This is a genomic window from Micromonospora haikouensis (assembly GCF_000876225.1).
In the GTDB taxonomy this organism is placed as follows: Bacteria; Actinomycetota; Actinomycetes; order Mycobacteriales; family Micromonosporaceae; genus Micromonospora; species Micromonospora haikouensis.
In genome coordinates, this window is sequence record NZ_JXSX01000003.1 from 1,165,001 (window position 1) to 1,222,671 (window position 57,671).

39 protein-coding genes, 1 tRNA gene, 2 rRNA genes and 4 pseudogenes (1 of these 46 cut by a window edge) are annotated in these 57,671 nt (G+C 71.1%); 34 read left to right on the forward strand and 12 right to left on the reverse strand.

Translation table 11 applies throughout. From position 1 onward, the window contains the following. Positions 1-221: 221 nt before the first annotated feature. Positions 222-3,328: ribosomal RNA gene (locus TK50_RS26485) — 23S ribosomal RNA — on the forward strand. Between the two features lie 87 nt (positions 3,329-3,415). Continuing rightward, a 5S ribosomal RNA gene (gene rrf, locus TK50_RS26490) occupies positions 3,416-3,532 on the forward strand. A gap of 92 nt (positions 3,533-3,624) precedes the next feature. Here the strand turns inward: rrf and TK50_RS35195 are convergent. Next, a complete protein-coding gene (locus TK50_RS35195) occupies positions 3,625-5,322 on the reverse strand; it encodes a hypothetical protein (RefSeq protein ID WP_241774182.1) in 1,698 nt (565 codons plus the stop codon). Here TK50_RS35195 and TK50_RS26500 point away from each other — a divergent pair. Then, positions 5,245-6,108, forward strand: a complete 864-nt coding sequence (locus tag TK50_RS26500) for a Replicase polyprotein 1ab (RefSeq protein ID WP_241774168.1) — start codon at positions 5,245-5,247, stop codon at positions 6,106-6,108. The two genes, TK50_RS35195 and TK50_RS26500, sit on opposite strands and share 78 nt — an antisense overlap. Then, on the forward strand, positions 6,105-7,124 hold the full coding sequence (locus TK50_RS26505; protein WP_043968079.1) for an HAD-IIA family hydrolase: 1,020 nt from the start codon (positions 6,105-6,107) through the stop codon (positions 7,122-7,124). Before TK50_RS26500 ends, TK50_RS26505 begins: the two co-directional genes overlap by 4 nt. 84 nt (positions 7,125-7,208) lie before the next feature. Here TK50_RS26505 and TK50_RS26510 read toward each other — a convergent pair whose 3' ends face one another. Beyond that, a complete protein-coding gene (locus tag TK50_RS26510; protein WP_043968081.1) occupies positions 7,209-7,547 on the reverse strand; it encodes an SCP2 sterol-binding domain-containing protein in 339 nt (112 codons plus the stop codon). Between the two features lie 112 nt (positions 7,548-7,659). On the opposite strand from TK50_RS26510, the gene TK50_RS26515 reads away from it, so the two are divergent. From TK50_RS26515 to TK50_RS26575, 13 genes are all read left to right on the forward strand, one after another. Then, positions 7,660-8,217, forward strand: a complete 558-nt coding sequence (locus TK50_RS26515) for a phasin family protein (RefSeq protein ID WP_043968083.1) — start codon at positions 7,660-7,662, stop codon at positions 8,215-8,217. 28 nt (positions 8,218-8,245) lie between these two features. Further along, a complete protein-coding gene (locus TK50_RS26520; protein WP_043969398.1) occupies positions 8,246-8,494 on the forward strand; it encodes a hypothetical protein in 249 nt (82 codons plus the stop codon). 19 nt (positions 8,495-8,513) lie between these two features. Continuing rightward, positions 8,514-9,374, forward strand: coding sequence for a TlyA family RNA methyltransferase (locus TK50_RS26525; RefSeq protein WP_043968085.1), 861 nt, complete (start codon positions 8,514-8,516; stop codon positions 9,372-9,374). 106 nt (positions 9,375-9,480) lie between these two features. Next, complete coding sequence (locus TK50_RS26530) at positions 9,481-10,365, forward strand: NAD kinase (RefSeq protein WP_043969399.1); 885 nt, start codon at positions 9,481-9,483, stop codon at positions 10,363-10,365. Between the two features lie 153 nt (positions 10,366-10,518). Next, positions 10,519-12,276, forward strand: a complete 1,758-nt coding sequence (recN, locus tag TK50_RS26535; RefSeq protein ID WP_043968087.1) for a DNA repair protein RecN — start codon at positions 10,519-10,521, stop codon at positions 12,274-12,276. 119 nt (positions 12,277-12,395) lie between these two features. Then, complete coding sequence (steA, locus tag TK50_RS26540; RefSeq protein WP_007075891.1) at positions 12,396-13,574, forward strand: putative cytokinetic ring protein SteA; 1,179 nt, start codon at positions 12,396-12,398, stop codon at positions 13,572-13,574. A gap of 28 nt (positions 13,575-13,602) precedes the next feature. Then, positions 13,603-14,541 (forward strand): copper transporter, encoded by a 939-nt coding sequence (locus TK50_RS26545; protein WP_043968089.1) that lies wholly within the window; start codon positions 13,603-13,605, stop codon positions 14,539-14,541. Between the two features lie 67 nt (positions 14,542-14,608). After that, positions 14,609-15,475 (forward strand): hypothetical protein, encoded by an 867-nt coding sequence (locus tag TK50_RS26550; RefSeq protein WP_043969400.1) that lies wholly within the window; start codon positions 14,609-14,611, stop codon positions 15,473-15,475. 92 nt (positions 15,476-15,567) lie between these two features. Beyond that, positions 15,568-17,265: a murein biosynthesis integral membrane protein MurJ gene (gene murJ / locus TK50_RS26555; protein ID WP_043968091.1), complete on the forward strand. Its 1,698-nt coding sequence runs from the start codon at positions 15,568-15,570 to the stop codon at positions 17,263-17,265. A 52-nt stretch (positions 17,266-17,317) separates the two neighbouring features. Further along, positions 17,318-18,484 carry a glycosyltransferase family 4 protein gene (locus TK50_RS26560; protein ID WP_043969401.1) on the forward strand — a complete coding sequence of 389 codons (1,167 nt, stop codon included), beginning with the start codon at positions 17,318-17,320 and terminating at the stop codon, positions 18,482-18,484. Positions 18,485-18,507: 23 nt separating this feature from the next. Next, on the forward strand, positions 18,508-20,838 hold the full coding sequence (locus TK50_RS26565) for a hypothetical protein (RefSeq protein ID WP_043969402.1): 2,331 nt from the start codon (positions 18,508-18,510) through the stop codon (positions 20,836-20,838). Between the two features lie 180 nt (positions 20,839-21,018). Next, positions 21,019-22,782, forward strand: a complete 1,764-nt coding sequence (locus TK50_RS26570) for a CTP synthase (protein WP_043968093.1) — start codon at positions 21,019-21,021, stop codon at positions 22,780-22,782. Next, positions 22,779-23,384, forward strand: coding sequence for an NUDIX domain-containing protein (locus TK50_RS26575; protein ID WP_043968095.1), 606 nt, complete (start codon positions 22,779-22,781; stop codon positions 23,382-23,384). Before TK50_RS26570 ends, TK50_RS26575 begins: the two co-directional genes overlap by 4 nt. A gap of 108 nt (positions 23,385-23,492) precedes the next feature. On the opposite strand, the gene TK50_RS26580 is transcribed toward TK50_RS26575, so the two are convergent. Continuing rightward, a complete protein-coding gene (locus TK50_RS26580) occupies positions 23,493-23,807 on the reverse strand; it encodes a TM2 domain-containing protein (RefSeq protein WP_043968096.1) in 315 nt (104 codons plus the stop codon). Positions 23,808-24,032: 225 nt separating this feature from the next. On the opposite strand from TK50_RS26580, the gene ald reads away from it, so the two are divergent. The 9 genes from ald to TK50_RS26625 all read left to right on the forward strand — a co-directional run bounded on the left by ald (position 24,033) and on the right by TK50_RS26625 (position 33,274). After that, positions 24,033-25,148 (forward strand): alanine dehydrogenase, encoded by a 1,116-nt coding sequence (gene ald, locus TK50_RS26585; RefSeq protein ID WP_043968097.1) that lies wholly within the window; start codon positions 24,033-24,035, stop codon positions 25,146-25,148. Beyond that, the gene (locus TK50_RS26590; protein WP_043969403.1) at positions 25,145-26,152 is read left to right on the forward strand and encodes a site-specific tyrosine recombinase XerD; all 1,008 of its coding nucleotides are present in this window, start codon (positions 25,145-25,147) and stop codon (positions 26,150-26,152) included. The genes ald and TK50_RS26590 overlap by 4 nt, the downstream gene beginning before the upstream one ends. Before the next feature lie 209 nt (positions 26,153-26,361). Beyond that, positions 26,362-27,285, forward strand: coding sequence for a ParA family protein (locus tag TK50_RS26595; protein WP_043968099.1), 924 nt, complete (start codon positions 26,362-26,364; stop codon positions 27,283-27,285). A 178-nt stretch (positions 27,286-27,463) separates the two neighbouring features. Further along, the gene (locus tag TK50_RS26600) at positions 27,464-28,480 is read left to right on the forward strand and encodes a segregation and condensation protein A (RefSeq protein ID WP_082106843.1); all 1,017 of its coding nucleotides are present in this window, start codon (positions 27,464-27,466) and stop codon (positions 28,478-28,480) included. Continuing rightward, positions 28,473-29,426 (forward strand): SMC-Scp complex subunit ScpB, encoded by a 954-nt coding sequence (gene scpB / locus TK50_RS26605; RefSeq protein WP_144420397.1) that lies wholly within the window; start codon positions 28,473-28,475, stop codon positions 29,424-29,426. Before TK50_RS26600 ends, scpB begins: the two co-directional genes overlap by 8 nt. Then, positions 29,413-30,183, forward strand: a complete 771-nt coding sequence (locus TK50_RS26610; RefSeq protein ID WP_043968101.1) for a pseudouridine synthase — start codon at positions 29,413-29,415, stop codon at positions 30,181-30,183. The genes scpB and TK50_RS26610 overlap by 14 nt, the downstream gene beginning before the upstream one ends. A gap of 189 nt (positions 30,184-30,372) precedes the next feature. Continuing rightward, on the forward strand, positions 30,373-31,053 hold the full coding sequence (cmk, locus tag TK50_RS26615; protein WP_043968103.1) for a (d)CMP kinase: 681 nt from the start codon (positions 30,373-30,375) through the stop codon (positions 31,051-31,053). Next, positions 31,050-32,453, forward strand: a complete 1,404-nt coding sequence (der, locus tag TK50_RS26620) for a ribosome biogenesis GTPase Der (protein WP_043968105.1) — start codon at positions 31,050-31,052, stop codon at positions 32,451-32,453. The genes cmk and der overlap by 4 nt, the downstream gene beginning before the upstream one ends. Positions 32,454-33,200: 747 nt before the next feature. Then, a tRNA-Pro gene (locus TK50_RS26625) sits at positions 33,201-33,274 on the forward strand. 84 nt (positions 33,275-33,358) lie between these two features. Here the strand turns inward: TK50_RS26625 and TK50_RS26630 are convergent. The 3 pseudogenes from TK50_RS26630 to TK50_RS35750 all read right to left on the reverse strand — a co-directional run. Further along, a pseudogene (locus tag TK50_RS26630) lies at positions 33,359-34,168 on the reverse strand (tyrosine-type recombinase/integrase); the annotation flags it as partial. Positions 34,169-34,199: 31 nt separating this feature from the next. After that, a pseudogene (locus tag TK50_RS26635) lies at positions 34,200-35,138 on the reverse strand (IS3 family transposase); the annotation flags it as partial. Between the two features lie 79 nt (positions 35,139-35,217). Then, positions 35,218-35,433, reverse strand: a pseudogene (locus tag TK50_RS35750) (transposase); the annotation flags it as partial. 284 nt (positions 35,434-35,717) lie between these two features. On the opposite strand from TK50_RS35750, the gene TK50_RS26640 reads away from it, so the two are divergent. The 3 genes from TK50_RS26640 (at position 35,718) to TK50_RS32360 (ending at position 40,964) form a co-directional block, all read left to right on the forward strand. Continuing rightward, entirely contained in the window at positions 35,718-37,442 is a 1,725-nt protein-coding gene (locus TK50_RS26640; protein WP_144420398.1) for a hypothetical protein, read from the forward strand. A gap of 62 nt (positions 37,443-37,504) precedes the next feature. Then, positions 37,505-38,452 (forward strand): hypothetical protein, encoded by a 948-nt coding sequence (locus tag TK50_RS33935; RefSeq protein ID WP_144420399.1) that lies wholly within the window; start codon positions 37,505-37,507, stop codon positions 38,450-38,452. A 556-nt stretch (positions 38,453-39,008) separates the two neighbouring features. Further along, the gene (locus tag TK50_RS32360; protein WP_144420400.1) at positions 39,009-40,964 is read left to right on the forward strand and encodes a restriction endonuclease; all 1,956 of its coding nucleotides are present in this window, start codon (positions 39,009-39,011) and stop codon (positions 40,962-40,964) included. A 35-nt stretch (positions 40,965-40,999) separates the two neighbouring features. Here TK50_RS32360 and TK50_RS26660 read toward each other — a convergent pair whose 3' ends face one another. Next, positions 41,000-41,779 carry a transposase family protein gene (locus tag TK50_RS26660; RefSeq protein ID WP_082106342.1) on the reverse strand — a complete coding sequence of 260 codons (780 nt, stop codon included), beginning with the start codon at positions 41,777-41,779 and terminating at the stop codon, positions 41,000-41,002. Positions 41,780-41,868: 89 nt separating this feature from the next. Here TK50_RS26660 and TK50_RS26665 point away from each other — a divergent pair, with 89 nt between their 5' ends. Then, positions 41,869-42,135, forward strand: coding sequence for a hypothetical protein (locus TK50_RS26665; RefSeq protein ID WP_043968113.1), 267 nt, complete (start codon positions 41,869-41,871; stop codon positions 42,133-42,135). A 596-nt stretch (positions 42,136-42,731) separates the two neighbouring features. Here TK50_RS26665 and TK50_RS26670 read toward each other — a convergent pair. Continuing rightward, the gene (locus tag TK50_RS26670) at positions 42,732-44,120 is read right to left on the reverse strand and encodes a restriction endonuclease (protein ID WP_063838647.1); all 1,389 of its coding nucleotides are present in this window, start codon (positions 44,118-44,120) and stop codon (positions 42,732-42,734) included. A gap of 106 nt (positions 44,121-44,226) precedes the next feature. Between TK50_RS26670 and TK50_RS35755 the strand changes: the two are divergent. Then, a pseudogene (locus tag TK50_RS35755) lies at positions 44,227-44,399 on the forward strand (ISL3 family transposase); the annotation flags it as partial. 233 nt (positions 44,400-44,632) lie between these two features. Here TK50_RS35755 and TK50_RS26675 read toward each other — a convergent pair. The 4 genes from TK50_RS26675 to TK50_RS26690 form a co-directional block, all read right to left on the reverse strand. Next, positions 44,633-46,186: a hypothetical protein gene (locus tag TK50_RS26675; protein WP_043968115.1), complete on the reverse strand. Its 1,554-nt coding sequence runs from the start codon at positions 46,184-46,186 to the stop codon at positions 44,633-44,635. 36 nt (positions 46,187-46,222) lie between these two features. Further along, positions 46,223-47,005 carry an IS5/IS1182 family transposase gene (locus TK50_RS26680; protein ID WP_043962090.1) on the reverse strand — a complete coding sequence of 261 codons (783 nt, stop codon included), beginning with the start codon at positions 47,003-47,005 and terminating at the stop codon, positions 46,223-46,225. Between the two features lie 107 nt (positions 47,006-47,112). Beyond that, entirely contained in the window at positions 47,113-47,292 is a 180-nt protein-coding gene (locus TK50_RS26685) for a hypothetical protein (protein ID WP_043968117.1), read from the reverse strand. Positions 47,293-47,650: 358 nt separating this feature from the next. Then, positions 47,651-49,120: a hypothetical protein gene (locus tag TK50_RS26690; RefSeq protein ID WP_043968119.1), complete on the reverse strand. Its 1,470-nt coding sequence runs from the start codon at positions 49,118-49,120 to the stop codon at positions 47,651-47,653. A 402-nt stretch (positions 49,121-49,522) separates the two neighbouring features. Between TK50_RS26690 and TK50_RS26695 the strand changes: the two genes are divergently transcribed. The 3 genes from TK50_RS26695 to TK50_RS35510 form a co-directional block, all read left to right on the forward strand. Next, the gene (locus tag TK50_RS26695) at positions 49,523-49,783 is read left to right on the forward strand and encodes a hypothetical protein (RefSeq protein WP_043968120.1); all 261 of its coding nucleotides are present in this window, start codon (positions 49,523-49,525) and stop codon (positions 49,781-49,783) included. 267 nt (positions 49,784-50,050) lie between these two features. Then, positions 50,051-50,563: a type 1 periplasmic-binding domain-containing protein gene (locus TK50_RS26700; protein WP_052503930.1), complete on the forward strand. Its 513-nt coding sequence runs from the start codon at positions 50,051-50,053 to the stop codon at positions 50,561-50,563. Between the two features lie 197 nt (positions 50,564-50,760). Then, positions 50,761-57,671, forward strand: the 5' portion of a protein-coding gene (locus TK50_RS35510; RefSeq protein ID WP_052503931.1) for a LamG-like jellyroll fold domain-containing protein. The gene runs 3,820 nt beyond the window's last position; 6,911 of the gene's 10,731 nt are visible here — the first part of the coding sequence; its start codon is at positions 50,761-50,763; its stop codon lies off the right edge, out of view.

A 57,671-nucleotide genomic window follows, 5' to 3' on the forward strand; every position in this document is an offset into this window, starting at 1 on the left:
GCGGCTGGGGAGAGGCGGAGAGCACCCTGTTGGGTCCTGAAGGAACAACCATGGGTTGTCTTCTTTCAGAGCCGATGTGCGTGGATGTCATGTTTGCGCGTTGGTTGCCAGGCGCGGCCTGGTCTCGCATACCGCCGGCGGTTGTCGGGTTCTGGTGTGGGGCTGTGGGTTGTGGGTTGGTTGTTTGTTGAGAATTGCACAGTGGACGCGAGCATCTTTGTGGTCAAGTTGTCAAGGGCGAACGGTGGATGCCTTGGCACCAGGAGCCGATGAAGGACGTGGGAGGCCGCGATAGGCCTGGGGGAGCTGTCAACCAAGCTGTGATCCCAGGGTGTCCGAATGGGGAAACCTGGCTGGAGTCATGTCCAGTCACCTGCACCTGAATTCATAGGGTGTGTGGGGGGAACGCGGGGAAGTGAAACATCTCAGTACCCGTAGGAAGAGAAAACAATAGTGATTCCGTGAGTAGTGGCGAGCGAAAGCGGATTGAGGCTAAACCGGTTGCGTGTGATACCTGTCAGGGGTTGCGTGGTCGGGGTTGTGGGACCCTGCTACACGAGCTGACACTCGTGTGAGGAGTGATAAAGCCAGTTGCTAGCCGAATGGTCTGGAATGGCTGACCGTAGACGGTGAGAGTCCGGTAGGTGAAAGTGGCTGGTCTTCTGTGGGTGTTCCCGAGTAGCGGCGGACTCCTGTAATCTGCCGTGAATCTGCCAGGACCACCTGGTAAGCCTAAATACTTCCTGGTGACCGATAGCGGACGAGTACCGTGAGGGAATGGTGAAAAGTACCCCGGGAGGGGAGTGAAATAGTACCTGAAACCGTTCGCCTACAATCCGTCGGAGCCTTGCGGGGTGACGGCGTGCCTTTTGAAGAATGAGCCTGCGAGTTAGTGGCATGTGGCGAGGTTAACCCGTGTGGGGGAGCCGTAGCGAAAGCGAGTCTGAATAGGGCGTTTGAGTCGCATGCTCTAGACCCGAAGCGGAGTGATCTAGCCATGGGCAGGCTGAAGCGTGGGTAAGACTACGTGGAGGGCCGAACCCACCAACGTTGAAAAGTTGGGGGATGACCTGTGGTTAGGGGTGAAAGGCCAATCAAACTCCGTGATAGCTGGTTCTCCCCGAAATGCATTTAGGTGCAGCGTCGTGTGTTTCTTGCCGGAGGTAGAGCACTGGATGGTCTAGGGGGCCCACAAGCTTACCGAAATCAGCCAAACTCCGAATGCCGGTAAGTGAGAGCGCGGCAGTGAGACTGCGGGGGATAAGCTTCGTAGTCGAGAGGGAAACAGCCCAGATCACCAGCTAAGGCCCCTAAGCGTGTGCTAAGTGGAAAAGGATGTGGGGTCGCATAGACAACCAGGAGGTTGGCTTAGAAGCAGCCACCCTTTAAAGAGTGCGTAATAGCTCACTGGTCAAGTGGTTCCGCGCCGACAATGTAGCGGGGCTCAAGCACACCGCCGAAGCTGTGGCACTCACACGATACTTTGTGCCTCCTTGATGGGGTATGCAGGTGTGTGGGTGGGTAGGGGAGCGTCGTGCCGGGGGTGAAGCAGCGGGGTGACCTAGTTGTGGACGCGGCACGAGTGAGAATGCAGGCATGAGTAGCGAAAGAAGGGTGAGAAACCCTTCCGCCGGATGACCAAGGGTTCCAGGGCCAGGCTAATCCGCCCTGGGTGAGTCGGGACCTAAGGCGAGGCCGAGAGGCGTAGTCGATGGACAACGGGTTGATATTCCCGTACCCGCGAAAGAGCGCCCGTGATGAACCTCGTTGTGCTAACCATCCGAACCATCCAAGACCTTCGGGTTGAGGGTGGGGAGCGTGGGAACCTGGCGGGTAGTAGTCAAGCGATGGGGTGACGCAGGAAGGTAGCTGATCCCGGCCGGTGGTTGTGCCGGGGTAAGCGTGTAGGCCGTGTTGTAGGCAAATCCGCAACACATGTGGCTGAGACGTGATGCCGAGCCGATTCAGGTGAAGTCAGTGATCCTATGCTGCCGAGAAAAGCCTCTAGCGAGTTCTGAGCGGCCCGTACCCCAAACCGACACAGGTGGTCAGGTAGAGAATACCGAGGCGATCGGGCGAACTGTGGTTAAGGAACTCGGCAAATTGCCCCCGTAACTTAGGGAGAAGGGGGGCCGGAGACGTGAAGCCCCTTGCGGGTGGAGCGTTGTATGGCCGCAGAGAGCAGGGGGAAGCGACTGTTTACTAAAAACACAGGTCCATGCGAAGAAGTAATTCGATGTATATGGACTGACGCCTGCCCGGTGCTGGAACGTTAAGGGGACCTGTTAGCTCTTCGGGGCGAAGCGGAGAACTTAAGCGCCAGTAAACGGCGGTGGTAACTATAACCATCCTAAGGTAGCGAAATTCCTTGTCGGGTAAGTTCCGACCTGCACGAATGGCGTAACGACTTCCCCACTGTCTCAACCACAGGCCCGGCGAAATTGCATTACGAGTAAAGATGCTCGTTACGCGCGGCAGGACGGAAAGACCCCGGGACCTTTACTATAGCTTGACATTGGTACTTGAGTTAGCTTGTGTAGGATAGGTGGGAGCCGGTGAAGTCCATACGCCAGTATGGGTGGAGGCAATCTTGAAATACCACTCTGGTTGATTCGGGTATCTAACTTCGGGCCGTTATCCGGTTCAGGGACAGTGTCTGGTGGGTAGTTTAACTGGGGCGGTTGCCTCCTAAAGGGTAACGGAGGCGCCCAAAGGTTCCCTCAGCCTGGTTGGCAATCAGGTGTTGAGTGCAAGTGCACAAGGGGGCTTGACTGTGAGACTGACAGGTCGAGCAGGGACGAAAGTCGGGACTAGTGATCCGGCACTTGCGTGTGGAAGCGGTGTCGCTCAACGGATAAAAGGTACCCCGGGGATAACAGGCTGATCTTCCCCAAGAGTCCATATCGACGGGATGGTTTGGCACCTCGATGTCGGCTCGTCGCATCCTGGGGCTGTAGCAGGTCCCAAGGGTTGGGCTGTTCGCCCATTAAAGCGGTACGCGAGCTGGGTTTAGAACGTCGTGAGACAGTTCGGTCCCTATCCGCCGTGCGCGTAGGATACTTGAGAAGGGCTGTCCCTAGTACGAGAGGACCGGGACGGACGAACCTCTGGTGTGCCAGTTGTCCCGCCAGGGGCACGGCTGGTTGGCTACGTTCGGAAGGGATAACCGCTGAAAGCATCTAAGCGGGAAGCCTGCTTCAAGATGAGGTATCCCACCCACCTTTGGTGGGGTAAGGCCCCCAGCTAGACGACTGGGTTGATAGGCCGGAGATGTAAGCTCGGTAACGGGTTGAGTTGACCGGTACTAATAGGCCGAGGACTTGACTACAAAGCTGCTACGCGTCCACTGTGCAACTCTGAACAAACAGACGCCCACCCGTGAGGGGTTGTGGGTTGTTTGATATGTTCATAGAGTTACGGCGGTCATGGCGGAGGGGAAACGCCCGGTTACATTCCGAACCCGGAAGCTAAGCCCTCCAGCGCCGATGGTACTGCACTCGGGAGGGTGTGGGAGAGTAGGACACCGCCGGACATTCTTTCCAGTCGAGGGCCGCCCCAATGTGGGTCGGCCCTCAACTGCGTAGCGTCGAGTGCGGCGCAATCAGGAAGGATGTACCTGTGAGTTCAGGACCGCAGGACGGCGACCGTCCTCGACGTTATGAAGACCGTTCCGACCGACGTGGTGGCGCGCCCCGACGGGATGACCGCCCGCCGTACCGTGATCGGGACGACCGTTCGCGCGATCAGCGCGGCGGTTACGGTGACCGCCGGGAGGGCGGTTTCCGCACCCACGACGACTCGCGGTCGACCGGCGGAGGCCGGGACGGCGGCCACCAGGGCCCGCCGCGCGGCGAGGGCCGGGACTTCCGTGGCGGGGACCGTCGTGAGGGTGGTCCGCGCGAGGGTGGTTTCCGTTCGGGTCCGCCGCGTGAGGGTGGTTTCCGCGGTGGGGACCGTCGTGAGGGCGGTTTCGGCGGTGACCGTCGTGAGGGTGGTTTCCGCCGCGACGGTGACGGCCGCCAGGGTGGCTTCCAGGGTGGGGATCGCCGTGAGGGCGGTTTCCGTTCCGGCCCGCGTGACAGTGGTTCCCGCGGTGGAGGTCGTGCTGAGGGTGGTTTCCGTTCGGGTCCGCCGCGTGAGGGTGGTTTCCGCGGTGGGGACCGTCGTGAGGGCGGTTTCGGCGGCGATCGTCGTGAGGGTGGTTTCCGTCGCGACGGCGATGCCCGCCAGGGCGGGTTCCGTGGCGGCGATCGGCGTGAGGGTGGTCCGCGCGAGGGTGGTTTCCGTTCGGGTCCGCCGCGTGAGGGTGGTTTCCGCGGTGGGGACCGTCGTGAGGGCGGTTTCGGCGGTGACCGTCGCGAGGGCGGCTTCCGCCGCGACGGCGACGGCCGCCAGGGCGGCTTCCAGGGTGGGGATCGCCGTGAGGGCGGTTTCCGTTCCGGCCCGCGTGACAGTGGTTTCCGCGGTGGGGACCGTTCCGAGGGTGGTTTCCGTCGCGACGGCGATGCCCGCCAGGGCGGGTTCCGTGGCGGCGATCGGCGTGAGGGTGGTCCGCGCGAGGGTGGTTTCCGTTCGGGTCCGCCGCGTGAGGGTGGTTTCCGCGGTGGGGACCGTCGTGAGGGCGGTTTCGGCGGCGATCGTCGCGAGGGCGGCTTCCGCCGCGACGGCGACGCCCGCCAGGGCGGCTTCCGCGGTGGGGATCGTCGTGAGGGCGGTTTCGGCGGCGGCGATCGCCGCGAAGGTGGTTTCCGCCGCGACGGCGACGCCCGCCAGGGCGGCTTCCGTGGCGGTGACCGTCGTGAGGGTGGTCCGCGCGAGGGCGGGTTCCGCCGCGACGGGGAGACCCGCGAGCGCGGCTTCCGCGGCGGCGACCGTGAGGGCACCTTCCGCAGCGGGGACCGCCGTGAGGGTGGTTTCCGCGGTGGGGACCGTCGCGAGGGTGATGCCCGTTCCGGGCCGCGCGAGGGTGGCTTCCGTTCGGGTCCGCCGCGTGAGGGCGGCTTCCGCAGCGGCGAGCGGACCGGCGGTCACGGCGACCGCCCGCGCCGGGACGACCGGCCGGGATTCGAGGACCGACGCCGGGACGGCGGCTACGGCGGCGGGGACGCGTCGCGCGACCGCCGGGACGATCGGCGTGACCGTGGCGAGCAGTCGGGGGCTGTCGCCCCGGCGCTGCCCGACGAGATCGTCGCGTCCGACCTGGACCAGGCCGTCCGCGCGGAGCTGCTGTCGCTGGCCAAGCCGGTGGCGGACACCGTCGCCCGGCACCTCGTCGCGACCGGCCAGCTGATCGACGAGGACCCGGCGGAGGCGCTGGCGCACGCGCTCGCCGCGCGTCGGCTCGCGTCGCGCATCTCGGCCGTGCGTGAGGCGGTCGGGTTGGCCGCGTACCACGCGGGGGAGTGGCAGACGGCGATCGCCGAGCTGCGCACGTACCACCGGATGACCGGCTTGCAGAGCCATCTGGCCGTGCTCGCCGACTGCGAGCGGGCGCTCGGGCGCCCGGAGCGGGCGATCGACCTGTTCCGGGGCGCCGACCGGGAGAAGCTCGACCAGGCCGTCGCGATCGAGCTGCTGATCGTCGCCGCCGGGGCCCGGGGTGACCTCGGCCAGAAGGACGCGGCCGTGGCCATGCTCCAGGTCCGCGAGCTGACCAACGACGCGGCCGAGCCGTGGGCCGCCCGGCTCCGTTACGCGTACGCCGACGCGCTGCTCGCCGTGGGCCGCCGCGAGGAGGCCCGGGAGTGGTTCTCCCGGGCGGCCGACATCGACGCCGAGGGCGAGACGGACGCCGCCGAGCGGCTGCTCGAACTCGACGGGGTGCTGATCGAGGGCGACGACGTGGACGACGAGCCGGATGCCGACCGCACCGGCGGCGCGGCCGACACTGACACCGACGAAGACGAAGACGAAGACGAAGACGAAGACGGCGAGGCCTACGAGGACGCCGACGACGAAGACGGCGAGGTCGACGAGGACGCCGACGATGTCGACGACGAGGACGGCGTGGCCCGGGCAGCTGCGGCCCGGACCGGGTCGGCGCCGGTGGAGACCGAGCGGGGCGCGGAGTCCGCGGCCTCGCCCGAGCCGGGCGCGGATCTGCGGTGACGACGGACACCGGGGACCGGCTGGTCGACGGATACTCGCTGGTCGTCTTCGACCTGGACGGGGTCATCTACCTGATCGACCGGCCGATCCCCGGCGCGGTCGAGGCGGTGGGGCGGCTGCACGCCGAGGGGCGGGCGGTCGCGTACGCCACGAACAACGCGTCGCGGCGGGCCAGCGAGGTCGCCGACCTGCTCACCGGAATGGGTGTGCCCGCCGCAGCGGAGGAGGTGCTCACCTCCGCGGGCGCCTCCGCCGAGCTGCTGGCGGAGCGGCTGCCCGCCGGCTCGCCGGTCCTGGTGGTGGGGGCGGAGGCGCTGCGCGCCGAGATCACCGCCGCCGGGCTGCGCCCGGTGTCCCGCGTCGACGAGTCCCCCGTCGCCGTCGTGCAGGGGTACGGCCCGCAGGTCGGCTGGGCGGACCTGGCCGAGGCGTCCCTGGCCGTGCGGGCCGGGGCGCAGTGGATCGCCACGAACACCGACCGGACCCTGCCCAGCGGGCGGGGACCGCTGCCGGGCAACGGGTCGCTGGTGGCCGTGCTGCGGACCGCGCTGGACCGTGAGCCCGACGTGGTCGTGGGCAAGCCCGAGCCGGCGCTGTTCGCCACCGCTGCCCGTCGGGCGGGGCAGGGGCGCACCCTCGTGGTGGGCGACCGGCTCGACACCGACATCGAGGGCGCCCGGCGGGCCGGCCTGGACAGCCTGCTCGTGCTGACCGGCGTCAGCGACGTACCCGAACTGCTGGCCGCCCCGGCGGCGCGCCGGCCGACGTACGTCTCGGTCGACCTCGCCGGGCTGTTCGACCCGGCGGCGGTGGTCCGGGTGCCGGGTGCCGCCGAGACGGGCGGTTGGTCGGTGCGCGCGACCGACGGCGGCTTGGAGCTGGCCGGCGCCGGCCGGCCGCTGGACGCCCTGGCCGCGCTCTGTGCCGTCGCGTGGACGACCGGCACGGGCGCGCGGGTACGGGCGGCTGCGCCGGAGGCCGAGGCCGCCCTGGCTGCCCTCGGCCTGGCCGACTGACCCACCGAGCGACGGGCGCAGCCCGCGCCGCCGACCCCGGTCGTTCCGGGTCCGGTGGCGCGGGCTGCGCCCGTCCCGGGGCCGTCAGAGCAGCTTGCGGAGCTTCATCAGGTCGAACGGGTTCGCCTTGATCGACACCCGGCGGGACGCGATCGCCTTGGTCACGTCGAGCTGGCCGCGCACGAGGGCGAGCAGGTCGTCGCTGCTGGTGCTCAGTGCGATCTTCGCCTTGGGGTCGTCGCCGTCGGTCAGGTCGAGCAGCCGTCCGTCGGTGAGCCGGCCGTGGAAGGCGGTGTCCAGGTCGGTCACCCGGCAGGCCAGGGTGCGGTCCAGGTCGACCCGCTCCCGCACGGCGTCGGCGTTGCGGTCCAGCCGGGCGGCCAGATCCTGCAACGCCTGCCGGCACTCGTCCACGCTGGCCACTTTGTCTCCTCACGCACGCCACGTCCGTTTCCCGGCACCGTACCGCAATGGGCGTCCCACGGCGCCCGGTAGCGTGAGACCCGCAACCCCCACCCCGCGGAAGGACTCAGGCATGCAGGACGCGTGGCGCGCCTACCTCGGACTGGCCATGGGCCTGACGGAGGCGCCCCGGAAGAAGGCACAGGACGTGGTGCGTCGGGTCGTCGGCTCCGGCGAGGCGACGGCGACCCAACTCCAGGCCCTCGCCGAGGAGCTGGTCTCGACCGGCGCGGCCAACCGGGAGGCGCTGACGAAGCTGGTGCGCTTCGAGGTCGACCGCGCGCTCGGCGCGGTCGGGTTGGCCACCGCCGACGAGGTGGCCGAGCTGACCCGTCGGGTGCACGAGCTGGAACGCCAGCTGCGGGAGGCCCGGACCGGCCCCGCCGAACCCGCCCCGCAGTCAGCCGCCCCGCAGGCGTCGGCCCCCAAGTCGCCCGGGGCGGAGCCGTCCGGGTCGCCTGCCCCCGTGGCGAAGAAGGCGGTCGCGAAGAAAGCGGTCGCGAAGAAGGCTGTCGCGAAGAAGGCGCCCGCCACGGTGAGCCGCACGGAGTCGGAGGCAGGGGCGGCGGAGCCGGCCCGCCCGGCGAAGAAGGCGCCGGCCCGCAAGCAGCAGCCGGGCGGTGCGGCGTGAGGGTGCCCGTGCCGGGTCGGGGCCGGCGGTGAGTGGGCCGTTCCGGCCGGGTCCACCGCCCGGCGGTCGGCCCGCGCCGCCGCCGGGGCCCCGGCCGGGTCCGCCACCTCGCCCGGTGACCGACGCCGACGACGGCGACGCCCGGCACCCGGCCGTGGACGCCGCGGTGCAGGCGATGGCGAACGCCGCGTCGCTGTCCCCGGCCGACCAGATCCCGCAGTACGAGGCCGCGTACCAGACGCTGCGGGAAACCCTCGCCACCATCGACCAGGCCTGACCGACCGGAGATCCACCCCATGGCACGTCGCAACCGGCTCGACGCCGAACTCGTCCGTCGCGGTCTGGCCCGGTCCCGCGAGCAGGCCGCCGCGCTGGTCGAGGCCGGCCGGGTCCAGCTGCGCGGGGTGCCGGCCCGCAAGGCCGCCGCGCTGGTCGACCCCGCCGATCCGCTGCTGGTCACCGGTGCCGACCCCACCTCGGAGTACGTCTCCCGGGGCGGCCACAAGCTGGCCGGGGCGCTGGCCGCGTTCACCCCGGACGGGCTGCGGGTGGCGGGCCGGCGCTGCCTCGACGCCGGCGCGTCGACCGGCGGCTTCACCGACGTCCTGCTGCGCGCCGACGCGGCCGAGGTCGTCGCCGTGGACGTCGGGTACGGGCAGCTCGCGTGGGCGCTGCGCACCGACGACCGGGTACGGGTGTTCGAGCGGACCAACGTCCGCACGCTGACGCCGGAGGCGATCGGCGGGGAGGTCGACCTGACGGTGGCGGACCTGTCGTTCATCTCGCTGCGGTTGGTGCTGCCGGCGCTGGCCGCCTGCACCCGGGCCGACGGCGACCTGGCGTTGATGGTGAAGCCCCAGTTCGAGGTCGGCAGGGAACGCGTCGGCGCGGGCGGGGTCGTGCGCGATCCGGCGCTGCGCGCCGAGGCGGTCCTGGACGTGTCGGCGGCGGCGGCCCAGCTAGGCCTGGGGCTCGCGGGCGTGACCGCCAGCCCGCTGCCGGGGCCCAGCGGCAACGTCGAGTTCTTCGTATGGTTACGCCGGGGCGCGCCGGCGGCCGACCCGGAGCGGGTGCGGGCCGTCGTGGCGGCCGGCCCGCAGGGCGCGAGCCCGTCCGGTGACGTGCCGGACGCGGCCCCGGAGGAGGTGGCAGGGTGAGCGCGAGGAGTGAGCTTGCGAGCCCCGCAGTCGCGAACGGAGGCGGCGGGGTGAGCGCGAGGAGTGAGCTTGCGAGCCCCGCAGTCGCGAACGGAAGGTGGATCCGTTGAGTCGTACCGCGCTGCTGGTGACGCACACCGGCCGGCGTCGCAGCACGGAGCATGCCCGGGCGGTCGCGGCGGACCTGATCGCCGCGGGGTTCGAGGTGCGGGTGGTGGCCGAGGAGGCCGACGACCTGGACCTGCCGGGCGTGGTGCCGGTGACGGGGCCGGAGGCCGCCGAGGGGGCCGAGATCGTCTTCGCCCTGGGCGGGGACGGCACGTTCCTGCGCGCGGCGGAGCTGGCCCGGCCGGCGAAGGTGCCGCTGCTCGGCATCAACCTGGGCAAGGTCGGCTTCCTCGCCGAGGCGGAGATCGACGACCTGGACGTGGCGGTGCGCGACGTGGTGGACCGCAACTACACGGTGGACGAGCGGCTCACCCTCGACGTGACGGCGCAGTTCGACGGTGGCCCGACGATCGAGTCCTGGGCGCTCAACGAGATCAGCGTCGAGAAGGGCGAGCGGGCCCAGATGCTGGAGCTGCTGGTCGACGTGGACGGCCGACCGCTGTCGCGGTACGGCTGCGACGGCGTGGTCTGCGCGACCCCCACGGGCTCGACGGCGTACGCGTTCTCGGGCGGCGGGCCGGTGGTCTGGCCGGAGGTGGAGGCGCTGCTGCTGGTCCCGATCAGCGCGCACGCGCTGTTCAGCCGGCCGTTGGTGACCGCGCCCACGTCGACGTTCTCGATCACGGTGGACCCGTTCACCACCCTCGCGGTGTTGTGCTGCGACGGCCGGCGCGTCTACGACCTGCCGCCGGGGGCGCAGGTGACGGTGCGGCGGGGCGCGCTGCCGGTGCGGGTGGTGCGGCTGCGGGCCCGGTCGTTCACCGACCGCCTGGTGGCGAAGTTCGGGTTGCCGGTGCACGGCTGGCGGGGCAACCGCAGGTGAGCGACGTCTCCGGGGCGGCCCGGCGGCGCGGGTCGACCGCTGGTCGGCCGGGGTGCCGGCGGAGGTGACGGGGGCGGCCGCCGGCGGGCGGTCACCGCGTCCCGGCCGTGCCGGCTGGTCAACTGTCGGGGCCCGCGTCTACTGTCGGGTGCTGTGCTGGAAGAGCTGCGCATCACCGGACTGGGCGTCATCGAGGACACCACGCTGCCGTTGGCCGGCGGGATGAACGTCATCACCGGCGAGACCGGTGCGGGCAAGACGATGGTGGTGACCGGCCTCGGCCTGCTCTTCGGCGGCCGGGCCGACGCGGGCCGGGTGCGGGCCCAGCCGGGCCGGGCGGTGGTCGAGGGGCGGCTGCGGCTCGGTGGCCGGGTGGCCGCCGCCGTGCACGCCCGGGTCACCGACGCCGGTGGGGAGCCTGACGACGACGGCTCGCTGCTGTTGAGCCGCACGGTCACCGTGGAGGGTCGCTCGCGGGCGCACCTGGGCGGGCGCGGGATGCCGGTGGCGATGCTCGGCGAGGTCGGCGAGCAGGTGGTGGCGGTGCACGGTCAGTCCGACCAGCTGCGCCTGCTGCGGCCGGCCGAGCAGCGGGCCGCGCTGGACCGGTTCGCCGGCCCGGAGCACGAGAAGCTCCTCGACGCGCTGCGGGAGGCGTACGCCCGGTGGCGGGCGGTGGTCGACGACCTGGCCGACCGGCGGCGCAACGCCCGGGCGCGCCATCAGGAGGCGGACCTGCTCCGGCTGGGGCTCGACGAGATCAGCCGGGTGGATCCGCAGCCGGGCGAGGACGACGAGTTGCGGGCCGAGGCGCAGCGCCTGGAGCACGCGGAGGGGCTGCGTACGGCGGCGCAGACGGCGCACCAGTGCGTCGCGGGCGGCACCGAGCCGACCGACGAGACGCCGGACGCCACGGCGCTGCTGGGGCTGGCCCGGCGCACCCTGGAGGCCCAGGCGGGCACCGATCCGGCACTGGGTGACCTGGCGGCCCGGTTGGAGGAGGCGGCGACGCTGGTCGCGGACGTGTCGGCGGAGCTGTCGACGTATCTGGCGGCGTTGGACGCGGACCCGGCCCGGTTGCAGGTCGTCTACGAGCGGCGGGCGGCGCTGCGGGCGCTGACCCGTAAGTACGCCGACGACGTCGACGGGGTGGTGGCGTGGGCGGAGCGGGCGCGGACGCGGCTGTCCGATCTGGACACCTCCGACGACGTGCTGGACGAGCTGGACCGGGAGGCCGCCCGGCTGGCCGGTGAGGTGGCCGAGCTGGCGGGGCGGGTGTCGGCGTCCCGGCAGGAGGCGGCGTCCCGGTTCGCCGAGCAGGTGACGGTCGAGCTGGCCGGGTTGGCGATGCCGCACGCCCGCATCGAGGTGGCGGTGCTGCCCCGGCCGGCGGGCAGGTCGGAGCCGAGCCTGGCGGTCAACGGCGTGGAGGTGGGCGTCGGCCCGGACGGCGGCGACGAGGTGGAGTTGCGGCTGCTGGCGCACCCGGGGGCCCCGTCGCTGCCGTTGCAGCGGGGCGCGTCCGGCGGTGAGCTGTCCCGGGTGATGCTCGCCATCGAGGTGGTGTTCGCGGGCTCGGGTGGCCCGCCGACGCTGGTCTTCGACGAGGTCGACGCGGGCGTGGGCGGCCAGGCGGCGGTGGAGATCGGCCGGCGGTTGGCCCGGCTGGCCCGCAGCCACCAGGTGCTGGTGGTCACCCACCTGCCGCAGGTGGCGGCGTTCGCCGACCGGCACCTGGTGGTGGCGAAGGACACGGGTGGCGCGGTGACCACCAGCGGGGTGCGGGTGGTGGAGGACACCGAGCGGGCCCGGGAGCTGGCCCGGATGCTGGCGGGTTTGCCGGATTCGGATCTGGGTATCGCTCACGCCGAGGAGCTGTTGGCCGTGGCGGCGCGCGAAAGGCGGCCGTGACGGCGGGTATTGTGAGCGCGCGCACACCGTGGCGCGCTCCGGTGTGCTTCCCTGGGTAGGCGGCCCTGCTCAGGCATGTCGCGACAGAAAAGCCTGCCTCACATGCCAGGATGGTCACGATGCGTCTACCCACGTTGCGCCGGACCCGTAACACCGAGCCGGACACAGTCCTCGGCACCGCGCGCCTCGACCGCCGGACGAAGCGCCTGGTCGGCCGGCTGCGTCCGGGCGACATCGCGGTCATCGACCACGTCGACCTGGACCGGGTGGCGGCCGATTCGCTGGTGGCGGTCGGTGTCGCCGCCGTCCTCAACGCGAAGCCGTCGGTCTCCGGCCGTTATCCGAACCTCGGGCCGGAGGTGCTGGTGACCGCCGGCATCCCGCTCCTCGACGACCTGGGCGAGGGGATCTTCGAGCGGGTCCGGGAGGGCGACACCGTCCGGATCGAGGGCAACACGGTGTTCGTCGGCGGCGAGCCGGTCGCGCACGGCGCGTTGCAGGACGCCGAGTCGGTGGCGAAGGCGATGGCCGACGCCCGCGAGGGGCTGTCGGTGCAGTTGGAGGCGTTCGCCGCCAACACGATGGACTATCTCAAGCAGGAGCGTGACCTGCTCCTCGACGGCGTGGGCGTGCCGGAGATCCAGACCCAGATCCAGGGTCGGCACTGCCTGATCGTGGTCCGTGGCTACGACTACAAGGCCGACTTGGACGTGCTGCGGCCGTACATCCGGGAGTTCAAGCCGGTGCTGATCGGCGTGGACGGCGGGGCGGACGCGCTGGTCGAGGCCGGCTACACCCCTGACATGATCATCGGTGACATGGACTCGGTGACCGACGACGTGCTGCGCTGCGGCGCCGAGGTGATCGTGCACGCCTACCCCGACGGCCGGGCCCCGGGGCTGCCCCGGGTCACCGGGCTGGGCGTCGAGGCGATCACCTTCCCGGCGGCGGCCACCAGCGAGGACCTGGCGATGCTGCTGGCCGACGAGAAGGGCGCCTCGCTGCTGGTGGCGGTGGGCACGCACGCCACCCTGGTCGAGTTCCTGGACAAGGGCCGGGGCGGGATGGCCTCGACGTTCCTCACCCGGCTCAAGGTCGGCGGGAAGCTGGTGGACGCCAAGGGCGTCAGCCGGCTCTACCGGCAGAGCATCTCCGGTTCGTCGCTGCTGCTGCTGGTCCTGTCGGCGGTGGCGGCGATGGCCTCGGCCGTCGCGGTCTCCACCGTCGGCAAGGCGTACCTGGGCGTGGTCAGTGAATGGTGGAACAATTTCGTGTTCCAGCTCGGCCAGCTCTTCTAGCTCCCCGACCGATCAAGAGGCTGCAAGCGTGATCAACTTCCGCTACCACGTGGTGTCCCTGACCGCGGTCTTCCTGGCGCTGGCCATCGGCCTGGTCGTCGGCACGGCCGCCCTCAACGGCCCGGTCGCCGACTCGCTCAAGGAGCGGGTCAACGGGCTGAGCAAGGACAACCAGCAGATGCGCCAGGCGGTCAACAACATGCAGAAGGAGATCGAGCTGGAGGAGCAGTTCGCCGCCGAGATCGCCCAGGTCGTCCTGCCGGGCAAGCTCACCGGGCGCCGCGTGCTGCTGCTCACCCTGCCCAGCGGGCGCGAGCACACCGAGGGCGTGCTCAAGATGCTCCAGCTCGGCGGCGCCCAGGTCACCGGCCGGGTCGACCTGCAGGACAAGTTCATCAACCCGGACAACAACAACAACCTGATGGAGCTGGCCGTGACCGCCGCCCGGCCGAGCGCCCCCGCCTCGGGGCTGCCCGGCAACGGGCACGGGGTGGAGACGTCCAGCGCCCTGCTGGCCAGCGTGCTGCTGGACCGCGCCGACGGCGCGTCCCCGGCCACCGAGGCCGACCGCCGGGCGGTGCTGGCGTCGTACAGCAACGCCGGTTACCTGACGACCGACGAGAAGGTGACCGGGCCCGCCGAAGCGGTGGTGCTGGTCAGCGGCCAGCCGTACGTGGACAAGGACTCCGCCAAGAAGGACGAGTCGGTGGTCAAGGTCGCCGAGCAGTTCGACCGGACGGGGGCGATCGTGGTGGCCGGCAACGGCTCGGCCGGCGGCAACGTCGTCGCGGTCGTCCGGGGCGACCCGGTGCTGTCGCAGACCATCTCCACCGTCGACGACGCCAACACCACCCAGGGGCAGCTGGTCACCACGCTCGCCCTGGTGCAGCAGCTCGTGGAGAAGAAGGCGGGCCAGTACGGCGTGGGCGACAACGCGTCCGCGCTGCTGCCTAGACTGCCCCAGTGAGCGAACGACGTACCCGGGTGTCCGATCCTTCCCGCCGTGCGTGCGGCGTACCGAACGGGGTGACCGCGTGAGCCTGCTGGGCCGCCTGCTGATCGTCGGGGCCGGTGCCGCCGCCGCCCGGTACGCGCTGCGCGAGGTGCGTACCTCGCCGGCCGCCCCGGCGCTGGAGCGCACCAACTTCCGGGGCCGCACCGTGACCCTCGCCGCCGGGCCGGCGCTCGCCGCCGGTGCCGCCGCGGCCGGGGCGTTCGGCGCGTCCAGCGCCCCCGCCGGTGCCGCCGCGCTCGTGGCCGGCGTGGGCGGGGGAGCGGTCGGGGTCTACGACGACGTGGTGGGCGCCCGGCCCGAGCAGAAGGCCGCCAAGGGCTTCGCCGGGCACCTCGCCGCCCTGCGTGAGGGCCGGGTCACCGCCGGGCTCGTCAAGATCGTCGGGGTGGGCGCGGCGGGGCTGGCCGCGTCGGCGCTGCTCGCCGCCGACCGGGCCGTCGCCGCCCACCCCCGCCGCCAGCGGCACGGCGCGGTGGGCCGCACCGCCGACGTGCTCCTCGGCGCCGGGGTGATCGCCGGCACCGCCAACCTGCTCAACCTGCTGGACCTGCGGCCGGGGCGGGCGCTGAAGTCCGCGCTGCTGCTCGGCGCGCCGCTGACCGGGGGCCCGCACGGTGGGATCGCCGCCGGGGCGGTGGGCGCCGCCGCCGGCCTGCTCGCCGACGACCTCGACGAGCAGGTGATGGTCGGCGACGGCGGGGCCAACGCGATCGGCGCGGTGCTCGGGGTGGCCCTCGCCGCCCGCACCGGGCCGCTGGGCCGGGCCGGCCTGCTCGCCGTGCTCGCCGGGCTCACCGCCGCCAGCGAGAAGGTCAGCTTCACCCAGGTCATCCAGGCCACCCCGGGCCTGCGCGAGCTGGACGCGCTGGGCCGGCGCACCGACTGACGTGCGCCCGGTGCCCATGAGCCCGGCAATGCCGGCGCGGCGAACGGCCGACGTGCGGGCCGCCGCGACCGACGGGAAGGCCCCCTGCTGACGTGAAGAACCCGGCACCCCTCGCCGGCGCCGGCCGGGTGGCCGGGGCGGCCGCCCTCATCGCGGTGCTCACCGTCGTCGCCCGGCTCGCTGGCTTCGGCCGCACGGCCGTGTTCACCTGGGTGGTGGAGCGCAGCGACCTCGGCGGCATGTACGTGGTCGCCAACATCGCGCCGAACATCATCTTCGAGATCGTCGCCGGTGGGGCGCTGGCCAGCCTGGTGGTGCCGCTGCTGGCCGGCCCGGTCGCGGCGGGCGACCGGCGGGCCGTCGGCGCGACCACCGGCGCCCTGCTGACCTGGACGCTGACCCTGCTGGTGCCCCTCGCGGCGCTGGTGGCGCTGCTGGCCGGGCCGATCGTCGAGGCGCTCAGCTCCGGCCGCAGCCCCGCCGAGCTGGCCGCCGGGGCGCGCATGCTGCGGATCTTCGCCCCTCAGCTGCCGCTCTACGGCATCGGGATCGTGCTCACCGGCGTCCTGCAGGCACACCGCCGCTTCGCCTGGCCCGTCATCGCCCCGCTGCTGTCCAGCCTCACCGTGATCGTGGTCTACCTGACCTTCGGCGGCGTCGAGGGCCGGGGGGCCAGCATCGCCGGGGTGAGCCGGGGCGGCGAGCTGATCCTGACCGGCGGCACCACCCTCGGCGTGGTCGTGCTGTCGCTGTCGCTGCTGATCCCGCTGCGCCGGCTCGGCCTGCGGCTGCGCTTCGGGTACGCGTTCGACGCCGACGCCCGCGCCCGGGTCGGCGGACTCGCGGCGGCCGGGGCGGTCACCGTCGCCGCCCAGCAGCTCGCCCTCGCCGTGGTCGTCAAGAGCGCCTCCGGCGGCCCCACCGGCTCCCCGCAGGTGTTCAACCTGGCCCAGACGATGTACCTGCTGCCCTGGGCGGTGCTCGCCGTGCCGTTGGCGGTCGCCGCGTACCCGACCCTGGCGGCGGCGTCGGCGGCCGGCGACGAACGGGCGTACCGGGACACCCTCGCCGCCACGACCCGGGGGGTGCTGTTGTTCAGCTGCCTCGGCGCGGCGGCCCTCGCCGGCACCGCCGCCCCGGTCGCCGCGTTCTTCTACCCCGACGACCCGGCCCCGGTGGCCGCCGCGATCGCCGGCTTCGCCCCCGGCCTGCTCGGCTACGGGCTGTTCGCGGTGCTCTCCCGCGCCCTGTACGCCCGCGGCGACACCCGGCCGGCCACCGTGGCCATCACCGTCGGCTGGCTGGCGGTGCCGCTGGCCGTCCTCCCCCTCGCCGCGCTGCTGCCCCGCGCCGACCGGGTGCTCGCGGTGACCCTGGCCAACTCCGCCGGCATGCTGCTGCTCGGTGTCCTGCTGGTCGTCGCGGCGCGCCGCGCGGCGGGACCTGCCGCGCTGGCCGGGGCGGCCCGCGCGGGGGCGGCGGGGCTGCTCGGCGGGGCGCTCGCGGCGCTCGCCGGGGCGGCCACCGCGCATGCCCTGGCCGGGGCCGGGGCCGGCACCCCGACGACACTCGCGGCCCTCGTGCAGGGCATGCTGTCTGCAGCCGTGGTCGGGGTCGTGTTCCTCGCCGTGGCGTACCTGGCCGACCGGCGGGACGTGCGGCCGCTGCTCGCCGCCGTGGGTCGCCGGTTGCCCGGTGCGCTGCGGCGCGGCGGGCGCTCCGGTGGGCCCCGGCAGCAGGACGTGGTCGGTCCGGAACGGGGCGACGGGAAGGAGACGGTGTCCGGGTGAGCGGGACGACGGGCGGCCGACCGGGGGTGGCGGTGGACCGGAGGTGGTCGCGGTGACGGGCGCGACACCGGCACCCGGGCGGCACGGCACCGTGGCGCTGTTGCTCGCCTCCAGCACCGGCGGCGTCGGCCAACACGTCCGTTCCGTCGCCCGGGGCCTCGCCGCGGCGGGCCGCGCCGTGCTGGTCTGCGGGCCCGCCGCCACCGAGGAGCAGTTCGACTTCACCGGCGCCGGCGCCCGCTTCCAGCCCGTCGAGATCCCGGCCAGCCCGACTCCCGCCGACGCCCGGGCCGTGGCCGCGCTGCGCCGCGCGCTGGCCGCCGAACCGGTCGCGGTCGTGCACGCGCACGGGCTGCGCGCCGGGCTCGTCGCCGTCCTGGCCCGGCCGGCGGCCCCGGTCGTGGTCACCTGGCACAACGCGGTGCTCGCCCGGGGGTTGCGCGGCGGGCTGTCCCGGCTGGCCGAGCGGTTCGTCGCCCGGGGCGCCCGGGTCGCCCTCGGCGCCAGCGCCGACCTGGTCGGGCGCGCCGCCGCCCTCGGCGCCGCCGACGCCCGGCTGGCCCCGGTCGCCGCGCCGGCGCTGCCCGCGCCACGTCGCCGCCGGTCCGCCGTCCGCGCCGAGTTCGCGGTCGCCGCCGGCCAGCCGCTGATCCTCTCCGTGGGCCGACTGCACCCCCAGAAGCGGTACGACGTGCTGGTCGACGCCGCCGCCCGGTGGCGCGGCCGGACCCCGCCGCCGGTCGTGGTGATCGCCGGCAGCGGCCCGGCGTACCTGCCCCTCGCCGCCCGGATCTCCGCCGCGCGGGCCCCGGTCACCCTGCTCGGGCACCGCACCGACGTGGCCGACCTGCTCGCCGGCGCGGACCTTGCCGTGGTGACCAGCGACTGGGAGGCCCGCCAGTTGTTCGCGCAGGAGGCGCTGCGGGCCGGCGTACCGCTGATCGCGACCGCCGTCGGCGGCCTGCCGGAGCTGGTCGGCGACGCCGCGGTGCTGGTGCCCCCGGGCGACATCGACGCGGTCGACGCGGCCGTGCGCGCGCTGCTCGACGACGACGACCGGCGGGCCGAGCTGGGCCGGCGCGGTGCCGCGCGGGCGGCGACGTGGCCCACCGAGGCGGACACCGTCGCCCAGCTTGCCGCGCTCTACGCGGAGCTGGCCGGCGACACCAGCGGTCCGGCCGCCCCCGGCGCGGACGCCCCGTCGACGGGACGCCGGTGATGCTGCGCGCACTGAAACCGGTGCTGCTGCGCAGGCTGCCGCCGGTCCTGCTGACCCTGCTCGTCGTGGTGCTGGGGGTGACCGCGCTCGCCGCCCGGCCCGCCACCGAGACGCCCCGACGCACCGCCGACTTCGTGGTGCTCGTCGGGGTGGCCGGCCTGCGCTGGGACGACGTCGACCCGCAGACCACCCCGACGCTGTGGCGGATGGCCCAGCAGGGCTCGATCGGCTCCCTGTCGGTGCGTTCCGCCCACCGGCCCACCTGCCCCGTCGACGGCTGGCTGACCCTGGGCGCCGGCAACTTCGCCGCCTGGAACGGCAGCCGGGGCGGCGGCGTGTGCCCGCCGGCCGGGGTGACGGTCGAGCAGCCCGACGGCATCGGCGCGAACCTGCCCGACCAGGAGAGCGTCGTGCAGCACAACCAGCAGCGCCTGCCCTGGGGCGCGGTGCCCGGTGCGCTGGCGGAGTCGGTGCGCTGCTCGGTCGCCGTCGGCCCCGGCGCGGCGGTGGCCGCCGCCCGCCCGTTCGGCCGCGTCGACCGGTACGCTGCGGCGCTGCCCGACGACCCGGCCCCGCTGCTCGGCTCCTGCGTGCTGAGCGTCGTCGACCTCGGCACCGTCGCCGGCGACGACCGTTCGGCCCGGGCCGAGCAGGCCCGCCGGGCCGACGCCGACCTGGCCCGGGTCCTCGCCGGCCGGCCCCCGCGCTCCCTGGTGCTGGTCGCCGGGATCTCCGACACCGACCTGCCGTCGCGGCTGCACGTCGCCGTCGCCGACGGGCCGGGCTGGGAACGGGGCTGGCTCACCTCGCCGACCACCGGCCGGGAGGGATACCTGCAACTGGTCGACCTCGCGCCGACCGCGCTCGCCGCGCTGGGCCGGCCGATGCCGGAACGGCTGTTCCTCGGCCGACCCGCCCTCTCCGTCGGCGGCCGCCCGGCGGACCTGCCCACCGCGATCGCCGCGCCGGCCGACGCCGACCGGGAGGCCGCCGCCCAGCAGCGGGTCGCCGGCTGGTTCTTCGCCCTGCTCGCCGGCGCGCAGGTGCTGCTGGCCGTGGCGGTGCTGCCGCTGCTGCGCCGCGCCCGCCGCCACGCCGGGCCCGTCGGCCCGGCGCCGGTGCCCCGGCGGGTGGTGGCCGTGGTCGAACTGCTGCTGATCGCCGCCGCCCTCGCGGTGCCGGCGGCCCTGCTCGCCGACGTGGTGCCGTGGTGGCGCGGCGACCACGCCGGCTGGTGGTTCGCCGCGACCACCGTGCTGCTGCTGGTCGGGGCGACCGCCGCCGTGCGGTTCGCCCCCGGGCACGACGCGACGCTCGGGCCGCTGGGCGCGGTCGCCGGCCTGGCCACCCTCGTGGTCGCCGCCGACGTGCTCACCGGCGCCCGGTTGCAGCTCAACGGGGTGACCGGCTACTCGGCGCTGGAGGGCGGCCGGTTCTCCGGCCTGGGCACCGTCGGGCTCGGCGTGTTCGCCGCCGGGTCGCTGCTGTGCGCCGGCTGGCTGGCCCAGCGGGTCCACCGCCGGTGGCGGCCCATGGTCGTCGTCGCCGTCGGCGGGGCCGCCGTGGTGGTGGTCGGCAGCCCCTACCTCGGCGCGGACTCCATCGGCGCGATCGCGCTGACGGCCGGGGTGAGCGTGGCCGCCGCGATCAGCACCGGCGGCTGGCTGACGGTCAGCCGGCTGGTCTGGGCGGGCATGGCGGGGCTGGCGGTCACGATCGGCTTCGCGGTGCTCGACCTGCGCCGGCCGGCGACCGAGCGGGGCAGCCTCGGCCGGTTCCTGGCCGCCCTCGGCGACGGCACCGGCGGGCTGACCGTCCACCGGTCCAGCACGGCCAACTTCGAGACCCTGGTCAACAGCCCGCTCACGGTGCTGGCCCTGGCCGGTGCCCTGCTGGTCTGGTTCGCGCTGCTCCAGCCGTGGGGCGGGCTGATGCGGCTGTTCGGCATCTACCCGGCGATGCGGGCCGCGATGGCCGGCACGGGCGTGGCCGCCGGCCTCGGCGGGCTGCTCGGCGGCTCCGCGCTCGACGTGGCCGGCGCCGCCGGCGCGCTGGTGGTGCCGATGGCGGCGCTCGCGGCGCTGCGGGTGCTCGACCACTCCACCGACCGGACCCAGCCGGGCGACGGCGGCCCCGCCAACGGCCGGCTCGGCGTCGCCCCGCCGGGTGGCCCGGACCGTCCCGACGCCGACGCCGGGACCGGGGCCGGCGAGCAGACGTCGACCGGCGACGCGCCCGCGTCGCCGCCCGCCGACCCGCCCCCCGCCGACGGGGTCGCGGGCGGCGGCGGGGACGCGCCGGACCGGGCCACCGGGCGGGCCGCCCGCGCATCGACGGGGGTCGCGACGGCCTGACCTGGTGCGCCGCCCGGCCGGGCGACCTCGGGTGCGGCCTGCGGACCCGGCCAGGGGAGGTGTTACCGTGGAGTCCCGTGGATCGCGTGATCACTTGGCCCGCAGCCGGCACGGCCGGTTGTTCGGCACTGATCGGCACGACGGTCTGCACGACCGCGACGGACGACACGGGAGCAGGCCTTGGCCCCTTCAGCACGGACGACCAGGCACATTTTCGTCACCGGGGGCGTCGCCTCCTCGTTGGGTAAGGGCCTCACCGCCTCCAGCCTCGGCAACCTCCTCTCGGCCCGCGGGCTGCGCGTGGTGATGCAGAAGCTGGACCCGTACCTCAACGTCGACCCGGGGACGATGAACCCGTTCCAGCACGGCGAGGTCTTCATCACCGAGGACGGCGCCGAGACCGACCTCGACGTCGGGCACTACGAGCGTTTCCTCGACCGGGACCTGTCCGGCAAGGCGAACGTCACCACCGGCCAGATCTACTCGGACGTGATCGCGAAGGAGCGGCGCGGCGAATACCTGGGCGACACCGTCCAGGTGATTCCGCACATCACCAACGAGATCAAGGCCCGCATCCTCGGCATGGCCGACCCGGACGCCGAGGGCCAGATCCCCGACGTGGTGATCACCGAGGTCGGCGGCACCGTCGGCGACATCGAGTCGCTGCCGTTCCTGGAGGCGATCCGCCAGGTCCGCCACGACCTGGGCCGGGACAACTGCTTCTACCTGCACGTCTCCCTGGTGCCCTACCTGGCCCCGTCGGGCGAGCTGAAGACCAAGCCCACCCAGCACTCGGTGGCGCAGCTGCGCAGCATCGGCATCCAGCCCGACGCGCTGGTGCTGCGCTGCGACCGGGAGATCCCGGAGAAGGTCAAGGTCAAGCTGTCGCTCTACTGCGACGTCGACACCGAGGCGGTCGTCGCCGCCCCCGACGCCCCGAGCATCTACGACATCCCGAAGGTGCTGCACCGCGAGGGCCTCGACGCGTACGTGGTGCGCCGCCTCGGCCTGTCCTTCCGCGACGTGGACTGGGCCAGCTGGGACGACCTGCTCGACCGGGTCCACCAGCCCCGGCACACCGTCACCGTGGCGGTGGTCGGCAAGTACGTCGACCTGCCCGACGCGTACCTGTCGGTCAGCGAGGCGATCCGGGCCGCCGGGTTCGGCCACCGGGCCCGGGTGCAGCTGCGCTGGGTGCCCAGCGACGACTGCGTCACCCCGGCCGGCGCGGCGGCGGCCCTGGCCGGCGTGGACGGCATCGTCATCCCCGGCGGCTTCGGCGTACGCGGCATCGAGGGCAAGATCGGCACGGCCCGGTACGCCCGGGAGAACGGCGTACCGCTGCTCGGCCTCTGCCTCGGCCTGCAGTGCATGACCATCGAGGTGGCCCGGCACCTGGCCGGCCTGCACGGGGCCAACTCCCTGGAGTTCGACGAGGAGGCCACCCACCCGGTCATCGCCACCATGGCCGACCAGGAGGACATCGTCGCCGGCCGGGGCGACCTGGGCGGCACCATGCGGCTGGGCGCGTACCCGGCGAAGCTGGCCGGGGGGTCGATCGTCGCCGAGGCGTACGGCGCCACCGAGGTCAGCGAGCGGCACCGGCACCGGTACGAGGTGAACAACGCCTACCGCGACCAGCTCACCAAGGCGGGGCTGCACATCTCCGGCACCTCCCCGGACGGCCGGCTCGTCGAGTTCGTCGAGCTGGACCGCGACCTGCACCCGTTCTTCGTGGCCACCCAGGCGCACCCCGAGCTGAAGAGCCGCCCGACGCGGCCGCACCCGCTGTTCGCGGCGTTCGTGAAGGCCGCCGTCGCCTACTCCGAGGCCGACCAGCTCCCGGTCGACCTGGACGCCCTCGACGGCGCGGCGGAGGCGGCGGGCAGGGCCGAGCACAACGGCGGCGCGGCCGCCGGGCGCGAGACGGCGTCGGCGTCGTGAGCGCCGTCGAGCACCGCTACGAGGTGACCGACCGGCGGGAACGCTACGCCGGGCGGATCTTCTCCGTGGCCACCGACGAGGTCACCATGCCCGGCGGGGGCACCGCCGCCCGCGACTACGTCCGGCACGTCGGCGCGGTCGCCGTCGTGGCCCTCGACGACGCCGGCCAGGTGGTGCTCATCCGCCAGTACCGGCACCCGGTCGGCCGGCACCTGTGGGAGCTGCCCGCCGGGCTGATGGACGTCTCCGGCGAGGACCTGGCCGCCGCCGCGGCCCGGGAACTGGCCGAGGAGGCCGACCTCACCGCCGGCACCATCGACGTGCTGGTCGACCTGCACAGCTCGCCCGGCTTCTCCAACGAGGTCGTGCGGGTGTTCCTGGCCCGGGACCTCGCCGACGTGCCGGCCGGGCAGCGCCACGAGCGCAGCGAGGAGGAGGCCGACCTCCAGGTCGTCCGGGTCGACCTCGACGAGGCGGTGCGGATGGTGCTGGCCGGGGAGATCACCAACGCCTCCGCCGTGGCGGGGCTGCTCGCCGCCGCCCGCGTCCGGGACGTCGGCTGGTCGGCGCTGCGCCGCCCGGACGCGCCGCTGCCGCGCTGAGGCGAGCCGGCCGGCTGCCCGACGGTGGCCCGCGCCGGCCGGCGGACGGAACGTGACGGGAAGGGGCCGTGCGGCGCGCCGCACGGCCCCTTCGAGACGAGGTGGAGATCAGTCGCGCAGCGGGCGGCCCTGCCCGTCGACGCCGCCGTTGACCAGGATCAGGATGCCGTCGATGGTGCCCCAGAGGGCGCCGAAGCCGCAGGTGACCAGGGTCACCACGAGCTGGAGCACGCCGGTCTTGGTGTCGCCCATGTAGAACCGCCCGACGCCGAAGCCGCCGAGGAGGATGCCGAGTACACCCGCGACGACCTTGCTCTTGTCGGAGACGCCCTGCGGGTACTGCTGGTAAGGAGTGGTCATGGGGCGAAACCATAGTGATCGACTCGCGTCCTGTCCGCAGCGGCACCCCACCGGTGGGACGATGGGAGGCGAACACTGGCGGAACGGCTGATCCGCTCTCCACCGCCGGCCCCATCGATGCCTGACACATCGTCAGCACCCCCGGGCACGGGATGGCACAGTGTCGGCGCCGCGAAACGGGCGGCCCGCCTAGACTGCCGCCGGCGGGACGGTGGACCGCGGCGGCAACGGAGCCTCCGCGCACCGGGCGGTCGGGGCGGGTCGGCCCCGGAGAGAGGTGTCTGCATCGTGAAGGTCGGAATCCCTCGCGAGGTCAAGAACCACGAATACCGCGTGGCCATCACGCCCGCGGGCGTCAACGAGTTCACCCGCAGCGGCCACCAGGTCTTCGTCGAGTCCGGCGCCGGAGTCGGGTCGAGCATCACCGACGAGGAGTTCGCCGCGGCCGGCGCGAAGATCCTGGCGACCGCCGACGAGGTGTGGGACACCGCCGAACTGGTGCTCAAGGTCAAGGAGCCGGTCGCCGAGGAATACCACCGCATGCGCGCCGGGCAGGTGCTCTTCACCTACCTGCACCTGGCCGCGTCCAAGGCGTGCACCGACGCGCTGGTCGACCGGGGGGTCACCGGCATCGCGTACGAGACCGTGGAGCTGCCCGACCGGTCGCTGCCGCTGCTCGCCCCGATGTCCGAGGTGGCCGGCCGGCTCGCCCCGCAGGTCGGCGCGTACCACCTGCAGCGGCAGGGCGGCGGGCGCGGCATCCTGATGGGCGGCGTCTCCGGCGTGTACGCGGCGAAGACCGTGGTCATCGGCGCGGGCGTGTCCGGCATGAACGCCGCCGCGATCGCGCTCGGCCTGCAGGCCGAGGTGCTGCTGCTGGACAAGAACGTGGCCCGGCTGCGCCAGGCCGACGCCATCTACCGCGGCCACCTGCAGACGGTCGCCTCCAACGCGTACGAGATCGAGCGGGCCGTGCTCGACGCGGACCTGGTCATCGGCGCGGTCCTCGTCCCCGGGGCGAAGGCCCCGACCCTGATCTCCAACGAGCTGGTCTCCCGGATGAAGCCGGGCAGCGTGCTCGTCGACATCTCCATCGACCAGGGTGGCTGCTTCGAGGACTCGCGGCCCACCACGCACGCCGAGCCGACCTACCAGGTGCACAACTCGATCTTCTACTGCGTGGCGAACATGCCCGGCGCGGTGCCGCACACCAGCACCTACGCGCTGACCAACGTGACCCTCCCGTACGCCCTGGAGCTGGCCAACCACGGCTGGCGCGAGGCCCTGCGCCGCGACCCGGCCCTGGCGCTGGGCCTGAACACCCACGACGGGCAGGTCGTCTACGGGCCGGTCGCCGAGGCGCACGGCATGCCCACCCTGCCGCTGGCCGAGGTGCTGGCCTGACCGGGCAGCGCAGCGGGGCACCGGACGGGGCCGGCGCGGAACCTTCGCCGGCCCTGCGCCGGGCCCTGCGCGGCTACCTCGACCACCTCACCGTCGAGCGTGGCCTGTCCGCGAACACCCTCGCCTCGTACCGCCGGGACCTGGACCGCTACCTCGCCACCCTGGCCGCCGCCGGGATCGCCGACCTCGCCACCGTCGGGGCGGGCGTCGTCGAGGCGCACCTGGCCCGGCTGCGCGCCGGCGACGACGACCACCCGCCCCTGGCGGTCTCCTCCGCCGCCCGGGCCGCGTCGGCCGTGCGCGGGCTGCACCGCTTCGCCCTGCGCGAGGGGCTGGCCGGCGCCGACCCGAGCCGCGACGTCCGGCCGCCCGCCCCGCCGCGCCGGCTGCCCCGGGCGCTCCCCGTCGACGCGGTCGTGCGGCTGCTGGAGACCGCCGGCCCGGTGACCGCCACCGGCGACGGCGCGCCCCTCGCGCTGCGCGACCGGGCGCTGCTGGAGTTCCTGTACGGCACCGGCGCGCGGATCTCCGAGGCCGTCGGCGCGGCGATCGACGACCTCGACGGCCTCGACAGCGGCGAGGCGGCGGTGCTGCTGCGCGGCAAGGGCGGCCGGACCCGCCTCGTGCCGGTCGGCGGGTACGCCGTCGAGGCGCTGCGCGCCTGGCTGGTGCGCGGCCGACCGGCCCTGGTGGCCGCCGGCCGGGGCACCCCGGCGGTGTTCGTCAACGCGCGCGGGGGCGCGCTGACCCGGCAGGGCGCGTGGACGATCCTGCGGCGGGCCGCCGAACGGGCCGGGCTGCCGGTGGACGGGGCGAACGCCGTCTCCCCGCACACCCTGCGCCACTCGTACGCCACCCACCTGCTCGACGGCGGGGCCGACGTGCGGGTGGTGCAGGAACTGCTCGGCCACGCCTCGGTGACCACCACCCAGGTCTACACGCTGGTCACCGTGGAGCGACTGCGCGAGGTGTACGCCACCGCCCACCCCCGCGCCCGCGGCTGACCGAGGGACGCGTCGACCGGCCCCGCCCACCGGGACCGGCCGGTCGGGGCCGACACGCCGTACCGGTGCCGAACGCCCTGCTGACCGGTGGCGTACAGTCGGCATGGCGCGGACCTTGCGGGGCGACAGGACCGGGGTGCGCAGCGGCGCCGCGAGGGACGTCGGACGGCTCCGACGCCAGGTGGTCGTCGGGAGGGGGCAACGAGGACATGGCTGGCAACGGTGACCGTGCCGAGACCTGGACGACGGAGCTCCGCGAGCAGCAGGCCACGCTCGGGGCGGACCTCGGGCCGGCGGACCCGGCGGCCTACACGATGCGCAAGCCGATCCCCGAGCCGATGCCCACCGACCGGCACGGGCCGGCCCGGATCATCGCGATGGCCAACCAGAAGGGCGGCGTCGGCAAGACCACCACCACGATCAACCTGGGCGCGGCGCTCGCGGAATACGGCCGCAAGGTGCTGCTGGTCGACTTCGACCCGCAGGGCGCGCTCTCCGTGGGCCTCGGCGTCAACCCGCACAACCTCGACCTGTCGGTCTACAACCTGCTCATGCAGGACGACGTCACCGCCGAGGACGTCCTGATCAAGACGGACGTGGCGGGGCTGCACCTGCTGCCGGCCAACATCGACCTCTCCGCCGCCGAGATACAGCTCGTCAACGAGGTCGCCCGGGAGATGGCCCTCGCCCGGGTGCTCAGGTCGATCCGCAAGGAATACGACTACATCCTCATCGACTGCCAGCCCTCCCTCGGCCTGCTGGCGATCAACGCGCTGACCGTCGCGCACGGCGTGCTCATCCCCCTGGAGTGCGAGTTCTTCAGCCTGCGGGGCGTGGCCCTGCTGCTGGACACGATCGACAAGGTGCGCGAGCGGCTCAACTTCGACCTTGAGCTGGAGGGCATCCTCGCCACCATGTACGACAGCCGCACCACCCACTGCCGGCAGGTGCTCCAGCGGGTGGTCGAGGCGTTCGGCGACAAGGTCTACCAGACGGTGATCACCAAGACGGTGAAGTTCCCCGAGTCGACGGTGGCCGGGGCGCCCATCACCACCCTCGACCCGGCGTCGTCGGGTGCCCGCAACTACCGGCAGCTCGCCCGCGAGGTGATCGCCGCGCAGGCGGAGCGGTAGGCCGGGTGGCCCGTCGTCGGCGCGCGCGTCCCCGGCCGGGTACGCACCAGCGGTCGGCGGCCGCGCGCCGCCGGGGTGGCCTTGTTGTCGTCCGGGGCGGCCTTGTCGCCCGGGGTGACCTCGTCGTCCGGGGCGGCCTTGTCGTCGCGGTGCCCGGGGCGTGGACTACGGTCGTCCGGTGACCGCGCCGCCCCTGGACCCGCCCGCCGCACCGCCGCCCCCTGTGGCCGGTTCCGGTGGCGTGGCAGGTGGCGGTGATGCTGGCGTGGCCGGTGGCGGCGGCCCGGCCGGCGACGGCGCGGGCGGGGAGTCCACCGGGTTCACCGTCCGGCTGGACAACTTCACCGGCCCGTTCGACCTGCTGCTCCAGCTCATCAGCAAGCACAAGCTGGACGTCACCGAGGTCGCCCTGCACCGGGTCACCGACGAGTTCATCGCCTACCTGCGGGCCATGGGCGACCAGTGGGACCTGGACGAGACCAGCGAGTTCCTGCTGGTCGCCGCCACCCTGCTGGACCTGAAGGCGGCGCGGCTGCTGCCCACCGCCGAGGTCGAGGACGAGGAGGACCTGGCGCTGCTGGAGGCGCGGGACCTGCTCTTCGCCCGGCTGCTGCAGTACAAGGCGTTCAAGGAGGCCGCCGCGCACATCGCCGAGCTGGAGGCGGTCGGCGGCCGGCGCTACCCCCGGGCGGTGACCCTCGAGGCCCGCTACGCCGAGGCGCTGCCCGACCTGGTGCTCGGCATCGGTCCCGAGCGGCTGCTGAAGCTGGCGGTCAGGGCGATGACGCCGAAGCCGGTGCCCGAGGTGTCCATCGCGCACGTGCACCTGGTCCGGGTCAGCGTCCGGGAACACGCCGGGATCATCGCCGAGCGGCTGCGCCGGGCCGGCGTCGCCACGTTCTCCCTGCTCTGCGCCGACTGCGAGGCCACCCTGGAGGTGGTGGCCCGGTTCCTGGCGCTGCTGGAGCTGTACCGGGAGGGCCTCGTGTCCTTCGTGCAGGAACAGGCCCTGGAGGAGTTGACCGTCCGCTGGACCGGCCCCGCCGACGGCGGCACCGAGCTGCACGTCGACGAGTACGCCGGCGCCCCGCCCGAGCCGGGCACGAGCAACGATACGGACGGCAACGGCGTGGCCGTGGACGGCGAGGCCATGGACGGCGAGGCCATGGACGGCGAGGAGCAGCGCGATGAGTGACGAGGAGCGCCGGGATTCCCTGGCCGACCAGGCCGCCGCCTGGGTCCCGCCCTGGAACCGCCCCCGTCCCCCCGCCCCACCGGAACCCCCCGCCCCGCCGCCGGCCGCCCGGGAAGATCTTGGAAACGAACGGCCCACGGAGGGGCCGGATTCTTCCAAGATCTCCTTGGTGGGGGAGGCGGCGGAGGCCGCCGAGAGGGCCGACGGTGGCGAGGCCGGCGACGGTGGCCAGGCCGGGGACAACGGCACGCCCGGGGTCGAGGCGGGAAACCGGGTCGAGGCGGAAAGCCGGGACCAGGGGGAACGCGCGGGTGCCGGGGAGAGCGGGACCGCGGGGGAGCGGAAGCAGCGGGCCTCGCGGCGGCGGGCCGCTCCCGTACCCCCGCCGGCCCCCGCGCTCGACGACGCGGAACTGCGCGGGGCGCTGGAGGCCATCCTGCTGGTGGTGGACGAGCCCGTCAGCGAGCTGACCCTGGCCCAGGTCCTCGAACAGTCCCCGGAGCGCATCGGCCCGCTGCTCGACGACATCGCGGCCGGCTACACCGCCGCCGGGCACGGCTTCGAGCTGCGCCGGGCGGCTGGCGGCTGGCGGCTCTACACCCGCCCGGAATACGCCACGTACGTGGAGCGGTTCGTGCTGGACGGGCAGTCGGTCCGGCTGACCCAGGCGGCGCTGGAAACCCTCGCCGTGGTCGCGTACCGGCAGCCGGTGACCCGTTCGCGCATCTCGGCCATCCGGGGTGTCAACTGCGACGGGGTGCTCCGTACGCTGGTCTCCCGCGGGCTGGTCGAGGAGTGCGGCGCCGAACCGGACAGCGGCGCCTTCCTCTACCGGACCACCACGATGTTCCTGGAGAAGCTGGGGCTGAACTCGGTCGACGAGTTGCCCCCGCTCGCCCCGTTCCTCCCCGACAACGTAGAAGAGCTTGCCGATGCGACGCGATGACCGTGCCCCCAAGACCGACGCGCCCGTCTTCGAGGGGGCCGAACGCCTCCAGAAGGTGCTGGCCGCCGCCGGCGTGGGATCCCGCCGCGCCTGCGAAGACCTGATCTTCCGCCGCCGGGTCACCGTGAACGGCAAGGTGGCCCAGCTCGGCGACCGGGCCGACCCGACCCGCGACGTCATCTTCGTCGACGGCGAGCGCCTCCAGGCCGACACCCGGCTGGTCTACCTCGCCCTGAACAAGCCGCGCGGGGTCGTCTCCACCATGGCGGACGAGAAGGGCCGCACCGCCCTGTCCGACTTCGTCGGCCACCGGGTGGAGCAGCGGGTCTACCACGTCGGGCGGCTCGACGCCGACAGCGAGGGCCTGCTGCTGCTCACCAACGACGGCAACCTCGCCCACCGGCTCACCCACCCGTCGTACGGGGTGCCGAAGACGTACCTGTGCGAGGTGGCCGGGCCGATCCCACGCAACCTCGGCAAGCGGCTGGCCGCCGGCGTCGAGCTGGAGGACGGCCCCGTCACCGTCGACTCCTTCAAGGTGGTGGACACCCTGGGCAAGACCGCCCAGGTGGAGCTGACCCTGCACGAGGGGCGCAAACACATCGTCCGACGCCTGCTCGCCGAGGTCGGGCACCCGGTGTCGCGCCTCGTGCGTACCTCGATCGGGCCGATCCGCCTCGGCGACCTGCGCGCCGGCCGCACCCGGCGGCTCACCAACGCCGAGGTCGCCGCCCTGTTCAAGGCGGTGGGTGACTGACCCCGTAGGACGGGGTACCCCAACAGGTAGGCTTCCGTGACGTCCCGGACGGGACGCACGGTGGCGTGGGTCGCCACCGACGGCGTCGCGCGCAGCCCCTCGACGGGCCGCGGGCATGATTGACGACGACGACAAACCGCTCGCGACGGGCCGCCGGGCCCCGCGAGGCACGGGCTGAGGAGGATCACGGTGGAGGAAAACGTACGGGCCGGGCGCTGCGTGGTCGCTGTGGACGGGCCGTCCGGTTCGGGTAAGTCCACCGTTTCCCGGCGGCTCGCCGTGAGCCTCGGGGCCCGCTACCTGGACACCGGTGCGATGTACCGGGCGATCACCTGGGCCGTGCTGCGCTCCGGGGTCGACCTGACCGACGCCGAGTCGGTGGGCAAGGTCGCCGCCGAGGTCGACCTGCGCATCGGCACCGACCCCCAGGGGTACGCCGTGACCGCCGACGGCGTGACCGTCGACGCCGAGATCCGGGGCCCCGAGGTCACGGGCGCGGTCTCCGCCGTGGCCGCCGTACCGTCGGTGCGGGCCCTGCTGGTGGCCCGGCAGCGGGAGCTGATCGCGAAGGCCGGCTGGATCGTCGTCGAGGGCCGCGACATCGGTTCGGTCGTCGCCCCCGACGCGGACCTGAAGGTCTACCTGACCGCCTCCGAGGCCGCGCGCGCCCAGCGGCGCAGCGCGGAGGACGCCACCGACGTGGCCGCCACCGCCGCCGACCTGGCCCGTCGCGACCGGCTCGACTCGACCCGCAAGGCCGACCCGTTGCAGCAGGCCGCCGACGCGGTGGTGCTGGACACCACGGAGCTGGGCATCGACCAGGTCGTCGACCGGCTGCGCGCGCTGCTGACCGAGCGGGGCGTGGCGTGACCACAGACGAGGGCTGGGTGGAGCTGCGCGAGCCGGACGCGGACACCGAGGAGCCGACCGGGCCGGTGCCGGTGGTGGCCGTCGTCGGCCGTCCCAACGTCGGCAAGTCCACCCTGGTCAACCGCATCATCGGCCGGCGTCAGGCGGTCGTCGAGGACATCCCCGGGGTGACCCGGGACCGGGTCCCCTACGACGCCCAGTGGTCCGGCCGGGCGTTCACGGTCGTCGACACGGGCGGCTGGGAGCCGGACGCCAAGGACCGCGCCGCGGCGATCGCCGCGCAGGCCGAGATCGCCGTCGCCACCGCCGACGTGGTGCTGTTCGTGGTCGACGCCATGGTCGGCTCCACCGACGTGGACGAGGCCGCCGTCAAGATGCTGCGGCGTAGCGCCAAGCCGGTCATCCTGGTGGCCAACAAGGCCGACAACACCACCATCGAGATGGAGTCGACCTCGCTGTGGTCGCTCGGCCTCGGCGAGCCGCACCCGGTCTCGGCACTGCACGGCCGGGGCTCCGGCGACCTGCTCGACAGGATCCTCCAGGCGCTGCCGGAGGCCCCGACGATCGTGGAGAACCGCCCTCGCGGCCCGCGCCGGGTGGCCCTCGTCGGCCGGCCCAACGTCGGCAAGTCCAGCCTGCTCAACCGGTTCTCCGGCGAGGAGCGGGCGGTCGTGGACTCCGTCGCCGGCACCACCGTCGACCCGGTGGACAGCCTCGTCGAGATCGGCGGGGAGACCTGGCAACTGGTCGACACCGCCGGGCTGCGCAAGCGGGTCGGCAAGGCCAGCGGCACCGAGTACTACGCCAGCCTGCGCACCGCGGGGGCGATCGAGGCCGCCGAGGTGGCCGTGGTGCTGCTCGACTCCAGCGAGCCGATCAGCGAGCAGGACCAGCGGATCCTGTCCATGGTCACCGAGGCCGGTCGGGCCCTGGTCATCGCCTTCAACAAGTGGGACCTCGTCGACGGCGACCGCCGGTACTACCTGGACAAGGAGATCGAGCGCGAGCTGCGCCGCATCCCCTGGGCGCTGCGGATCAACCTGTCGGCCAAGACCGGCCGGGCGGTCGACAAGCTCGCCCCGTCGCTGCGGAAGGCCCTGGCGAGCTGGGAGACCCGGGTGCCCACGGCGCAGCTCAATTCCTGGCTGACCGCCCTGGTGCAGGCCACCCCGCACCCGGTGCGCGGCGGCCGGGCGCCGAAGATCCTCTTCGCCACCCAGGCGGGGGTCGCCCCGCCGCGGTTCGTGCTCTTCACCACCGCGCCACTGGACGCCGGCTACCAGCGGTTCGTCGAGCGCAAGCTCCGCGAGGAGTTCGGCTTCGAGGGCAGCCCGGTGGAGATCTCGGTACGCCCGCGCAAGAAGCTCGGTCCGGGCGGTCGGGGCAAGGCGCACGGCTGACGGCGCACCGCCCCCTGTTCCCCTCGGCCCTGCCTGCTTGCCGTTTTCGCTGATCCACCTGCCGCCGGGTACGCCCGGCCCCGCGTAGCGGGGCCGGGCGTCTGCCCGGTGCCTTGGTGTGCCCGTCTGTGCCTTTGTCTGGCGTGGCGTGCCGTCTACGTCTACGTCCGGCTGCTGTGCCGTCTGCGTCTTCAGCTGGCTCAACGTGCCGTTCGCGTCCTAATCCCGGGCCGGCGCGGTCCTGCCTGTCCTTCGAGCCGGGGCCGGGCTTGCGTCCCTACGTCCCCCGTGCATGCTCGGCCAGGACACCCCGCACCCCGCACGCCCCTGCTCCCGCCGGTGCCGCCAAACCCCTGCCGATGTGATCGTGGACAGTTGTCGTCGCGGATGTCGCGGATGAACGGCAACTGTCCACGTTCAGAAGGGCCGTGACGTGGCAGGCGAGAATGCGCGGCGGGTGGTGGAGGCGCGGCGGGCGGCGGAGCGCCGGGGCCCAGGCGGGAAGCATGGGCGGCCTGGCATGGTCAGGCCCAGCGAGTGGTGCCCGCCCGGCCAATCTGACACGCCCCACGGGCGCGTGGGGCCCGAGATCCGACCACCGCCCTTCGGAGAAGCTTCCCCCTATCCTCCTAGGATGCCCTGGCGGGTGTGGGTCGGCAATCGAGGGCGGGGCCGATGCGTGCGTGCGGAAGATCGTGCGTTAAGCTGTACCGGCTGTCGCAGGGAGCAAGTGCCTCGCGGGAGCATCGGGACGTGGCGCAGCTTGGTAGCGCACTTGACTGGGGGTCAAGGGGTCGTCGGTTCGAATCCGGCCGTCCCGACAGCACGAAAAGAGGCCGTCAACCGGGGCTTACGCCCTGGTCAACGGCCTCTAACTCGTATTAGAGCGGTAGAGGTTTCCTGATCTAGACGGCGCGTAGCTGGGGACCACTTGGGGACCGGCGTGCCTTCAAGTGGGCGCTGAGTGCCGTTCCCGCGTCGGTGATCGACTGCCGGTCGGGGTGCAGGTAGCGCTGTGTCGTGGTCAGCGACCCGTGTCCGGCGATCTTGCGAAGCACGTGCACCGGCACCCCGGCGTCAGCCATCCACGTCAGCCCGGTGTGTCGCAGGTCGTGCCGGCGTAGGTGTTCGTAGCCCAGCTTTGTGACCACCTCATCCCAGTGCGTGGCGTCGCGCAGTACGGCGGTGCTGATCCGTCCTCCGCGCGGCCCGGTGAACAGTCGAGACTGTGGCTCGGTGACCGAGTCCAGGCGGCGGGCGACGATCGGTCGCACCTCTTCGATCAGCGGGACCAGGCGAGCTCGCTTTCCCTTGGTGCCTTTGTCGATCAGGCCACCGGGCCCTGGTGTGGTTTGTCGACGTACCGTCCACATCCACGTTTCGCGGTTGATGTCCTCGGCCCGGACGCCGGAGACTTCGCCGATGCGCGCTGCCGTGCACGCGGCGAAGACCGTGACGTCACCCCATCCGGGAAAGCCGTTCGCGGAGCGTTCGACCAAGGCGGCGGCGAGCCCTGTCAGAGCTTCCCAGTGCGGCAGCGCCAGCGTGCGCGGGTCGTCCAACTCGTCTTCTGCCCGCTGGTACTCGCGCTGCCATCCGGTGACCTGGGCGGGGTTCCGCGAGATGATGCCGTCGCGTACGGCCTGTTGCATGACCCGGACCAGCACGGCGAGGCTGTTCTTGACCGTGGATCGGCTGCACTCGTCGGCAATCCATTGAGGTTCCCCCGGTTTGCCGGAGGGTTGGTTACCTGGCGCCGGTGGGCTCAGGCTGAACGATAGTTGGTTCGTCGTGCTGCGACTGGTGGGTGTGCCAGACGGTTTCGTACTCGTCTGGGGATCGCCAGCCGAGGTCTTTCTGGATGCGGCGGGTGTTGTACCACCCATCTATGTAGGCGAAGATCGCGTTCTCCGCTTCGTCCCGGGTCCGCCACGAGTTGCGGTAGACCAGCTCGATCTTCAACGTCGACCAGAAGTTCTCCATCAGCGCGTTGTCGAACGAGTCCCCGACCGACCCCATCGAGGGCAGGATCCCGTTGTCGGCCAGGCGTTGGGCGAAGCGGAACGACGTGTAGTTCGACCCCCTGTCCGAGTGGTGGATCAGCTGGCCGTCGCGGACGTCGCGGGACCAGATGCCGTACTCCAGAGCGCCGAGGATCAGGTCGGTGTCGCAGCGGTCGGAGCACCGCCAGCCCACGATGCGGTTGGAGAACACGTCCCGCACCGCGGCGAGCCAGAACACCCCCTCACCGCAGGGGATGCGGGTGGCGTCAGCGACCCACAACCGGTTCGGCGCCGCGGCCGTGAACTGCCGGTTGACCAGATCCGGCGCCGGTGTCGCCTTCGGGTTCGACCGGGTCGAGGGGATACGCCACTTCTTGCGCAGGAACGCGCCTTGCAGGCCGACGGTACGCATCAACCGCTCCACCCGCTTGCGACCCACCTGGCGGCCTTGGCGGCGCAGCATCGCGTGCACCCGCGGGCTGCCGTAGGTGCCGCCGGAGACCTCGTGGATCTCGGCGATCTCGACCGCCAGATCGGCGTCCTCGCGTCGGCGGGCGGACGGGTTGGCGGCCTGGGCGAGCCAGCCGTAGTAGGTGGAAACGGCGACGTTGAGGACCCGGAGGACGGGCTCGACCCCGAAGCGATCGCGTAGCTCGTCGACGAGCGTCACGACCGTCGCCGGGTCGGGTCGAGTTCCGAGGCGAAAAAGCCGACGCGGCTTTCAGGATCTCATTCGCCCGCTTCAGCTCGGCGTTCTCCCGCCGCAGCCGGCACAGCTCCTCCACCTCCGCGGTCGTCGGCCGGTCGCCGCGCTGACCTCGGTCGGCCTCGTCCTGGCGGATCCAGTTGCGCAACGCCTCGTGATGCACCCCAAGCTGGCGTGCCAGCTGGCGGATCACAGGCTTCGGATCCGACTCCCGATACAAACGCACCGCACGTTCACGCAGCTCATCGGGGTACTTCTTCGGTGCAGCCACGGATGACTCCCTTCAGCTCTATCAGAGCATGATCGAAAGCCTCCGAGCCACCGGGGGAACCTCACCGGTGGTAGTCGGTTGCGTGTCCTGCTGCGGTGCTCCATGATCTGGGTCGTGTCTGATGTGAAGGGCGGCCTCCGCCCCATGCGATGACCGCGCCGGCGCCGATGGATGGATCGGCGGATCTGGCGTGGTTGGACGATGCTCTCCGCGCGGGTGATGTCGCCAGGCACGCTCCTGCGCGGTCGAGGGTGTTCGAGGCTGCCGAGTTGGACCGTGGCGGCGTGGTCGTACGCCATCTGCTGGCTCGCGTTGCCGATGGTTCTCCCGATGTCCGGTTGATGGTTCTGGCGGTCCTTGCCGATCTGTGTCCGCAGGAGGGTCTGTGGCCGGCAGCCGCTGACGCCGCGGCGGTTGCCCTCGGCGATCCCGATGAGCGGGTACGGCGTGCGGCGGCCTGGTTGTTCGTGGCGGCGGCCGGCGCGGACGAGGGGACGCTGCTGCTGTTCGGGTCGTCTGATCCGGTCACGCGTACGGCGTTGGCGGAGGCATTGTGGCTTCGGATGCTGCAGCAGAGCGACCACGGCGGCCGGTGGGTCGACCTGGTCGATCGCATGCGGCGCGACGACCATCCGGCGGTGCGTTTCCTCGGTGCCTGTGCCGGTTTGCTGACTGCCGACCCGACCGATTGGCCGAGGCTGGACGCCGCAGTTCGCGGGGACTTGGCACCGGCTGCCGACGCACTCGGTGGGGAGGGCGGACGGATCTCGTGGCGTGCGGGCGAGTGGTGGGCGATCGTCCTGCGGCGTAGGGATCGGGAGCAGGATGCTTACGCCGCCGTGGGGCAGTTGGTTCGCGCGGGTGAGAAGGAGTGCGTTCGTCAAGCGGGCCTGGCGATCGCGGCGGAGGCGATGCGGACGTGGCGGGCTGCTCCGGACCGCCTGGCACCGGTGTTGTCGGCCGTGTTCACGCAACGGGCCTCGGCGGTGTGGACCGCGGCTGTCGGCGTGGTGTGCGCTTCGTTGACCGCTACGCGTCTGGTCGCTGATCAGCTCACGCGGATGCTGGTCGAGCCGGCCGTGTCGGCGGAGGTCGCGGTGGCTCTGGGCTGCGTCGGGGATCCTCGTGCGGTTCCGGAGCTGCTGCGTCTACTGGGCGACGACGATCCGCCTTCTCGGCTCGGTGACGCGCTCGCCACGGTGGCGGCGGCGTCACCGGATCCGACGGGCCTGGTTCAGGTGGCGCGGCAGGTGCTGGCCGGCCACCCCGGGCCCTGCCGCGAGGAACCGCACCGGCACAGGTGTCCCGCACGCGTAGCGGTGCGTCTGCTGTCAGCGCTTGGCCCGCATGCGGCGGACGCGGTGCCCGATCTGGCTGCCCGGCTCGCCGACGCGATGCAGCGTGATGTCCTGCCCGAGGCACGGCCGGTGGTGGGTGCGCTCGCAGCGATCGGCGCGGCGGCCGCGCCGGCGGTGCCGCTTCTGCGCCGGTACGCCGTTTCGAGCGATGCGGCGGCGGATCTCGCCGTTCGTGCGTTGCTCACGATCACGGGAGACCGGCGCATCGCGGACGACTACCTCGACGCCCGCCCGGAACGGCCGCGCCGGTGTCGCATCGCCCCGGACCTGTTCGACTGGCTGGCCCAGCACGGTGGCCTCACGGATCGGCAGGTCCGGCAGCTGAACCACCTGTTCACCCAGCCGGGACGGATGCAGGCCAGCTCGGCGACCGCCTACTGGCGTCACCACGGCCCGCCCGCCGCTCCCACGCTTCTGAGCACGCTTCCCCAGTACCTCGACGACGACACGTTCGCGCCACCGGCCATGAAGGCCCTCGCCGCGATGGGCCCACACGCCCGGCCGGTGATCCCCGTACTCGATCGTCTGATCACCTCCCGGCACCGCGTCGCGGTGCATTTGGGCGACGCCGACGCGGAGATGCGCGCCGACGAACACCTGCTGCAGCAAGCCATGGCCACCCGCGCCCAGATCACCGCCGCCCCCATCTGACCGGCCGCCGCAGGGCCGTCAAGACGAACCGACCCGTGTAACGATCAGGAGGAACCGCTGCTGTGCCCAAGACCAGACGTGAGCGTGAACAGGAAAGCCGGCACCGCCGGCTGGAAGTCCTCCGGCTCCCCGCCGTACCGTTGCGCCATGCCGGCTATCTGACCCCGCACCGGACCGGCCCGCAGTGGGCGCGGACACCCGAGACGGTCGGCGTGGGCCCGGACCACCGCGCTCTCGCCGTCTGGGCCAGCCGAGAGCATTCCGGACGGCGTCTGGTCACCATCCATGACGGCAGCCGACAGGCGGCCCGGTCCGTGCAACTCGACGGGTGCATCCGACCCAGTTTCGTACAGCCCCTGCCCGGCGACCGCATCCTGCTCGTCCGAGCCCGAAACCACGGGGGCGTCAACGCCGAGGTCTGGACCTGCGACGGGCATCGCGAACGCCACGGTGACCTCGGCGACGCGATCGCGCACGTGCTGACCACCCCCGCCGGCGCAATCTGGGCCGGCTACTTCGATGAGGCCATGGCCGGCAGCGGACCCCAGACACATGGCCTCGCCCGCTTCACCGCGGCCCTCGAACCCGACTGGCTCTACCCGCAGCGACCCGCGATGCCGGAGATCTTCGACTGCTACGCCCTCAACCTGGCCGAGGAGACAGCATGGACCTGCGCCTACACCCCGTTCCACCTCGTCTCCGTCACCGCCGACACGCCGACCGACCACGGCCGAGCTCCGTACCGCGGCGCTCACGCCCTGCTGACCAACGGCGTCACCGGTGCGTTCCTCTCGGGCTACGGACCCGAGTACGACCTGGTGACCCCGTTCCAGACCGAAGCCGCAACGGTGACCGCCGCCGGTGAGCAGATCCGGCTCGTCCTGCCCGACGGCATGGAGATACGCCGCGCCCGTACCTTCTGCCGCGGCCCGGAACTCCACGTCATCATCGGCGAGACCTGGTACCGCATCGACCTCGAACTGCTCGGCGATACACGACGACAACTCTGACCACGCTATCGCTACGGCCGCTGTCGAGCACGCAAGTGCTCGCGGGGAGTGTGGCGTCTCGGCCTGTCTCACATTCGTGGTGACGGAAGGTAGTCAATGTTGTAGAGATCATGTATGCAAAATATCGATGATCTTAGGAGGTGGTGTTCTCGGGGCTGTTGCGGTCGGCGGTTCGGGACAGCCAAGAAACCATGATCGAGCTTGCCGACCAGGCCGACGAGCGGGGCGACACCGCCCGGACTGGCCGCTGGCTGGTCGGTGGGCGACGACAACGGCCCGGCCTTTGCTGTGGGACATTCGCGAAGCGCTGCGCTACCAGATTGCTGGTCGCAACTGCTCGACCCCGGGATGGAGCCTCCGGAGCCACTAGAACGCGTCCGTCTCCGACGGTAGCCGGTCGGCGTAATGCCGAAGCGCGACCCGCGCTGCTCGGGCAGCGCTCCCAGCCCTGCCTGCTTGGCGCTCCTGCCTCTGATGTCTGCTGACGCTGCGCGACCGTACGGATTTCACCTCGAAGGGCCTGGCAGCAAGTCGGTCGTTACGGCAGAGTGTACGGGTGCTCAACGATCCGTCACGGTGGCGACGCCTCGTCGCTGAATACCGTGCGCTCGACCGGCTCGACGGCGGGCTCACTCCACAGAAGCGCGGACAGCGCTTCAACGGGCTGGTGGCGGAGCTGCTGACTGTCTTCGGCATACCGGCAAAGGCTGACCAGCGTTCCGTCGGTGAGCTGGACGTGACATTTCGTCACGCGGGCCGCCCGTTCATCCTCGAGGCGAAGTGGGAGCGGCAGAAGACTGGTACCGGGCCTATCGCGAAGCTGCAACGACGGGTCGAGCAGCGCATGGTCGGCGTCGCAGGAGTCTTTCTTGCCATGGAGGGCTACACGGCAGAGGCGCTTGACGAGGTCGTCAGGGGAAGGCGGCTGGACATTGTGCTGCTCGACCGCACCCACTGGGAGGCGATGCTCAGCGGCTTCGTGCCGCCGCAGGAACTCCTTGACCTCGTGGTAGACGCGGCCGCGTTCAAGGGGGAGGCACACGCGCCGCTGCACCGGCTGCTCGATCGGAAGCCGGCCGCCCTCACCGTGCACTCGGCCGGCCCGAATCATCCTCTCCTTCTGCCCCCGCTGACGTCAGGAGCCGGCGCGTTTCTGGAGGTTGCAGAGTCACCGTATTTCGGGCTCAGCGCAACCGGACCGGAAACCGTGCTGGTGACTCTCGACGAGGGTGTTGCCGCCGTCGACCTAGCCACCGGTCAAGCGCGGTGGGAGACGGGGGTGGGCGGGTGCAGCGATGCGGCCCTGCGACTTCCCGACGGTTCCCTGCTGCTGGCGCGGGCGCACGGTGTCGGCCGTTACCACGATGGCGTGGTGAGTGCCATAGCGAGCGGCAGCGCGCACGAGCACTGCGGCCGGCTCCTGATAGGTCCGGACGGGTCAGTCTGGTGCTTCGACCCGGGATGGTCGAAGGCAGGGCAGGCCAGCGTTCCGAGCCTGATTCGGCTGGGCGGAAGCCTCGGCGAGGAGGAGCACCACCCATTGCCCTCGTCGGGTTCTCCAGTAGTGGCGGCAGCCTGGTTGGATGACGGCAGGTGTGCCGTCGCAACCGGCACCCGGGTGTCCATCCTGTCCGGGCCTGGCCAGCCGGTGGAGCGCGAGTTCTCCCTCGGGCCGGACGTCACCGGGCTGGCGCCGCTGGGCGGTGGTCAGTTACTGGTGCTGGACGCGGCGTCCGTGTTGCACGCGGTGCCCCGGGATGCCGACGAGGTCCAGCCGCTGGCGGCGTTCAAGGCAGAAGCACGACGGATGTTCCGCCTAGCCACCGACGGACGGGCAGCCGTCCTCGTCGCGGCCCAGGACCGAGCCGGAGCGAGCACGGTCCTCGGCATCCATAGGATCGGGGATGGAGACGCTCCACTGTGCCGCCCCTACGTCCCATACCCCGCTCGCTTCGACAACAAGGGGTCTACCGCCCCTGCTCGGCTTGCCGGAAGCACAGCGCCTGTCACCGCTCGGTTGTCCCCACCGTCGTTGCCGTCGAGTGTCCCGTCCGTCACTGTGCCGATGTCCCCATCGCGCCAACCGAGGAGCGCGTCGACCGTCCACCCGGCCAGTGCGGAGAATCTGTACTGGCATTCCGAACAGGAGCGCGCGGAAGTGGATGCGCGGCGTCTTGCTACCGAGCTTCCGCTCTACGCAATCGAGGCGCTCATGGCCGCGAACTTCGACGTACGGTCCTGGCTCCAGCCGTGGCGGGAGGCTTGGCGAAGTATGTCGGTGGGAGATACGCCACCCGACGGCTCTCTCCTGCGGTGGCTGCCCATGGCGGCGCGATCGTTGGGTGTCCACGCCGAGCCTGACGGCGCTGCCGAAGCCGGTTTCCGGCCGTCACCGGCCTACCTGGTCGGCTTCGGCGCTGGACTACGTGCCGTTGTAGGGCTGGCCGTGGCCCAAAGACTGATCCCCGGGGACGCGCACCATATGGCCCAGTGGCTAAGGGATGTCTCGTAACTCGGTGATGGCGTTGCCGGTCAACGGTGTCGGTGTCATCCGAGCAGGATGATGTTGTGGAGGTGGGCGATGCCGGAAGCGGTGTCGGTCAATGTGCTGGCGGCGCGTCGGTAGTCCCGGAGGATCTTGAAGGTCTTCATGCGGGCCAGGGCGTGTTCGACCTGCGCCCGGATCGTGCGGTGGTGCTTGTTCAGGTCCTTCTTCCAGTCGGGTAGTTCGGTGCCGTCGGTGGGTTTGCGGTACGGGATGATCACCTCGGGGTTGCCGCGGTAGGCGCCGTCGGCCATGACGGGCCGTCCGGCCAGTTTCTGGTCGATGCCGGAGGTGCGGTAGGCGATGGTGTCGTTACGGTTGCCCGGCTGCGGGTCACCCAACGCGACGACCAGGCGGGTGTGGGCGTCGATGGCGACCTGCAGGTTCGTCGAGTAGCGGTAGTTCTTGCTCGGGGCGGCCAGCCGGTGGTCCCGGGTCGGGACCAGGGTGCCGTCGACGATGGCGATCTGTTCGATCCGGCGTCGGCGGACCGGGGCCAGGGCGAGCAGGGGGCCGAGGGTGTCGATGACCCGGTGGGCGGCGGAGTGCGACACCCCGAACAGCGGGCCGATCTGCCGCATGGTCAGGTTCGTGCGCCAGTAGGCGGCGACCAGCAGCACCCGGTCGGCGAGGTCGAGGGACCACTGCCGGCCCGGCCGCCCGTCGGCGATGGCGTCCCCGCCACGTTCGGCGACCAGCCTGACCAGCCTGCGGAACTGGGCGGGCTGCAGCCCGGTGAACGGGAAGATCCACTCCGGGCGAGCCGCCGTGATCACCTGCACCAGAACATGATCCACCATGGACCCACCGCCGAGTTACGAGACATCCCTTAGCCAGAGGGACGTACCTCAGCGACGGCACGCTCGTTCGCATGGCGACGATCCGCGACCTTGAGGCGGCTGCGAAGCGGGCCAAGAACCGGATGCTGATCGTTTGGGCCGGACGGGGGCTCCTGTGGTTGGCCACCCTCTTCTTCGCCGTCGGCACGGTGGTCGCGGTTGTGTCTACCCTCACCGACAGTTGGCCTGAGAGCGGCACCGCGTACGCAGTCGGCGGGACGCTCTTCTACACGGTGCCGTTTGTCGGCCTGCTGTGGTGGACCGTGCGTGACGCGCAACGCCTGCGGACAAAGGAATAACGGGCCGGTGGTACGAGCGTCCTCTTACGAGTTAGATGAGCCGACCGGTAGGCGGCGCGCGGTTTGGGCGCTCGCCCAGCACGGCCGGGGACAGCCCGCGAGGTCGAGTAGCTGCGGAGGAAGCGCAGGCGATTGCCGGGACAACCGATCGGCAACGTCATCGACCATTACGAATTGACTCGTGGATACTGGACCGCCGGATCGCTCTTCAGGCCGAAGTCCACCGCCTCCGGCGCCCGACCTCGCCTGGACGACAGCCTCCGAGCGTCGTCGGTCCGTGTGGCACCAGAGCAGTCGAGCAGCACGAAAGAGGTGCAACACATGGCCCCGCCCGGGTCACCCAGACTCGCGCCTCGGTGGCGCTGTCGGCACAGAGGTGCGAGGCTGGGTGACCCGGACCCATCCTCTCCCACGCCGGCTCGACGACTAGCTCGTCGCCAGCCTCCAACAACCAGCGAACCGGCCTTGGGAGCGGTCGCTGGGCTCGCCGATACCGGTTCGGCAGCTCGGTCCCGCCGGAGGTGAGGCCGCCGCTTGCGACCGAGCAGCGGCGGCCTCACCTCCGGCGGGACGACGGCTGGCAGGTGGCAGCGGATTCAGTCAGGGCTGATGTCTGTCGCCTCTTCGTCGTGGGCGAAGTCCCAGCGAGCGACAGGTCGGTAGACAATGCCCTCGGAGGTTCGGGTCTTTTCGATGCGCTGGAGCCGGTACGTGTACTTTCTACCGTCGTTGGTGGGGTGAAAATCGCCGAGGTGACAGATCAGCGACTCCGGTACCTCTAAGTCGTAGAGGTCGGCTTTGGCTCGAAGGGGATCGCTTCTCCAACGAGACTGGCGCAGCGGGTTTGGCAAGACAACCCCGGTTACCCATTCAGGATGGGGATCGATGTCGGTGCCGGGAGTGACGATGTGGGCGCCAGGCTCGACACTGCTTGTCATCCAGTCCGGGAGGTGGACGGTTCGGGTTGATCTGGCGGTCAGGGGGCGGAAGTGCAGGTTGTCGTGAATGCCGATGGCCCGGCAGAGCTGTAGTAGTGGCGCGACGTCCAAGGGGATTCCCTGTAGCTGGAAGCTCAACACGGTCTGCGTCGCCCACCTGGTGCGCTCAGCCGAGATACTTGAGGTCAGGGTGTAGAAGCCTCCGGTGCAGCTGTCGAGATAACAGAACTCCTCACTGTGGTGGCTGTTAGGTCGATCGGCGCGCTGCTTCCACTGTGGCAGTTCGGCAGCGAACGCTGCGGCCCCGAATCCGTGCCAGCTGGTCGTGGATTGATGGATGCTCCACCGAGCGTCCGACGACGCCCAACCGAGGCTGGCAAGTTTGTCGAGCAGGTCGAGTACGCCGCGTTCGCTAAGCACTGGCACTGGGACGTCCAAGGTGACACCGCTGCCGGAGGCCGCAACCCAGTCGATGTCGACCAGATCGTGGGTGAAGGTGAGCTGGCCGAAGCCACCGCCAGTCTCAATCAGCGACATGTGCTGGTGTGCGGGGCTGACGAATCGGGTCGGCGAATCAGGGAGCGTCAGGGGTTTACGTCGGGGCTGCCTGCGAGCAGGCTCGTCCACGAGCGCCTGCCCGTCAACGCGTAGTGACTCACCCTTCCGCCACAGCAGATCGAGCAGCGCTGCGGGTCGGTCAACTACGCGGCGGAGCTCGTCTCCCGAGAGCAGCAGGACTGGCTGCTCACGGTGGTCGGCAACCTCGGAGATCGCGGTACCGGAGAATCCGGCCATGCCGATCATCAGCCCGATAGCGCCGCTTGTGCGCCTTAGCCGGGCCCTGAGGCTGTCGATCGCATCGATGTCCGCCCTGGCCGAGCGCCACTTGCATTCGATTAGGTAGACCTCTGCCGCCCTGGTAGCAAGCAGATCAGTCTGCCGGGGGCGGGCGACGCCCGCGTTAAGGCGCACGTCGAAGTGGTTGGCACGGAACAGGTCCGCTACCAGATTCTCGAAGAGCCGACCTCGCTTGGTCTTGTCGGCCATACCCTCCAGCGTGTGAAGTGCCTTCTGTAGGTCCGAATCAATGTTGAGCCTCACCGCTCACCTCCGGCTCTGACCGTAGTCCGGCCGCAGGTGCGGCCGATGCCCCCTCGCGGACGTGCCGGTTGATGCCCACCCGGTGGTGGCGTGGGTGCGTGTAGTCGTCTGGTGTACCCGAACCAGGGATGCCGTCGCACGTTCCGGGATCAGTTGCCTGGGGTCCTGAACCGTTACCAGCGCCGCAACATGGTCATCGGTCTGCCTCTCTCGTCGGCGGTGCGAAGATGCCCGCCATGGATGGGGACACCGGCCAGCAGAGTCACTCCTTCTATCGAATACCGGGCCGGACCGGATGAGGACGGCTGGCCCGATCCGCGCGGGTTCATGGACGCCAACGCCGACCGGCGACGGCAATCCCGAGTCAGTCAGTGTCTGCGCCACTGCACGGTCATCGCCGCCGGCGGGCCACTCGCCATGCCGGCGATGCGGACACCGCACGGCTGCTCGCTCCTCGGCTAAGGAGTACCCGAGTGCTCAAGCGGCGACCGGCCGAGGATCAACGCCTGCAGGTCGAGATCGTCCAGCTGGCCGGCGGCGAACCGTCGTTCGAGTGCCATGACGTCCTCGTCGCCTGGAGAGCACTTCACCGCCCGGTCGATCGCCGCGTAGACAAGTGTTGTGGGTGCGCCGTCATCCAGCAGGCGCTGCGCGACGAGCGCCCAGAGGGCAGCGTCTACTCGCATGGGCAACTCGACGGGCGCGCGCCGGCGCATGTCTTCGTATCGCTGCTCGGCGAGATCACATACCGCGTCTACGGACCACGGCGGGGTGCGGCCGAGCAGAACTCCGGTGGTGAACGCGAACATGCTCGGTTCCTGAAGTTCTGTGAGTGCCGCCGTGAGTACCTTGTCGGGCGCGGGACGGTGGTACTGGGGTTCCATGAGCCGGTGCCAGAGCAGGTAAATGGCCAACATTGGCTCGCGGACCGCGCGCTTGCGGTGCGTGGCCAGCATGAGTTCGATGCGTTCGAGCACCGGGCGCATGTCGACGCGCATCTGCTCGTCGCGTCCAGCCAGGACCTCGATGACGTAGCCGAAGAACTCGCCGGCCCTAGCGGCGGCGGTGGTCTTGGTCATCGCGTCGGGGCGTCCCAGGTAGAACTCCGGAGCCAACCGGACCTGGATGACGTTGGGCAGGTGATTACGCCACCGGTAGTCGCGGTCGAGTTCGGTCGAGCCGCGCTGGACGAAGGTCCTGACCACGTGCCGCGCCAGTCGGTTGAGACCCTCGTGCGTGAGCACCAGCCCGACGCCCGGCACATCGGCAGTGTGGGCGCCGCCGGCATGCAGCCAAGTCTCCCGTTGCAGTTCCCTGAGCTCGTGGACGCTTTTCGAACGGGTGGTGTACGACTGAGCGACCAGCGACGGCAGGGCAGGCTCGGTCACGGGCAGGACTACACCGATGGCTTCCTCGCGGAAGAAGCTGGGGCGGATGTGGCTATGCATGAATGCCTTGTAACGGGCGGCGACGCCCGCTTTTTCCGCCTCCAGAATCGCCGAGCGCATCTGTTCGGCTTGTTCTCCGGTTAGCTTGGCGAGCGCCGGGCCGAGGATCTTCTTCTTCTCGTGCGGGTAACGGTCCCAACCCGTATCAGGGACTTCGGTGTCTACCGACAGAGACTCCAGCGCCGCGACGTAATCGGTGTAGGCAAGCGTGGGGTCCTCGGCGACCCGCTCGCTGGCGGTGACGATGCGGCGCATCGCTCTCATCGCCTGCTCATACACCCTGCGGTTGAGCGCGAGCAGGCTCGTCGTGAAGGCGAGCAGAGCCTCGACGTCGGTGGCACGCAGGACTAGACGCGGGGTGAACGTGCGGGGCAGAACGTCCGCAGGCACCAACCGTCGGGTCGAGTCCGAGGGCTCTTTGATCAGGCGGTCAGCCTTCTCCCGAATCGGGGTGAACGTAGCGTTCAGTGCGAACGACAGTACAACGGCCAGATCGTCGGCGATCTCGTCGCCACCAGTCGAGATCATGAAGTCCTCGGTGCCGTCGGGCAGGACGGCTTCCAACCGCTCGGTGTACTCGAGCAGGACGGTGAGCCCTTTTCATCCTGCGTAGCGGTTGGCTTCGACGTGGTGCAGAACGAGGATGGCCTGCACGATCGGAGTCGATCGCCGTGGGCAGCAGCGCAGCTTGGCCAGGACCTTCCAGGTCTTGAGGGTGGCGATCGCGCGTTCGCCACGGGCGCGGATCTTCGCGTGTGCCCGGTTGACGGCCTTCTGCCGGCGTGACAGCTTCGGCCGAAAGCGGTGCCGTTTGAACGGGGTACGCACGCTGCCGCGAGCACCCTGGTAGCCCTTGTCGGCGAAGGTCATCACGTTCGCGCTGGTCAGCGCCTCGATGATGCCGTGGGTGCGGGCGGCGGTCAGATCATGGACCGAGCCGGGCAGCGCCGGTGAAGCCCAGACGAGGCGGCCGGCGGCATCCGCGATGACCTGCACGTTCACGCCGTGGCGCTTGTGTTTCCCGGAGTAGTACGGCTTCTGGTCGGCGACCCGGTCGATCGGGATCAGGGTGCCGTCCAGGATCGCGTACGCCAGTCGGCGGATCCGGTGCATGGCGGTGGCCAGGTCATCGGCGGCCGTCGCGAGCAGGGCTATCGCTTCCTGGACATACCGCCATGCGGTGCTCACGCCGACGGTGAATCCGGCAGCGAGGCGGGTGTAGGTGTCGCCGTTGCGCAGATGAGCCAGGGCGAGAAGTGCCTGCCGTCCCGCGTCGAGGCGCCGCCACCTGGATCGGCGCTGGTGGCGGTGGCTTCGGATGCGATCGGCCAGGTGGTTTAGGGTCCGGCTGGACAACGAGATCGTGGACGGGTAAGACAGCACAGGCGAGGCTCCCGGTCGGGGCATCGGGTTTTGGTCGATTTGCTGTCTTACCTGGAGCCTCGCCCTCATCGATCGGCGGCCCAGAGCTACCAGCCTGACCTGCAAGATCAGGTTGGAAAGGGCTCGGTGTTCACGACATCCGTGTCGATCGCCGGTGTCAGGGTGCCCACGGGCAGGTCGACCGGCCCGACCGCCGAGAAGTCCGCGTTGGTGAATAGGGTTCGGCGATGCTCCGTCGCGTTCAGCGCGACGTCACCGAAGTACATCCCCGTGATGACCTGGAGCATCCCAAGATGATCGCATGATGCCGTTGGCACCGAGTGTCACACACATGGATGGCGGCGCCGACCAGGGATAGTGCGTCGGTCGCTCGGCATGAGCACAGACCAGTCTGCGGGCGCGGGCGCTGGTGGCCTCCGGATTCGCAGGCCGCCGCCGGATGGCCCCAGGCATCGGGATGGCCCCCGTTCACCCCCTGAAAACCCCCGCGAAGTAGCTACCGCAGGTGACAAGCATTGACAGGACGTCGGCCAAGGTCTACCCAGTTCAGCGACCACTTTTGACGAGCAATGATAGGTCTAGGATCGTAACGCTCGGTAAGAGGTTCTCGTGGGCTCGAGTCGTTTCGGTGCGCGAGGTGTCCGGTCAGATGCCTGCGAGGGTGAGGAGCCGATCCATTTCGGGCACTGGCAGGGTGGGTGCTGTGGCGGTGGCGTGCGCTACCCGCTCGTTTGGATCTGCGAGCAGGGCGCGGCGTATGTGGACTGGGAGGTTCGGGTGCCTGGCGACGGCGTGGCGAATCATGCTGTCGGGGTCGGTGGCCAGACGTTCGGCCAGTTCGACGGGTAGGTCCAGGTCTCGGGGTGCCAGGCTTCGCATCCGTGGGTCCGGGTCGGTGGCCAGCCGGCGCAGGGTCTGCGGCGGGAACGTGAAGACATGGGCCGGACGCCAGTTCGTCTTCTTGTCTGGCTGGAATTCGCGGTCGATGCGCTCGGCCGTGGCGGGATCGACCAGGTGCGGAGCATGGGTGGCCATGGTCGTGCGTACGCCGCTGTCGTTGTCGTTGAGTAGCCGGGTGACCGCGTCGGGGGGCAGCGTCCGGCTGCGTGCTGCGGAGCGGCGGAAGCAGATGTATGGCGAGGAGAGGTGTGGCAGTGGGTCTGCGGTGACCCAGTCGAGCCGCAGGTGGTGCAGCTCGGCGATGGCCATGTGGTCTTCGAATTGCTGTAGCAGGGCATCGTCGTCGAGGTCGTCGTTGAGCAGGTCGGTCAGTGGGCGCTTGCCTTGCTGGATGTCCTGGTAGATGCGGTGGCGTGCTGGTTCGGGTGTGTCTCGGCGGCCGAAGATGCCGACGCGTACGTTCGCGCTGGGATCGTCGGTGAGTAGGTCGCGTACTGGTGGGGGGAGTTGTGGGTGTTCGGCGAGTTGGCGGCGGACCTGGTGGTCGGGGTCGCCGGCCAGTTGTGCGGCCAGTTGCGGGGTCAGGATCGCGTGGCGGACCGCTCCGGCGCGGGTGACCGGGTCGGCGAGCAGTCCCGTCACGAGGTCGGGGGGCGGCACCGGATGCGGTAACCGCGCATAGTAGGTCGCGCATGCTGCCGCGCGAACCTCGTCGACGGGGTCGGTGAGCAGGGCCCGCCGGATCGCCTCCGGTGCCTGCGTCCACCACCGTGCGAGCGTGGCCCGGACCTGCGGGTCGGGATCGCCGGCGAGCCGGGCCAGTAGATCGGCCGGTACGTCGTCGCGTTCGGCAAGGTTACTGCGCACTCGTGTGTCCGGATCGTCTATGAGTTGCTCGTACAGTTCGCGGGGTGCGTCACGGGCGTGGGCGGCCAGGGCAGCCCGGACGGCGGGGTCGGTGTGCGCGGCCAATCGCATCCGGACAGTGTGCGGCAACTGAGGGTTGAGTGCGAGCGAGTGCAGCAGCCGGTGATGACCCGAGGCGAGGATCTCCTCGATCACGTCCAGGGTGAGGTCGGCGCGCATGGCGACGTGACCGAAGCCGCGCCGGTATCCCACCAAGCGGCGGACCATGCCGGCGGGCAGCGCGGGGTTCTCGGCAAGGCCGTCCAGCACCGTCGGCAGGTGGATTGGGGTCGGCGCGTCATCAGCCACCGGCCGCTCCTCCCCGAAACCCGTCAAGCCTCAACAGTCTTGCATCTTCATCGCAGGCGGTACTGCCCCGGATCAGCGGGCCTCCCCGGCAGCGGAGTAGACCCCGCTCCAATCGAAGCAGGGAAGTCAACGTCGAGCCACAGGAGCGGAAGGCCTCGGGACTTTGCCCCGAACTCCGACCGTCAGAGATCCGCAGCAAAGTCCCCACGCCTATGTTGTGTACCAGGTCGTATAGGTCCGCCCTCTGGCTGATCAATTGGGTAGTGAGCCGGCTACCGTCGACGGGTGACGTCTCCCCAACTTCTGCGGCCGTGCATCCAACCGGCCGAATCCCCAGAGGCGTCAGCCGAGGTGCCGGTTGGCGGCCGTCCCGTCCCAGCCTCCAAGACCGGGGCGTTGGTGATGACGATCTTCACGGCATTGGCTTGGCTGGGTGCCGCGTGCGGTGGCTGGCTGATGCGTCTCGGCCGGGACATGCCCGAGGCGACATTGAGCGTCTTCGGCTTCCTCTGGCTCGCCGCTCTAGCCGCGTCCGCGTTGGTGCTCACGGTCGTCATGGCTCTCGTGCTGCGTCGGCGAGGGTTTCCCCACGCAGCCTTGGTAGCGGGTTCGGTCGCGGTGACCGGGGCCCTCGCTACGGTTCTGTTCTTGCTTTGGGTGTGATCCGCGGCGGCAAGTGGGAGAAGCGCTTAGCGGTCACCTGTTGCCTTTACAGCAGGTCCGCAACGGGTTCGCAATAGGCCGTCCGGCCGCCTACCGCCCGTTGCTGCCGAAGGCCAGGGTCGGCATCTCCGCGACGCCGTCCGTGCCGTTCGGCTTCAACCGCCTACGACAGCCTCGCGCCAGCGGGGCGGGACCGCGCCTCAGCGTCGACTACGCTCACCCGGATTCAGACTGTTGTGTCCGTGTCGCTGACGGTGATGAGGTCGGATGAGTTGGTTGCGTCGGCCGGTTGTTCTGGCCTCGTTGCTTGCCGTGGTGGGGTTGACCGCCGTCGGGGTCTGGGCGCTCGTCGCGCGGGATCGACCGGTTCCGGAGCCGCGCGAGCGGCAGTACGAGGCTTTCACCGCGTGTCTGCTGACCGACGGCAAGGGTCTCGCGGGCGAGCAGGCGAAGGCGGCCTGGGCTGGCATGCAGTCCGCCTCGGCCGCCCATTCGATCAAGGTGCAGTACCTCGCCGTCGAGGGGCCGCAGACGTCGGCGAACGCGCTGGCGTACTTCAACACCCTGGCGCTGGAGGGGTGTGGGGTCGTGGTGGCGGTGGGCGAGGCGCCGGTGGCGGCGGTGGAGCAGGGGAGGAGCCGGTTCCCGAAGCCCCGCTACGTGACGGTGGGGTCCGAGGTGGAGGGTGCCCGGGTCGTGTCGGCTGCCTCGGGCGACGGCGTCCGCGCGGGGGTCGAGGCGGCGGTCGGCGAGGTCTGGGCCGCCACGTCTACCAGATAAACTTACATACTTCCATGCTTGTGTTATCACGGAGCGTCCACGAAGCTTTGCTCTCGGTGTGATCTGATCAACGGGGGAGGGCTGCCATGGGCGGTCGGTGGCAGCATGCTCAGCTAGCGGTACGTGGCCGCCCCGGCCGCCGTCGTCGACGTCGGGCCACCGGTCGCCTGGCGATCGTCCTCGTCTTGACGATGCTGATGACGGTTGCCGCTCCGAAGGCGCCGCTGCCTCACCAGGGCAACACCGGGTTCCCGCTGTCCTGGCTGTCTGACCTGCTGGCGCTCAGGTTCTCGTGGGCCGACCCGGCGGTTCCGAAACAGCAGATGGGCCGGTCGCCCCAGCGGGGGCACTACGTCGACTCGCCGACCGTGCAGGACCGTAGCGCCGTGCGGCCTGCCCCGGGCGAGCTGGCGCTGCACACGTCGCGCAAGCCCGCCACGGGCAAGCGCACCACCCGCTCCGCCGACGGGTTCGACCCCGCGGCCAGCAGGCACGTCCCGGAGGCGTCCACCAGCACCTCCGATGTCTTCCAGAACCCGGACGGCTCCTATACCCGCCGGGTGCGGCAGAGCCCGGTGAACTTCAAGGACCGGCAGGGACGCTGGCAGCGGATCGACAACAGCCTCACCTCCGCCGGCGGGCGCCTGCGGGCCAGGGCCGTCCCGATCGACGTGTCCCTCGCCGGAAGCACCGATCCGGGGACCCCGCTGGTGCGGATGGGTCTCCCGGGTGGGCAGAGCCTCGGCTACGACCTGGCCGGAGCCGCGCCCAGCACGGCGTCGGTCGAGCGCGGTGTCGCCACCTATCCGGGCGTGTTTCCCAACGTCGACCTGACGCTCCGCGTCAGCGGCAACGCGGTCAAGGAGAGCCTCGTCTTCCACTCGGCGGACGTGACGACCGAGTACCTGTACCCGCTGCACCTGACCGGCCTGACGGCGCGCGTCGACGACAACGGCGCGGTGCGCTTCCTCGACGGGGACGGCACGGCGGTCGCCGTCATGCCGGTCGGGTGGATGCAGGACTCGGCGGTGGACCGGACCGGGGCGAAGGCGACCTCCCACGACATCCGCTACGCCATCGTCGAGCACGGCGACGGGCAGGCGCTGAAGGTGTCGATCGACGGCGCCTGGCTGCGGGACCCGGCACGGAAGTTCCCGGTGGAGCTGGACCCGACCACCGGCACCATCGCCACGAACACCGACGACACGTACGTGCAGTCGGACAGCACCACCGCACGGTTCACCGCGGACAACGTCGCTGTCGGGTCGTTCGGCACCGGCAGCGCCAAGGCGCTGCTGCCCTTCCCCACCTTCGGCACCACCTACGCGGGCAAGCGGCTCAGCGCGGCCGACCTGAACGTGTTCATGAGCTACCAGGGCCTCGGCGGGGAGTGCGCCGCCCGCCGGTTCGACGTGCACCGGGTGACGCAGAGCTGGTCGGCGGCGTCGGTCACCTACAGCAACTTCCCCTCCTACACGAGCTCGATCGGTAACGCGTCGCCGAGTAGCGCCGCCGCGTGCGGCAACGTCAACGCGGTCCGCACCGTCGGCACCTGGGTGTCCGTGCCGTTGAACGCCACCGAGGTCAACGAGTGGGTGACCGGTGCGAGCAACTACGGGCTCGCCCTGACCGCCTCGGAGACCGACACCGTCGCGTGGAAGCGGTTCACGTCGGCCAACGCCGACCTGGACTGCAACAACAGCGTCTACGGGCTGATCGACTGCGGCCCCTTCATCGACGTCACCTACACCGACAACGTCGCCCCGCAGGTCGACCTGCGGTACCCGACGAACAACGGCACCGTCGACACCCTCACCCCGGAACTGATCGCCCAGGGCCACGACCCGGACAACTGGCCGGCGAAGGGCCTGCGGTTCAACTTCCTCATCTACAACGACCAGGCGACGCAGATCACCAGTTCCGGCTGGGTGGCCGGCGGCGTGTGGAAGGTCCCCGCCGGGGTGCTGGAGTGGAAGAAGACCTACCTGTACGCGGTCCAGGTCAGTGACTACTCCTCCACCGGCGCCACCACACCGATGTACGCGTTCACCCCCCAGGTGCCACAGCCCCCGGTCACCTCCGCGCTCGCCCAGAACGGCGGCAAGGGCTACGACGGCAACGTCGGCAACTACACGACCTCCGACACCGACGCGCAGGTCACCACCGTCGGACCGGCGCTGGCCGTCAACCGCGACTACAACAGCCTCGACACCAGGACCGACAACGCCTTCGGTCGAGGCTGGTCGTCGATCCTCGACATGCGCACCTCCGAGAACCGCGACGCCTCGAACACCCTGCAGACGGTGACGGTGCGCTACCCCGACGGGCAGGAGGTGGCGTTCGGCCGCAACAACAGCGGCACCTGGGTCGCGCCGCTGGGCCGCCACTCGGTGTTCAAGCCGATCACCGGCGGGTACTCCCTGACGGACAAGGACGCCACGTCCTACGAGTTCACCCAGGCCACCGGGACCGGCGTGCACCGGATCACGAAGATCGCCGACGCCTCCGGCCGCGCGTTGACCTTCCAGTACGGCACCGGCGGCCGGCTGGAGACGATGACGTCGGCGGCGTCCAACCGGAGCCTGTCGTTCACCTGGTCGACGCCGCCGACCGCCACGGTCGCGCACGTCGCCACCGTCAGCACCGACCCGGTCGTGCCGGCCGACCCGGGAACCGTCCAGACCTGGACCTACGGCTACGACGGCGACCTGCTCACGTCGGTCTGCGAACCCGACGCCGGCACCCAGTGCGACACCTACGGCTACACGTCGGTATCCCAGCACGTCAACACCGTCCTCAACAGCGACCCGTACGCGTTTTGGCGCCTCAACGACGCCCCGAACGCCACCGCCGCCCTCAGCGCGGTGATCTCCAAGGACGGCGCCGACACCGGCACCTACACCGACGTCACCCTCGGCGGCGCGGCGGCGCTGCCGGACTCGACGTCGACGTCCGCGACGTTCAACGGCACCACCTCACGTGTCGCCCTGCCCGCGAAGGCCGTCGCCGAAAGCGCGTACCAGTCGATCGGCCTGTGGTTCAAGACAAGCACCCCCAACGGGGTGCTGTTCAGCTACCAGAAGGACCAGGTCACGCCCGCCGCCACCACATCCGCGGCATACGTCCCCGCCCTCTACGTCGGCTCCGACGGCAGGCTCCACGGCGAACTGGGCACCGCGAACCCGGCGGGCGCGATGTCCTCGCCCGGCCCGGTCACCGACGGACAGTGGCACCACGTGGTCCTCGCCGGCAACGGCGGCAGCCAGCAACTGTTCCTCGACGGCACCCAGATCGGCAGCCTGACCGGCGCGATCAACCTGCACAGCCTCGACGCCGGCAACGCCTACCTCGGCGCCGGGTTCCTCGGCGGCGCCTGGCCCAACCAGCCGCACAGCACGCCGACGGCCACCTTCTTCACCGGGTCGATCGCCGACGTCGCCTACCACAACCGGGGCCTGACGGGCACGGACGTCGCCGCGGCGTACGAGTCGGGTCGCGCCGGCACCCCGCAGCTGTCCCTGGTGACCAGCGCCTCCGGGCGGGTCCAGGCCCAGGTCGTCTACCACAGCATCACCGGCCGGGTCGCCCAGATCACCGACGAGAACGGCGGCGTGTGGAAGGTCGGCGCGCCGTCCGCGTCCGGGTCCAGCCTGGTGTACATGTCGTCGGTGCTGGGCTCGCAGCCCACTGACTACTGGCGGCTGGGGGACGTCGAGGCGCCGGCCGATGCCGTCAACGTGGTGCACAGCCACGAGGCCCGCTACAACGCGGTCACCTTCGACACCAACCAGTCGGACACCAGCCCGTTCTCCGACACCTACGGCGCGATCTTCAACGGCACCTCGTCCTACGTGCGACCATACAATCCCGCCAACCAGGTCTATCCGGGCGTCGACTTCCCGCTCGTGGACAACACGACCGTCGAGATGTGGTTCAAGACGCCCGCCAACCACGCCGCCAGCGGGGTCCTCTACTCCTACCAACGCAACGAGCTGAACAACGCCCCCGCCACCACGAACTGGACGCCCGCGCTGTACGTCGGCGCCGACGGCCTGCTGCGCGGCGAGTTCTACAACGGCACCTGGAACGCGCCCATCACCTCCACCACGAAGGTCAACGACGGCAAGTGGCACCACGTGGTGCTGTCCGCGTCGACGACCCGGCAGACCCTCTACCTCGACAACAAGATCGTCGGCTTCCTCGGCGCCATGGTCGCCACCAACGCCACCGTCTCCTACCTCGGCGCCGGCACGACCAAGGGTTGGCCCAGCTCGTCGGGGGACGTCAGCTACTTCAAGGGCAACATCGCCGAGTTCGCCTACTACGACCGGGAACTCCCATCGGCGGAGGTCGACGCCCACTACCGGGCCGCGAAGAGCGCCGCGCAGACCGGCCCCACGGCGACCCTGACCCCCGTCGCCACCGTCACCACCACCGACCCGGCAAACAAGACGTCCACCGACGTCTACGACATCGTCAACGGCAACCGGCTCATCGCCGCCACCGACGCGCTCGGCCGGACCACCTCCTACGGCTACGACGTCGGCGGCTTCGAATCCGTGGAGTTCGACCCGCTCGGCATGAAGACGGCCTCCGGCCGCGACGTGCGGGGCAACACCATCCGCTCCACCGTCTGCCGCGACCAGACGACGTGCGACAGCACGTACTACAAGTACTGGCCCGACTCCACCACCGTGAACCTCACCCCGGACCCGCGCAACGACCAGCTCATCGAGGTGCGCGACGCCCGCTCGCAGGGCGCCACCGACAACACCCACCTCACCAAGCTGGGCTACGACACCGCCGGCAACCGGGTCAGCGTCACCTCCCCACCCGTCCCCGGCTACGCGTCCGGGCGGACCACGACGATGACGTACTCCACCGCGACGACACCCGCGGTCGGGGGCGGCACCGTCCCACCCGGCCTCCCGCTGACCACCGTGTCGGCCAAGGGCGCCACGCAGCAGACGCAGTACAACTCCGCTGGCGACGCCGTCCGCATCACCGACCCCGCCGGGCTGGTCACCGAGTTCACCTACGACGGAATCGGCCGCACCCGCACCAAGACCGTCAAGGCCGAAGCGCCCGTCGGTGACCTGACCACCACCTACACCTACGACGCGGCCGGGCAGGTCGTCGAGCAACTCGACCCGCCGGTGCTCAACCAGGTGACCGGCGCGACCCACACGGCCAGGACCACGACCACCTACGACGCCGACGGCAACGTCACCTACCGCAAGGTCGAGGACACCACCGGCGGGGACGCGCCCCGCGACTCCACCAGCGACTACAACCTGCACGGTCATCTGGTCAAGACCGTCGACGCCGTCGGAGCAGTCACCCTCTTTGAGTACGACGACTACGGCAACACCACCAGAACCGTGGCGTGCGCCACCAGCCCACCCCCGACGAGCCCCTGCCCGACCGGCGACGTCCTGCGCGCCAAGACGGAAACCTACGACGCGGCCGGACAACAGCTCACCACCACGATCACCGGCGCCGACGGCACCAACACCCGCGTGTCGTCGAAGGCCTACTACGCCAACGGCAACCTCGCCTCCGACACCGACGCCATGAACTGGGTGACGGAGTACGAGTACGACTTCAACGACAACGTCACGAAGGTCACCCGCACCGACGGCGTCAAGCGGTTCGTCCGCGAGGAGAACAGCGTCGACGCCATCGGCAACGTCATCAGCCAGCGCGCCGACAACGGTGCCAACTGGACCACCTACAGCTACGACGCCGCCGGGCGGCTCGTCTCCTCGACCGAGCAGCCGGGCGACCTCGAACGGGTCACCAAGTACTCGTACGACGCCGACGACCACGTCGTCAGCACCCAGAGCCTCGTCGGGCAGCTGCAAACGCCCCTGCAGACCGTGGAGAACACCTTCGACCCGATGGGCCGGGTGACCTCGGAGAGCGTCAGCGTCAAGAGCGGGGCGCTACCCACCGGTTGGTGGCGGATGGAGGAGGCGGCGGGCTACGAGGCGTACGACTCCTCGCCGTCGCAGCGCACCCTCTACTCGTACAACGGCCCGGTTGGCCGCTCCGACGGCGCCGCGCTGTTCACCCGCACCAACGTTCTGCAGACCATGCAGCCGTCGCTGAACACCACCCAGTCGTACTCGGTGTCCGCCTGGGTCAAGCTCAGCGACCTCAACCAGGACCAGACGGTCGTCGGCGAGGGCGGCAACAACAACGGGGCCTTCTTCCTCAAGTACAGCAAGTCCTACAACCGGTGGGAGTTCGCCGCCGCCCGGACGGACACCACCTCCACGACCTGGAGCGCCGCGCGCTCCAGCGCCGTGCCGGCCGTGAACACCTGGGCCCACCTGGTCGCCGTGTTCGACGCCGGCACCAAGGAGATGAGCCTGTTCGTCAACGGCTCGCTGTCGGGGAGCACCACCCAGCCCACCCCCTGGAACGCCGTCACCCCACTGTCCGTCGGCGGCATCCTCATCGGCCCCAACGAGGCGCAACTGGTCAACGGCGCCATCGACAACGTGCAGATCTTCCAGGAGGAACTCAGCGCCGACGAGGTCGGCACCCTCTACGGCGGCGGCAACGGCCGCAAGGCCACCACGACGGTGACCCCGAAGAAGCTGACCACCAGCTACACCGTCGACAAGCGCGGCCTGATCACTGCCGTGACCGACCCGATGGGCAACGTCACCACCTACGAGTACGACGCCCCCGGCAACCTGGCCAAGGTCGTCGCCCCGCCGGTGTCCACGGAGACGTTCGGCGGCGGCGCGCCCGTGCCGGCGGTGCCCGTGTCCCGCACCGGCTACAACACCTTCGGCGAGCCGACCGAGACCCAGGACCCGCTGACCAACGTCCTCACCACCCGCTACGACGCCGTCGGCCGACCGATCAAGACCATCCGGCCCGCCTACACGCCACCTGGCGGCAGCCCGATCCCCGCCGCCGAGACCACCACCGCCTACGACGGGCTCGGCCAGGTCGAGTCCACCACCGACGCCCGCGGCAAGACCACCACCTTCGAGTACGACGCGCTCGGCAACACCGTGCAGGTCACCAACCCGGCCGGCAAGGTCACCACCGCCGCGTACGACAAGGTCGGCGACCTCCTCGAGACCGTCGA

Coding starts and splice junctions, on each gene's coding strand:
- TK50_RS26515 (WP_043968083.1), top strand. CDS start 7,660: ATGCAGGACGCGTGGCGCGCCTACCTCGGACTGGCCATGGGCCTGACG.
- TK50_RS26525 (WP_043968085.1), top strand. CDS start 8,514: ATGGCACGTCGCAACCGGCTCGACGCCGAACTCGTCCGTCGCGGTCTG.
- TK50_RS26670 (WP_063838647.1), bottom strand. CDS start 44,120: ATGGCCGACAAGACCAAGCGAGGTCGGCTCTTCGAGAATCTGGTAGCG.
- scpB (WP_144420397.1), top strand. CDS start 28,473: ATGAGTGACGAGGAGCGCCGGGATTCCCTGGCCGACCAGGCCGCCGCC.
- TK50_RS26685 (WP_043968117.1), bottom strand. CDS start 47,292: ATGCTCCAGGTCATCACGGGGATGTACTTCGGTGACGTCGCGCTGAAC.
- steA (WP_007075891.1), top strand. CDS start 12,396: ATGCGTCTACCCACGTTGCGCCGGACCCGTAACACCGAGCCGGACACA.
- TK50_RS26595 (WP_043968099.1), top strand. CDS start 26,362: ATGGCTGGCAACGGTGACCGTGCCGAGACCTGGACGACGGAGCTCCGC.
- TK50_RS26610 (WP_043968101.1), top strand. CDS start 29,413: ATGCGACGCGATGACCGTGCCCCCAAGACCGACGCGCCCGTCTTCGAG.
- TK50_RS26695 (WP_043968120.1), top strand. CDS start 49,523: ATGACGATCTTCACGGCATTGGCTTGGCTGGGTGCCGCGTGCGGTGGC.
- TK50_RS26665 (WP_043968113.1), top strand. CDS start 41,869: ATGGCGACGATCCGCGACCTTGAGGCGGCTGCGAAGCGGGCCAAGAAC.
- TK50_RS26700 (WP_052503930.1), top strand. CDS start 50,051: ATGAGTTGGTTGCGTCGGCCGGTTGTTCTGGCCTCGTTGCTTGCCGTG.